We start from the raw sequence: 44,496 nt of genomic DNA, 5'->3' as shown, positions 1-44,496 counted from the left end.
ACAGTGGCTCCACACCTACAATCACCACCGCGGACACACCGCGCTCAAGGGCCAACCACCCGCCAGCCGTGTCCCCAACCTCACGGGTCAGTACAGTTAGGCCGTCGACCTCATCACCGAAACCAGACCTCCGACCTACGCATTACGGCACATAGACAGGCAATGCCCGATTTGCCATGATTCCAAGGTCACCCGAAACAAGAAACCCCAGGCCACGGTGAGTGAGTCCTGGGGTTCTTCTGAGCCGCCTTCGGGATTCGAACCCGAGACCTACGCATTACGAGGGAGTTTTAGACTCCCCGGCTCACCTGCGAAAACCTGGCCACAGGCCGTTTGACCTGCGAAAACGGGTCACGGTCTATCACTCGCGATCACGCCCGTTCCCGGCCTCATCCGTACTGAATGTGTACCGGATACGTACCGCGAAGCGGCCCACCGACGAACGGTGACACCTGCCCTGACCTGCGCCCACGCGAGCGCGCCACGGCGGACCACACCATCATGCACCCCGCGCCCGACCACTGCGGCGGTTCCTTCCCTTCGGCTTCCCACAGAGCCGTTGGTGAGCGTCCGCCACCGCTGCGGCGGCGAGTCCGCGAGTGCGCCAGCTTCCCCGAAGTCCGCACGGCACCTTGAACGTGTGGTGTCGCGCTTCCCACCCGGAGACCGTGCGGCCCGACAAGCTGTCGAACCGCGTCACGCCCCCGATGATCTCGCCGTGAAGCCGCAACAGCCATTGACCCTCGAAGCTCGATTCGAGCTGTACGAGGTCATAGCCGTCGCCGAGGTCGGCGGACATGTCCACGGTCCGCGTGACGCGCGCGGGCGGCTCGTCCGGGGGCTGCGGCTCGACCCGAGCCGACTCCACACGGCGGGTGGTGGTCGCGGCGACGCTCGCCAGTCTGCGGCCGCGCGGCTGCGGCTCGGGCGTAACCGCGGGCACCTCCGGCGCGGGCGCCGGCTGCGCCGATTCCTCGGCGGGGGCTGCGGTCCGGATGGTCGCCACGAGGTCGGCCGCGATGCGCTCGATGGTCTCGGGGCTCCCGTCGAGGCCATCGGCCCCGGCGGGTATTGGGCGGCCGTGGCTTATCGCCCCGGCCGCGAGCTCGGCGCGGTGTACGAGGGCGATCGTCAGGGAGATGATGCGGTCCGCCGCACTGCCGTCGCCGATGCGCTTCGGCAACCGGACCAACTGCGGGAGCGGCGCGGTGTCGTGCGGCTCGGTGCGTCGTTGCTCGGCGCTGCGGGCGCGGTACGCCTTGGCCTGGCAGGCGCGGGAGCAGTAGACAGCCGGGCGACCGGTGCGGGCTCGTGGCCGTAAAGGTGCCGGGCAGACGGCGCACGTCGAGCTGTTCGCGTGACTCACGGTTCCCCCTCGTTTCGTCACACGTGACGTTATGCAGCGCGGGTACGGGACCGCCTCACCTGGCGCGGGCTCGTGATGAAACCGCAGCTCGGGAGGCTCGCCCGCCCGCGCCATCACTCCAAGGCCGTGTCCCACACGGCGAGTTGCCCGTTGCACGGACATGGGATCGAACCGTTGGCGATGGATCGTTCCGGACGGTCTTTGGGAGATCGCTCGGCCTTTGCTGCCGCCGCCGAAGGTGCGTCTTCAGAACGGCATGGTGCAGAACGTCGCGGATGAAGACGTATTCGCCGCGATCGTCTACGTACTGACGAGCGGGTGCGCGTGGCGCCACCTGCCGCAGTGCTTCGGGATGGCGAAGTCCACCGCGCAGCGCAGGTTCCGGATCTGGTCCCACGCCGGAGCATGGGACCGACTCCATCAGGCCATACTCGACGGCCGTGTCTCCGGGGAGCTGCTCGACCTCACACGTGTACTTCTCGACTCCGCTCGCGTACGAGCGGACGAGGGGTCGAGCTCTCGGGTTCGAACTCCGTGGGCCGGAGTACACCAGGTGCCGAACTGCCCATCATGTCCACTGCGGCAGGACTGCCCGTCGGCGCCGGCGGTACAGCCTGCGGCGGCGCCGGCATAGACGTGCGAGCGCCCCGACCGATGGACACGGCCGGGGCGCCTTCCCGCGTTGCCCGGACCACCGATGCGCGCCGTCGGTGGCCGTGGAACATACGGTTACACGGTGGTGAGTGGGTGGCGGGGATGATCGAGCCAGAGGTGTTGTCCCTCCGAAGTGACCGTCATGCCGAACCGCTCACGGTCGGGCTGTCCCCACGACACCCACCGTAGGTAGGCATCGGAAACCTCTTCCCACAGATTGCGGTCTCCGTACCAAGTGACGCGGTACTCCGCCTCTCCGGGCACGTAGTCGGCCGCCGCCCACGACCCGCCATCAAGACCGGGCTCGACGAGCAGCAGAGAGAAGGTGCCGGAACCGTCGGTGGACGGGGTCGGAATCCGGGCGACGCCCGGCGCGAGTGCCCCGATCACGAGATCCGCCGCGTACGAGTCCCGCGCCACGGCCCGAGGGTCGAGCCGGGTGACGGCCTCTCGCGCCTCGTCGGCGTGATGCGGCACCCACGTCGCGGTACGGCGCTGAGAGCGGAGCATCATGTACGACGCGAACGAAGGGAACCGCCCTACGGCCTGCCCATCGGCGTTGACGACGAGCCGGGCGAGTTGCCCGTGGCCGTAGTTCGGCGACCATGGCGCGACGATCACCCCGCCCGGTCGGGTCTGCTCCACCCACGCGTACGGGAACCGCTCGACACCGCATGTCACGTGTACCCGGTCGTACGGGCCGCCGTCCGGCCACCCGTCGGTACCATCGCCGACGACCAGTCGCGGCGAGAATCCGGCGGCGGTGATGTTCTTCTCCGCCTGTGCGGCGACCCGTTCGTCAACCTCGATGGACACGACGTTCTGTTCTCCGACTCGGTGGGACAGCAGCGACGCCGTCCACCCGGTGCCGGTGCCGACTTCCAACACCCTGTGGCCGTCATGCACGTCGAGTTCCGTGAGAGTGGTGAACACGATGCCCGGCGCGGAACACGAACAGCTCGGCGTGCCCTTGCCGGTACGCAAGTCTCCGGCGCCGTCGTCGATCTGCGTAACGATCGAGGCGTCTGAGTACACCGCGTTCCACCACCGCGCCCGGTCCTCGTCGCGGTCGATGGCGTAGCCGGGTTCGGGACCGTCGGGCACCGCCCACGCGACGTCAGGCACGAACGTATGGCGCGGTGCGGCTTCGTATGAGGCTCGCCAGGACTCGGGGAGTCGACCAGTCGCGGCGAGATCGTTCGCGAGCGCCCGCGCCTGCCCGTGGTCGGTGATACCCGTCATGTGCCCGTTTCCTTGGTGAGGATGTCGGCGAGTGCGCCGGCGACGCCGATGCCCGTCTCTTCGGCGAGCCAGTCCCATTCGCCGCTCTGGTTGGTCTCCAGGAAGACCCACTGTCCCGCGGTGTCGCGGATGAGGTCCACCGCGCCGAACGCCAGTCCCATCCGCTTGTGCAGCGTCACGAGCTTCGCCGACACGTCGTCGGGCAGCTCGATGACGCGATAGGTGAGCGCGTCGTAGTCCGAGCGCCAGTCGGCTCGGCCCCGCTCGGTCGCCGCGTCGATGGCGACCGTAAAGACGCGGGCGCCGACGACTACCGCTCGCGCCTCGTGGTCCTTGTCCACCTGCTCTTGGAACAGGTGGGCCGTCCGTTCGAGCGATGGGTCAAGCAGATCGTCCGGGTTGGTGATGGGCGACGTGTAGAGGACGCGGATCTGTCCCTCGTCGGCGTGCCAGATGCCGGCGAGCGGCTTGTAGATGATCGGGCGGTCGAGTTCCTTGGCCCACTGGTGCGCGTGCTCGGGCTCGTTGGTGATGAGCGTCTTGGGGATGTTCAGTCCCACCGCCGCCGCGGCGGCCAGTTGCGCGGGCTTGTACTCGGCGCGGGCCGCCGCCACCCGGTCGTTGACCCACCGCGCGCCGTCGAGGGCTTGCAGCACTCCTCCGAAGCCCCGACGGGCCTCGCCGTAGGCGAACTGCTTTTCCGCTCGGTTCATCCCCTCGGGCAGGGTGAATTGGGTGGGGCGCCGGTAGTAGACGCTGCCCACGTCGTCGAGCGGCACGAGGGTGCGGCCCGTGTCGATGGTCGTGAGCGATCCCGACCACGTGTCGGCCGTGGCGATCTCGGCGGACATGCTGACCTTGGTGGGGAAGTCGGTCGCGTCCATGCGGACGACCGGAACGCCGCGAACGGCGAGCTCGGCCGCCACTCGGCCGGCCGTGCGGTCCTCCTCGTCCGTCAGGATTAAGACGGTGCTTGCCATGTCTGCCCCCACCTCAGTCGTCCGAAGTCTCTTCGTTCTGCGGGCCGCTGCCATCCGGGGAACCCTCGCTCGTCTGCGACGACTTGCCCTCGTGCGCGCCTGCGCTCGGGCGGGGGATCTCCAGGAACCGCAGTCCCCAGGGCCGGAACTCGCTCGGCTGGTCGTGGGTGCTCGACAGGATGTGTCGGATGGGGTTGAGCGGGAAGACGTCGCCGACTCGCATCAGCATCCCGCGCGACTCGCCGTCGGGTGAGTGGGTCACGAGGTCCAGTTCCGGTGTGTCGGTGATCCGTTCAGTGATCGGTGTTGCCATCGCGTGTGCCTCTTCCTCGCTCGATGGGTTGCGGTCTCGATGCACCCGTCACTGACGCCCAACAAGGGCGCATCGGTGGTGCTCCGGCTCGACGGTTCGGCGTCCTCGGCGCAGCCGGATCGGTGCCCCACTCGGGCGGCGTCATGGACGAACTTCCGCCGCTCCGAGTGGGAGTCATAGGGCCGAGTGGATACGCGGCGTGCGGGCCATCACGTCACTGACGTGCCTTGTCCCTGGCTTCGAGCGCCTGCGTCAACTGGATGGAGAACAGCTCCATCTGGCTCGGGTCGAGAATGAGCTTCGTGTCCTCCGTGGTGCCGTCACGGCGATGAACCGTGATGGGGAGGAAGGTGCGCTGTGCCGCGTGCTCATAGCGAGCGTCCCGGTTGATCGGGGTCGCGTGGGAGATCATTTGTTCACCTCTTCTGTGACGGTGGCGGAGGCCAACAACTGGCCGCACACCCGAGCGAGTTGCCGCACGTAGATCGCCTGCCCGCTGAGCCCCAGACCAGGGCTTCCGCCGAGCAACGCGCGGGCGTAGTCCACGGGCCCTCGCGCGCTCAGCCACTCCGAGCGCCGACAGACGTCATGGATCAGAACGGCGACATGACCGCGCAACAGGGCGGTGAGTTCGTCGAGCGTGGGGCCGTCGAGCCACACGTCTTCCCGAAGCGCGCGGCCGACGGTCGTACGGATGGTGACCGCGTCGACCGGCAACACCGTCTCGTCGTCGGTCAGTTCGACCGTGAAGCGGCTCGTCGGGTCGCTCTGCGAAGCGCTCACCTGTTACCCCCTGCTCTGGCCGGACGTGACCGATACGCTTAGCGAACCGTGGATCACTGCCCGTGGGTATGCCGTCAAGAGCGGTGGCATGGGGAAAGCGGTGAAAGATCATCTCGCGGAGGGGTGCACCATGGCGCAGACAGCGGGTCGCAATCGGGAGCTCGCGGCCGTCCTCGCCGAAGCGGGATGGTCACACGCGCAAGCCGCAGCGGCCTTCGTCCGCGTGGCCATGGAGAACGACGCCCAAGAGTGCGCGGGAGTCGGGCGATCCCATGTGTCGCATTGGGTGCGCGGAACACGGCCATCGGGCAGAGCGCCGGACATCCTGTGTGAAGCCCTTTCCCGACGACTGGGGCGGGCCGTCACCCCCTCAGAGCTCGGGTTAGCGGGCTCTTCGACTCCCTCAGACGTCGCTCTGGATTGGGGTACGGATACGCTGGCCGCGCTGGCTGATCTCGGGAGAGTCGACGCGGACATGGAACGCAGGCACCTTCTCGGCGCCGCCACGTACTCAGTGGCCGCCCTCGCCCTTCCCGCCGGTTCATGGTGGACGCTGATGGCCGAGCAAGGCAGCACCCGAAGCGCGAGCGCGGGACGCCGAGTCGGCCGCAGCGACCTCGAAGCCGTCCGCGACATGGTCTCGTTCTTCTCAAGAGTCGACCAGCGTCGAGGGGGCGGCCACGCTCGCACCGCCGTCGTTCAGTATTTGCTGTCGGACGTCGCCGGCTACCTGCGCGGCTCCTTCCCGGATGACCGCGTACGACGCGACATGTTCTCGTCGGCGAGCGAACTCGCCTATCTGTCAGGGTGGATGGCCTTCGACAACGCCGAACACTCAACCGCTCAACGTCATTTCTCCGTGGCGGTGAGGCTCGCCGCGGAGGCCGACGATCCGCCGATGGCTGGCCATATCCTGCGCGCGATGGCCCACCAGGCAGTTGACCTCGGGCACAGACAGCAAGCCTTGAATCTGGCCTCCGCTTCGATGGACGGCCAGCGCTACACCTCGGCGAGCCCACGTGAACGGGCCTTGCTCGGCGTCGTGCGCGCCCGGAGCCTCGCCGCGAACGGACAGAAGTCCGATGCTGCCGCAGCGCTCTTGCGCGCCGAGGACGACCTTGCCGCCGCCACGACCGGTGACGACGAACCGAACCGCGTCTTCTTCTTCCAAGAGGCGAGCCTCGCGCACGAGACAGCCTGCACGCTGCGCGACTCGGGCGACCTTGACGGCGCGCTTCGAGAGTTCCGCCGCAGCGTCCGTACACGCAAGTCGTCAACGTTCACTCGCACTCACGCCGTGACCCTCGGCTACCTGGGCACGGTACAGGCGCGCAAGGGCGGCATCGAGGACGCTTGCGCCTCATGGTCACGAGCGCTCGACGCGATGGACGGCGTGCACTCCGCCCGCACCCGCCAGACCGCGATCGACATGCGCCGGGCGCTGTCGCCGTTCCGCAACCGTGGCATACGTGTCGCTGCCGAGGTGGACGCCCGAGCGGCGTCGTACCTCGCTGGAACAACCTGACCGGAAGGAACTTCCCGATGACAGACGCGCCATTCACCGTCGAGCCGATCGCCCACGTGGTCGGCGGGCGAATCGAGCCCACAGACGACTATTGGGGCGGCACTCAGTCGATCATCCGCATCGACGGCGACCGGTTCACCCCTGACGCGGTGAAGGGGCTGGACGAGTTCTCTCATTTGGAGATCGTCTTTCGCTTCCACCTCACCGACCCGGCGGACCTCCACCTCGGCGCCCGCCGCCCGAGGAACAACCCGGAGTGGCCCGAGGTCGGCACCTTCGGCCACCGCAACATGCGGCGGATGAACTGGCTCGGCGTCGGCCGCTGCCGACTGCTGAAGGTCGATGGGCTCGATCTCCACGTTGAGGACCTGGACGCGGTCGACGGCACGCCGGTGCTCGACATCAAGCCCTGGTTCACGGAGATGGGACCGCGCGGCGAGATCCGGCAACCGGCATGGGTTGGCGAAATGCTCGGCCTCTACTACGCCCCCAAGCAAGACTGACCCGTCACCCAAACATGAGAGCGCCCCGCCCTCGGCCTTACGCCGCCGGCGGGGCGCCTCGTGTCACGAGTCGTCGAGTCGGGACCTGACTATCCCGTTGATCCGCTCGGCCGCGATCTCGGGGTCTTCGTGTTCCCAGATCCGCACAACACTCCAACCCCGCGCGTTCAGCGCGGCGTTCGTGTCGGCGTCGCGGACGCGGTTCCCCTCGATCTTCTCTTGCCAGAACTCGGCTCGCTTGGTGGCGGGACGGTGATGCTCGGGACAGCCGTGCCAGTAGCAGCCATCGACGAACACGGCTACACGGGCTTTGGTGAACACGACGTCGGCCGTACGCCGAAGGTCCGCGATCGGCCTTGCCGAGACGCGGTAGCGAAGTCCCTTGCGGTGAAGAGCGGAACGTAGGAGGCGTTCCGGCTTCGTGTCCCGACCCTTGTTCGCGGCCATGACCGCACGCGAGGCGGGCGACGACGCCCACGAGCCGGGCGGCACGGTCTCGGTGGTCACGTATCCGGCGGTACGCGCCATCGCCCACGCTTGCGCCAGGTTGGCGGCGCGAGTCGCCGCGTCCACCTCACCGACATACCGTTCCCGCGTCTCCCCTTCTTGTGACCACCGCAGGTACGCGCGGATGCGGCGAGTGCTGCGGTACAGGCGCAGGGCGATCGACGCGCGCGCGTAACGGCCTTCGCCGACGTCGACGGCTCGCGTGTGGCGGCCGCCGGCTGCTCGGTCCTGTTCAGCCGCTCGGGACTCCCTGTTCATCCCGGCTCTGGGCTTCCACGCCCGATCGGGAGGCATCCGGTCCTTCCAACGCCTCTGCCGATCGTTCGCGGCTTCGGTCACTTCCGCTTCTCCGGGTCCTCCAGGGCCCCGACGGACCTGAGGGCCTCGGCTACGGCGTCCGCGAACACCTTCCCGAGCTTGACCGGCACGGCGTTGCCGAGTTGGCGCATCTTCTCGCCGCGCGGCCCGTCGAGAACCACATGGTCCGGGAAGGTCATGACTCGCGCGGTCTCCCGAACGGTCATGTATCGGTATCCGGTTCCACCCCCGGCGTTGACGAAGTTGACGTTGTCGAGCTGCATGACGGACTCACCGCCCGGCACGCCGTGCACGCCCGCCTTCACGGTCTTCGCGGGTCGGTCCAAGACGTTCGGGGTGTGCCCGGCGTACGTACGCGCTCCCGGCCACCCGAAGTGGTCGGGGATGCCGCCGACTTCGAGCTTGTCCTTGACCGCTTCCTCCGTGACGTACGGAAGCGGCTTCCCCTCGTTCTCGTCGATTCCCGCGATGGCGTCGCGCAGAGTGCGCCACGGCTTCAGCTTCAGCTTTTCCTTGGTCTTCTCGTCCTCGTAGTCGAGTTCGGGAAGGTTGGCGATGACGCGCTTACGGACATCGGCGGGCACCTTCTTGTGCCGCTCTGTCCAGTAGGGTCCGCCTTCGCGCATGGAGTGGATCAACGACTCGTCGGAGTGTGTCTCCTTGGGCATGAACTCGCCCCAGTTCACGTCGAGGTCGGCGCGGAACGCGACGATGATCACTCGATTCCGAATCTGCGGTACGCCATAGTCGGCCGCGTTGACCTCCAACTCCTTCACGACGTAACGCTTCGACGGGTCAACGGTGTCATTGGCGATCAGCTTCTCAAGGTATTCGTTGTGGTCTTCCCACGACGCTTCCTTGTCTCGCTTCTCGAAAGGCAAACGCATTTCGTTCAGAATGTAGTCAAAGTACGACCTGAATGACGGCCGGAGAAGACCCCGCACGTTCTCGCAGATGACCGCCTTCGGCTTCAGCTCCCGAATGGCGCGGAACATCTCCGGGAACATGTTCCGCTCGTCTTCCATGCCCTTGTGGACGCCACCCAGACTGAACGGCTGACACGGTGGCCCACCCGCGAGGACATCGACCTCGTCCGTGACGTGCTCCGCGAAGTCGACGTCACGCACATCGCCCGGCACGAGAGGCCAACCCTTTTCGGGCTCCTTGGGGTCCGGCGGGTTGATCCTCAAGGACTCACACGCCCGCTTGGCGTACTCATTCACCAGGAGCGGACGGAAGCCCGCCGCGTGTACGGCCATCGCGAGCCCACCACCGCCGGCGAACAGCTCGACGCACGTCCCTACCTCTTGGCGTTCTTCTCGCAGCTCAGACATGAGCGAAGCGTACCGCGGAGTTGTTGATCATCGTGGCACATTCCGCAACTTGGTCCGCATGTCCCCCAGAACCACCGGTTAGAGTGACCGTGATCACGCGTTTCACGGAAGATGGGTGCTCGCATGACCGGCCAGTTCAACGATCAGTTCCGCCTCAGCATCACGAGGGCGCTCGGTGATCAGTTGGCGGACGCGCTGGACAACCTGACCCCCGCGCCACTCACTCAGGACAACCTGGACGAGCTGGACGAGCGAGCCAAGATCGAGAAACTTCAGAGCAGGTCCGGGGTCTACCAGCTGCACCAGGGGCCCGATCAGAAGTTGGTCTACGTAGGCAAGGCCGACAAGCCGCTTTCGTCTCGCCTCGGGAATCACCTACGCAAGATTTCCGGTCGCCGAAACATCTCGATCGAAGAGATGACATTCAAGTGCCTGTACGTCGCGGAAGACTTCTCGGCGGTCGCCCCGGAAAAGCTGCTGATCAAAAAGTACAAGGCGTCTGGGCATATTCCCTGGAATGCCAATGGATTCGGCAACAAGGACCCCGGGCAGAACCGGGACAAGACCGTCCTCAAGGCCAATCACTTCGACATGCTGTACCCGATTGACCTTGACCGTACGGTCGAGGGGCTCACGCCGGGCGAACAGAGTCTTGATGATCTGTTGCAGCAGATAAAGCAGGGCTTGCCGTATAATTTCCGCTACAAGGAATCGACGCAATTCAAGAACGTACCCGTATCGGTTCCCAACGCGGAAATGACAGCCGACGGGGTGTTCCGCCTCGTAGCCAGGGAATTGCCCGCAGTCTGGCAGATCAGCACCCTCATGGGGTACACGATCATGTACGACAACCACTCGGAGTACCCGAGCGCGTGGCGGTACTACCGCGGTGACGACGTGCTCGCCGCGCAGCCTGCGGCAAAACCCGCCGACGACGCCAACGAGGATTCAGAGGCGGACGAGGACGGCGAGGCGTAGCAGGCGAGGCCAAAACGACAAAGGCGCCCCTGCCCCGGCATGAGCCGGGACAGGGGCCCTCTGCTGTTACGGGTTACCGAGTTGCCACGCGGCGACGAGGACGGCCGCGACGGCGGCGAGTGCCGCGATCATGGGCCATGGCCACCGGCTGGCTTCGAGGCGGCGGATACGTTCCTCGTGGTCGTCGAGCTGGTCCGTGATGGTGGCGATGCCGTCCAACTTGCCTTCGATCCGGCTCACGCTCTCGCGCACGCCGCGAAGTTCGCCGTACATCTCGGCGGCGGTGATGGTGACGACCGGTGCGGGTTCGTCGGTCACGGGTTGCCCGCTCCCTCCGTGGTTTCGGTGAGGCCGGGGCCGCTGCGTCCCGCACCCGCGGCGGCGAGGGAGGTGAGGACGGACAGGATGGCGGCCGTTGCGGCGAGGGCGAAGCCGCGTTCCCACGGGAGGTTGAGCACTTCCGTGGTGTCGAGCCCGAGCGCGGCTATGAGGGTCTGCGCGAAGGTGCGGACGGCGCGTTCCGCGGTGGCGGTCCAGAACGCGGGGGTGGCGAGGGTGGCCATGCGGGGGTCTCCTGTTCAGTCGGTGACGGTGAAGCCGTGGCGCTTGCCGAGGGCGGCGAGGGAGTTGCGACCGGGGATGCCGTCGGCGTCGCCGCCGGAGTAGCCGCAGCGCTGTTGCCAAGTGGCGTATGCGGTGCGGGTCTTGGTGCCGAACGAGCCGTCCGCCCACCGCGTGGACAGCAGTCCCTCGGCGGACAGGGCGCGCTCGACGAGGGTGACGGCCGTCTTGGCGGTGGTGTGGCCTTGGGCGGCGCTCGGGTCGGTGCGGGCGGCGGCGGTGATGTGGGCGAGGGATACGGCCGGCTTCGGCGTGGTGCCGCCGCCGGACGGCTTCGCGCCGAGTCGCTTGGCGATGCGGGTGCGCATGTCCGGCATGGCGAAGCCCTTGGGGTCGATCTTGGTGTTCGTCCATTCCTTGTGGCCGATCACGGACTTCGCGGTCCAGCCGTGGGCGCGACAGAGGGCGGCCGATGTGCGCTCGATGGCGGCGAGTTGGGCATCCGGCCACGGGTCCTTGCCGTTGCCGAGGTTGACGCACTCGAAGCCGTAGAAGACGCGGTTGCCGTCGGTGTTGTTCTCGTTCGGGCGGGGCGGGGTCGAGCCGTAGTTCTCGGCGACGACCGCGGCGCGTACGTCGCCGTCCCCGGTGCCGGCATGGTTGGCACGGCCATGGCCGACGAGGTGGACGCGGCCGTCCTTGTCGATGACGCCGTGACAGAGCGGGCCGGGCAGGTCGTCGTATCCGTCGAAGCAGATGCGTACGGACGCGTCCGTACCGCTGGTCACGGTGTGGTGGATCACGACGCCGTGGACCGGTCCCCACGGTCCCTTGTGGTTGCGGTTGTGGGTGCGCCATCCGGGATGTTCGACGACGGTGACGTCCTCGGCGCGCAGTGCGTTGACGAGAGCGTCGGCGGACAGGGCCTCAGCCATGGTGCGGACCTTCCTTGCGGGGTGGGATTACTGCTCGTCCTCGGCGTCGGCGGTGGACGCGTCGGCGGGTGGTGCGGGGAGTCGTCCGCGTAGTTCGCGTACGTCCTCTTCGAGGCGGCGGATGCGGTCGAGGAGATCGGGCGGGATCGCGGCCATGGGGCGTGCGCTTTCTAGTCGTCGTTTCCGACATCGCCCGTGGCGGCGGCGTCGAGGATGAGCGAGGCGGTTTCGGGCTGGCCGCGTTCGGGGGCGCGGAGGGTGAAGCCCACGGCGCGGTACCGGCCTGTGAACCCGGCCGAGCTCCACACGTCGGCGATGCGCAGCCGGATCGTGGCGCCGAGGATCGCGGGCGTGAGCTGCGCGGCTTCGAGGTTCACCGTGATTTCGGGGATCACATCGCGGTTCCATGCCTCGCGCAGATCGGCCGTCGCGTGCTCGTCGAGCGTCGCCTTGTCCTTGACGCTCGTGTAATCCGATGTGCCGTCCAGACGTGGCCATCCCTCGTCGAGGGCGCCGGGGATGTAGAGCGCGGCGGACATCAGCGGCCGGTTGTTACTGCCGGAGGTCGCGCCGCGGGAACGCCAGTGGGTGGCGCGGGTGGTGGCGTCGTAGGCGAAGCGGTACGACATCACGGCGCCGGGGAAGTCGAGCACGGTTTCCGCCGGCCCCCGGCTCGCGGTGATCCGCGGATGGCCGAGTTCGAGTTCTCTGACCCGCTCCCCCGCCCTGTCGCGGTAGCAGCGGATACGCCACTCGAAGCCGTTGGATACGGCGGCGAGCTTGTCGAGGGTGTCGCGGATCTTGAGCAGGTCGTACCGGCTGTACTTCCGCGTCCGCCTCACTCCGGACGTGGCGGCCTTGTCGAGGCGGATGCCGATGTCCCCGCCGTCCGATGACTGCGCGAAGTCCACCAGGCGGCGCGCGATCTCGAACTGGTCCACGCCGCTCGCGTTCAGGTCGGCGGTCAACAGCCGGTGGTCCAGGTAGCTGTCGAAGGTGGCGGCTTGGATGTCGGCCTTGGCGGGGGCGCCGCGCGTGGACGAGCCGGGGGCGAGGGTCCATACGATGCCGCCCCACCAGATAGCGCGGTCGCGTTCGATCCACACGGCGGTACGGCCGGGGATCACGGCGGCGGTGATGCGTTCGGCGGTGGCGCGGTCCGGGGCGGTGAGCGAGCCGGAGAACGTGCCGGTCTTGCCAATGTAGTCCTCGATGCTCGCCCCGGAGACGGGGAACGCGTCGCGCACCTGGTCCGTGCGGAGATCGCAGAACAGCGCCCGATAGACGGCGGTCATGTACTGCCCTCCCTCGGGTCAGAGCGGGTACATGAGACCGTTGAGGCTGACCCATGGCGGGGTGTCGCCGGGGTCGTTGAGGAGCGTGGCGGTGCCGTTGCTCCGAAAGTCGATCTTGAGAGCGAGGATCGTGCTGCTCCCCGCGGAGCACGCCACCGCGAGCGTGCGAAGTCCCGTTGGGCGGCCGGTGGTGGGTACGGCGGCGGCGAGGAAGTTGCCGCCACGGGCCGGGGCGCCGCGGGAGTACGTGACGTTCATGCCGCCGCGCCACTGCACGAAGCGGGTACCGATGAGGTCGATGACTCGATAGGCCACGTTGCCGTTGCTGTTGCCGTTGTGGCCGTAGCCCGAGGCGAGTGACGCCTTGGTCCACGGGACGAGTTCGGCGGCGATGCCGACCCATGAGGCACCGCTGTAGCGCTGAAGGCCGGTGCCATTGTCGCGGTACTGCGCCCGGTAGGCGCCCGCCGCGTTTGACTGCGGGATGATCCCGCCCGCCGCCACGGTGTAGCGACGTACGTCGGTGGTGGTCGCGGGGAAGTCGATGCCGCCCGTTCCGGCCGAGACCCGCGCGGCGACCGCCACCCGGTACAGGGCGAGGGCGCCGGCCGGGGTCGGTGGCGTGGCGGGGGCCGCTCCGGGGCTGCCGGGGATGATCTCGACGGCGGCTCGTACCTGGCCGGAATCGTCGTGTGCGGCGTCGTAGACCCGCAACACCACGAGGTCGATGCGCGGATTCGCGGGGTCGCCGTCGGCGAACGTCATGGGCTCGGCGGCGGTGACCGCGACGGGGTAGGCGCCCTGTATCGCGGTGCCCTGCACCACGGCGCGGCCCACGCCGAGGGTGGCGGTCATGGGTCCGGTGGCGTCCAGTGAGAACGGGTCACCGCCGGGGATCACGCCGGGTTGGGTGGTGAGCTCGGCCGCCGGGGTCATGGCGCCGAGCGGGGTCATGCGCGAGTCGTTGCGGGTCTGTCCGCCCGCGAGGTCACCGCGGTTGGTCAGCCATGCCGCCCGTACGGTCATCGTCGTGTCTCTCCCTCGTCGTCGTGGATGGTTCGGGGTCACCACCAGGCGGAGCGCCATAGGACGGTGAGGGCGCCGGCGTCGTTGAATTCCTCGGCGCGGAAGGTGAGCAGCGATTCACCGGGCGGCAGGGTGAACGCCTGCTCGGGGGTGCTGCGCGGGGTCGCGGTGTAGAGGCGCGGGGCGGTGTCGTTGAGCGTGACGGTGCCCTCGCGGGTGTCGATGACGAGCCGGTCCGTGGCGGTCAGCGTGATGTCGTATTCCAGGACGGCGCCGGTCGCCTGATTCGTCACGGCAGGGCGGGTGACGGGGCCGGTGATGGCGAGCACGGGGTAGGTGTCGGCATCGCCGCGGTTGTCGCTGATCACGGCGCCGGGGGTGCCATCCGCGCCCCAATCGAGGTCCCATTCCAGACCTGTCGGGGAATCGGCGGGGTGCCAGTCGAGGCCGGGTTCCGGGACCGGTAGTCCGGTGCGGGCCACCTGCTCGGGGACCTCGTAGCGGCGCGGGTCCGAGCACGTGAATTCGATCGCGCCCGCCGGCTTGCCCCATGTGTAGTCGCGGTTCGCGGGCAGGGTGCGGCGGGTGACGCGCGCCCACATCAGGCGCCGGGTACCAGCGAGTTGGACGACGAGCGGGGTTTCCTCCTGCCGTACGGCGGTCGCCCGCCGCAGGGTGTCGAGGACGGCAGGGAGTCCGGCCGCCCCTCGCGCGTCGTGAATGAGGTAGTCGAAGACGAGGACCCGCACCCCGGCGAGCAGCCAACCGGGCCACGCGCCGTGGGATGCGGGCATCGGGACGGACGCGTCATCGAGGTCGGGCAGGTCGTCCCACCCGGTGAGCTGTCGTCCGTGGATGGGGGTGTCCTCGCCCATCAGGTACGTGCCGAACTGGATCTGTCCGTCCCCGGTGACGAGGACTTCGGCGGGACCGGAGCGCACGAGGATCACCCCCTTCCCTTGGCGAGCCACGCCAGTTCGCGGGCGATGTGTGCCGGGCTCTGGCGTTCCTCGGCGACGAACGTGCCGATCGAGACCATCGGCCCGCGCCCTGCGGGCTCGTCGGCCAGCATCGCGGCGCGCTCGCTCTCGACCTGCGCGGCGAGGGTGGGCCGGTAGGCGGCTACCTCGTCGGTGACCGCGCGGAGCTGCGCGCGCAGGTCGGGGACGGCGGCGGTGATGCCGTCCATGAACCCGGCCATCACAAGCCGTCCGGCCGGGCGCAGGATGCGCGCGTCCCGCTTGGGCGGCCCCTTCCACGAGGTGAGCGAGTCGGTGAGTCCGCCGAGTGAGTCCTTGACGCTGCCGAACATGGACTTGATGCCGTCGATGAACCCGCGCAGTAGGTCCTTACCGGCGTTGAGCAGGACCTTTCCAAGATCGCCAAGGGCCTTGCCGGCGGCGCTCGGCAGGTTCTTGAACCACGCCTTCAGGTCCTCCCACTTGTTCCGCAGTCCGTCGAGCATCCGCAGCAGGCCGGACACCGCGGCGTTGCGCAGCGTCGGGCCGAACTCGACGAGCGCGGACAGCGCCCGGCCGGGCAGTCCGACGAGCCAGGACACGACGGCGGCGATGCCGTTGGCCGCCCACTTGCCGAAGTTCACGAACAGCGTGCGGAAGAACCGCCCGATACCGGCGAGCAGGTCCTTGGCGGCGGACCAGGCGCCGGAGAAGTCGCCGCGCAACAGGTCGGTGACCATCGTCAGGGCGGGTACGAGGATGTTCGTCACGTACGACGCGAGGACGTTCGCGAACAGCGACGCGAGCTGTCCCACGAGGCCGATGATCGGCGTGAGGATGGGCAGCAGTGCGGCGAGCACGCCGCCGATCAGCTCTCCGAGTGCGGCCAGCAACGGGGCTACCGCGACGAGGAGTTGCCCGAGCGATTGGCCGATCTGCGCCAGGGCCGGGGCGAGCGCGGAAATGATCTGCGTCGCGATCGTGACGAGGATCGGCGCGAGCTGCGCGACCAGGGCGAGGAACGGCGCGAGTAGCGCCGGGAGTTGAGCGAGGATCGGTTGCAGTGCGGTACCGAGCGCGGTGACCAACTGGCCGATGACGGGGCCGAGCGAGGCCAGTACGGGGGCGAGGGCACCCGCGAGCATGGTGACGATCTCGGCGGCGATGGGCACCAGATCGGCGAACACCCCGGCCAACGCGGAGACCACCGGGGCGAGTCCGGTACCGAGCGCGGTGACGAGGGTTTCCAGCGCCGGACCGATGGCGGCGAACGCCTGCTGAAGCGGCCCCGCCAGGGCGGAGACCAGGGAGGACAGTAGCGGGAGCGCGGCACGGAGGGCGGCGCCGAGTACCCCGGAAATGACCTGTCCGGCGGCGGCCAGAGTCTCGAAGAGCCCTTGGAAGGCGACTTGCGCTTCCTTGGTTCCGGTGACCTCGGCGAGCGTCTTGGAGACGTCGTTGAGGATGCCGAGGAAGCCGGCGCCCGCGTCGGCGGCGGGGCCGAAGATGTTGCCGACCGCCGTGCCGAGATTCCCGAGGGTGGCGAAGAGCTGCCCGACGAGGGTGACCGCGCGTTCGATGGCGCGCTGTAGTCCGCCGGACTCGAACGCCTTGTTCAGCCGCTCGGATATGCCCTGTGCGGCCGAGCCCGCGCCGGCGGTGAGTTTGGCGAAGCTCGGGCCGGCCGCTGCGGCGATCTGTCCGAGGCCCTGCACCACAAGTCCCGGAACTCCGGCGAGATTGCGAAGTCCGGTGTTCGCCGAGCCCATCGCCTTGCCGAGGGTGCCGGAGTCAGCGAGCTCGACCGCCGCGGCGGCGACGCCCTTACCCATGGTGTTCAGCGCGCCCGCTGTGTCGGTGAGCTGCGTACGCAGCACCGGGAGCACGGACGTGCCGAGCCGCTGCATACTGCCCGCGAGCCCGTCGAACAGCGACTGTTGGACCGACGAGCGCAGACCGTCCCACGCGGGCTTGAGGTTCTGCACCTCGCCCACGAACGCGCGGGCGGAGGGGGCGAGCTTGGCCAGGGCATCGGCATCGCCCTCCAGGGCCTTCGCCACCCCGGCCGTACCGATCTTGATAGCGGCGTTGGCGGAAGCCACCGCGAGCAGTCCGGTTACCGCGACCGCGGCGGCGGGGGCCATCTGCACGAGCCCGCCCACGAGACCGGCGACGTTCGGCACCGCGGTCAGCGCGGCCGTGCGCACGTTGCCGATGGCGCGGACGACGGAACCGAGCCCGCCACCCGCGCCGCCACTGTCACGGCCGAGGTCGCCGAGGGATGCGCGCAGCCCGTCGAGTCCGTCGCGGTCGGCGTCCACCCGGACGTGGATGGTCTCGTCCCGCAACGCGGCGAGGTGCGCGCGTACGTCGGTGGTAAAGCCGGACAGGTCGGCATCGACGCGCACGTCTATGCGCAGCGAGGCTTCGATCCGGTCCAGTGCGCGCCGTAGATCGGTGGCGAAGCGGGAGGTGTCGGGGACGACGCGGACGCTTACGCGGTCCGTCTCGCGCCCTCCGGGGCTTGCCATAGGGAGGGGTCACCTCCTTATGACCGCCCCCTCTCGGGAGGCGCCGAATCGTTGCGCCAGAGCGGCGACGGTGGCCGGGCGCTGCTGCCGCGCATCGGGCCGCGGAAAGCGTTTGGGGCGGCGGACGCGCTTCTTGCTGTTGGTCTGTGCGGTGATCCACGCCGCTTCGCCCACGGCGTCGATAACGGACGCGAGAAGGTGGGTGGAGACGGTCCACCCGCGGTGTTGCGGGCCGCCGCGGACGGCGGCGGCGAAGGCGGATTCGTCGGGCAGTTCCTCCACGAGGGCGAGCAGCAGGCGCGGCGCCACCGGTCGGCTTCCGTAGAGCGCTTCTGTCAGGTCGAGACCGTAGAAGCGGTGGAAGTCGGCGAGCAGCGCCGTGCCGTAGCTGTCGATCAGCTCGCAGAGGCCGAGGCTTCCCCCGGCGAGACCGCCTGTGCCCACTGCTCGAAGAGCACGGCCGCGGTGGCGAGATCACCGCCGATGGCGTCGAGCAGCCGCCGCCCCTGGTCCGGGGTCTTGGCGGCGATCTTGAGCGCTTCGGTGATGGCGTCGGTGTCGCCGGCGGCGGCAAGCTGCTCGATGTCGCCGAGTAGGCTGCGGTCGTCCGCGCTCATGCGCAGCGGGGACCGGAGCGTGACCGTGCCGCCGTCCGGTAGGGCAATGTCGAAGTCTCCGTATCGAGCTTCGGCGGCGCGGCGGATCTCGTCGAGGGTGACGCGGGCCATCGGTGCGGACCTCTCAATTCATGCGGACGCGAACGGATGTTGGGCATGGCAAGGTCGGATGGTGCGGCGGTCCGCGGTGCTCCGCACCACCCGGCCGGCAATCGGCGGGCTTACGAGCCCGGCGGGACGGACAGCGGGAACACGGGGCTGACCTGCTGGGACCAGTCCTGACCGGACATGCCGAGCACGGTGGCCCGCACCGGAAGCCCGGCGAGGGCTTCGGGGTCGAAGCTGATGTCATCGGCGCGCGCGATGGACACCCGCGGGAAGTGGAAGAACATTCCGTTCCCGCCATCCTTGACCAGGACGAACAGTGCCCCTTCGAGCTCTTCGGGGACGTTCGGGGTCTGGAACACCTTGCGTCCGCCCACGTCCACGGTGGTGCCGTTGGCACCCCAGAACGCCCGATAGGCGGCCTCGTCCCACTGCTGAAGTGCGAACGTCACCGTCTCCACGCGCGGGGACGTGACGTTCCTCAGCGTCTTGTTCTGCCAGGTGCCGAGCGTTTCCGTCTCGCCGCCCTCGGACGTGATGCCGAACGGGTCGTCAAGGCTGGTGTGTCCGAGATCGGCCCACGGGGCGGCGGGGTTGACGATGTCGTCGGGGATGGGCTGGCCGGTGGTCGGGGCGAAGTAGTAGTGGCCCACGGCCGGATTGAGTACGGCGTTGTCATCGAGCGGCACGGCGGTGCCCTCCAAAGTTCTCGGGAACGGCGAAGCGCCCCGACGAGAGGTCGAGACGCTTCGGGGTTGGTCCCGCCTACCGGGCGGGACGGACGGTGAGTTCGTAGGTGGCTTGGTAGCGGTACACGCCGTCGGGCGCCCGCTCGTCGGGCAGCAACACGGGGGCCGCGCGCTCGGCGAGGAAGCCGATGGACCCCACGCCGTCGATCACGGTCTGTCCCCGCCAGGCGGTGACGAGTGCGGTACGGGCGGCGTCGGCCAGGTCTTCCGCGCCACGGTCGGTGGCGGCCCACGTCTGCACATCGACGACCGAGCGGGCCAGGAACCGCACGTCCACTGCGGCCCCGCCCACCGGGCAGGCGAGGACGAACGGCAACGGCATCGGCTCGGGCAGAAGCGTGCCCACCGTCGCCCCGTTGAGGGCGGGGCGGAGCACGCCGACGAGGAGATCCGACACCGACGGCAGAATCCGGGCGGGCATCGGATCACCCCCCACGTGCGGCGCGGGTCATCACGTACAGACCCTGCATGGGGCCGACGGTCTGCCCGTTGGCGTTCGTGTAGGCGCTGCGGCCGAACTCGATGGACAGCGCGGCGACATCGACAAGGGACACCACCACATCGGTACGGCCGCGCGTCACGACGATGCGGGAAACGCCTGCCGACCGGTGCTCGGCGAGGTTCGTGCGCGCTGCTGCGGCGATGCGGTTCGCGCGCTCTCGTACGGCTGTTTTCACCCCTGGCATCCGCGCGACCCGTCGGCCGATGTTCGGGTTGACGCTCGCCATCTAGTCTCCCTGCAAGAAGAGTTGGGCCTAGCATCAACAGCGAGGCACAAGGAAGATGAGACACCGCACAGAGCAGAAACCATCATCAATGGGGTTCTGGCTGGGCAGGGGCAGGAAGGGAGCGGGACATGGCAACCCATATGGTCAACCTTGACGCGTTGATCCCACGCGAAGACTTTGAGGCCGTCGCATCTGAGCAGGCAACCCAGACGTCGATCCTCAGCGCCACGATGAAGATCACAGACCTGACCCAAGACAGCCTGATGTACAACGTCTTGAGGAAGCCAGATTTTCAGCGTGAAACAGCGAACTGGGCACCAGAAAAGGTTGCCGAACTAGTCCGCAGCTTCGTCGCCGGAGACTTGATCCCTTCTATCATTTTGTGGCGTTCGCCGACCAGTGGAAATATCTTTGTCATCGACGGTGCACACCGACTAAGCGCACTAGCCTCTTGGGTCCAAGACGACTACGGCGACAAGCACACGTCGATTAGGTTCTTTGACAATGCTATTCCGGATGAACAGAAAAGAGCAGCCGAAGCCACACGTAAGCTCATCGCGGAAAGGGTCGGCTCGTACGCCGATCTGGGACTCGCTCTCAGAAACCCTGACACCACTTCCAAAGAGCAGCTACAGCTCGCCAGAAACCTTGGCGCCTTCGCGATTCACCTGCAGTGGGTTAACGGAGAAGCCGAGAAGGCAGAGAGTTCTTTCTTCAGAATCAACCAACAAGCCACGCCCATCGACCCGACCGAGCTCGAAATGATCAAGGCGCGTCACAAGCCTAACGCGTTGGCGACGCGCGCATTCATTCGCGCGGGAACAGGGCACAAATACTGGTCATCCTTCGACGAGTCAATCCAGTCAGAAATCGAGTCCCTCGCCAAGGATGTCTACAACCTGATTTTCAGGCCGAACCTGGATATGTCAATCCGTTCGGCCGACCTTCCCGTAGCAGGCAGGGGATATTCTGCCGACAGCGTCAAAATGGTCTTCGAGCTTGTAAATTTCGTCAACAAGCTCCACCCAGATATGTGGCGGCCAGAGGTTGGGGCAAGCAAGCGAAGAGGTCGAGCTCAACAGCAGATCAACATTCTGGTCGACGACCCAGACGGCGGAACTACACTTAAATACATGCGGGCAGTAAAAAGAACCGCAGGAAGGATCGCCGGAAACGAACCGGCCTCGCTAGGACTTCACCCTGCGGTCTATTTCTACAGCGCCACGGGGCGATTTCAGCCAGCGGCCTTCCTCGCCGCGACAGCCCTAATCCAGGAACTCTCAGAAAAGAACCAACTCTTCAAATTCACAGACGTCCGCAAGAGGTTCGAAGAGTTCCTGATTGATTACAAGTATTTCCTGAACCAAATCGTGCGCGCAAACGGCAGCCTCCAACGCTCAGTCCCGCCGATTCTGACCATGTATCAGATCATCTTCGAGGCGATGATCGAAGGCGTTGAAGAAGGCGAGATCATAAAGCGCCTGCAGGGCAACAGTGCACTCCGTGCATCGGTGAAGGTCATCACCGATGATGATCGCGTCCATCGCCGAAACTTCTCGGCGGAGACTAAGAATTCGGTATTCTTGAAGGCTGCGCTAGCCGAAGCCACCAGGTGTGAAATTTGCCAGGCGCGCCTCCACTTCAAGTCCGTCACCGTGGACCATAAGATCCGAAAGGAGGATGGCGGAACAGGAGCGATGAGCAATGCGGCCTTGACTCATCCATTCTGCAATTCCGGATACAAGGAAGGGCGACGCGCCAACTAAATCTATCCCCTCTGCGCGGCTTCACGGGGCGACGGTTCGGGCGCGGATGAGGGCGTCGATGTGCCGGGTGACTGATGATCCGTTGTAGCGGCGGGGCTCACCAACCACGTCCCAGGTACGGCCATTCCATTCGACGCGCGCCCATGGGCCGAGGGGTGCATCCCGTGCGATGACGCGGTAGGTGGTGATGGTGGCTTGTCCGGCTACGGCGGGCTCGTCGGCGTCTTCCGGCTGGACCCGGCACCGCACCACTACCGGCTCCGTCGAGGGGAGCCATACGGTGTTGCCGCGGTCGTCGGTGGTCTGTTCCTGCGGGTAGACGGTGATGGTCTCGTTCCCGGTGTCGAGCAGGCTCACGGCGGCCACCATTCGCGGTCGAGCGGCAGGTAGGGGCCGGTACCGCGCGGGTAGCGAACGAGGTGGCGCGGGTCGTGGCGGATGGGGTCGAGGTAGGGCACGGCGGTAAACGCGCCGCGCGAGACGCCGAGGAGCGCCCATTCCTCGTCGAGGATGGTGAGGAAGCCGGCCGCCGCGCGGGTGTCGAGGGTGTAGGCGTAGTTCCCGTCCGTTTCGGAGCGGTAGCCGCCGGGGTTACGCAGCACGCGGACGACGGCGGCGGCTTCGACGGAGACGACGAGCGCGCGGTAGTGCTCGTTCGCGTTGACGCGTTCGTCGAGGTCGGGGATGCGGGCGCGGATGCGCTGCTCGGCGTCGTCGAGGAGCACGGCGGCGAGCTTGGTTTCCTGCTCGTCGAGGTCGCGGCCGATGCGGGCGGCGACATCATCGACGGTTGCGTATGCCACGGCCGCGCCCCTGCCCTTCGAGTTGTTCTACAGCGGACACCCATACGTCGAGTTCAGGGCGCGGGTCGAGTTCGGCGACGCGTTCCAACGCGGCGCCGGATGCCGCGGCCCACCGGTCGGGCACCGCGAGGGAGCGAATCGCGGAGACCCACGCCTCGAGTTCGTCGCGCGCGGCGAACGTGCCCGCCCATGACATCGACTCGACGAGCCCCGGTGTGGGGTTGGCGATGACGGGGATACCGCTGCACATCGCCTCTACCGCGACCATGCCGTACGACTCGTACACGCTCGGCATGAGCAGCAGCCCAGTGCGCGCCCATACGTCGCGGCGCATGTCGGCGGTGTGCGGGATGATCTCGACGTTCGGCACGTCCCACCGGATGACTTGCTCGCCGTGACCGCCGATCACCCCGGCGAACTCGATGTCCGGCATCCGCTCGGCGAGTTCGTAAAGGATCTCACCGCCCTTGTGGGCGTTGAGGTTGACCAGCGTCACCAACTCGCCTGGCTCGGTGCTGTGTTCGGCGGGATGGATCGGCGGATGAACGACGATGCCGGGGACGTTGTAGCGGGCGCACTCGGCGGCTACCCACCGAGTGTTGAACACCGCAAGGGCGGGCCGCTTGTGCAGCCATACGCGGGTGTGGTGCATCTCGTTGTGGATGAGCTGCACCACCGGAACCCCGCGGGTGCGGCCGTACTGCGTGGCGTGCGGGGTTTCCTGGTGGTGGGTGACCAGCGCGGCCGGGGCGAGCTTGTCGAGGAGTTCGGGGACCGTGCCGAGCGGTCCAGCACGGTGGACGCTCACGCCCTGGTGGACGTACTCGGCCTCTCCTTCCTCTTGGCTGGTGGTCACCACATGGGCTTCATGACCGGCATCGACGAGCGCCCGCAACATGGTGTGGAGCATCATCTCCGACCCGGCGTTGTGGAACGGCACGTACCAGTGGACGAGGGCGACGACCCGCACTCTCCGCCCCCCTTTCTCAAGAGCGGGCGGGGGCGTCCTCGTAGGCGGCGAACGCCTCAAGATCGCCGATGGCCCACCCGAAGATGATTTCCGCGCGGAGTGCTACAAGGTTGTTCTCGAAGAGGGACACGAGCTGTCCGCCGAGGGTGACCGCGGCGAGGTTCGTGACGTCGAGGCGGAGATCCTTGACGATGCCGACGCGGAGCTGATTGAAGTCACCGCCCATCGCGCGGACGAGGGTGTCCGGGCTCGCGCCGATCTTTCCCGAGACGCCGCGGCCGTAGCGGACCGGCAGGCCCATGAGGGTGCTCGTCGCGTCGGACAGGTCCGGTCCTGCCGCCTGGAAGAGCGGGCGGCCGAAGCTGTCGTACGCGTTCACGGCACGGGCGCGGAATCGGGGGTCTGCGGCGAAGCCGGTGAAGTCGTGCCCGGCGTCCACGACGAGTTCGTACCCGTCGCCGATGTCGGCGGCCATGCCGCCCTCGTCGGGCGGGTTGGTGCCGAGCGTGACGCGGTTGTCGGTGGCGTTGAGGAACTGCCCGTCCACCCCGGCGAGCGGGGCGCCGGTGGTGGCGGCGCGGCCGTGCAGGATGGCCAGGTCCACCGCGCGGGCGATGGCGAACGCGAGGTCCCCCTGAATCTGCGAGTACAGGCCGGCTATGTCCGCCTCCATGAACTCTTCGGAGACGGTCACGATGGTCGCGAACTTCCGGGGGTTCACCACCCGCATCTCATAGCGGTACTCGCTGCCCGGCTTCTGCTCGGACTCGCCGACCGGTCCGGCTTCCGGGCGCTGCGTGACGACGGGGATGTTCGTCTGCCCGTAGCTGAGGGGCATGGTGTTCGCCATGCCCAGGATGAGGCTCTGTTCCTGCGCCTTCTCGAAGATCGGGGCGACGACTTCGACGGGAAGCTGACCGATGTCAGCGAGGGTTCCCGGTGCGGGCATGGGCGGATCTCCTTAGCGGTTCAGGGAGTCGCGGACGTACGACGCGAAGGCGTCGGCCGGCGACGAGGGGGCGGATGTGCCGCGTCCCTGCGTGGGGTCGGGAAGCGGGCGGCGGGGGCCGGTGACCTTCGCGGCGATGCGCTCGGCGCGCTCCATGACCTCGGCTTCCGAAGAGCCGGTCAGGAACTCGAAGAGGTCTTCCGGGACGTTGTGGGCGCGGGCGGCGCGCTCGCGCCACAGGTCGGCTTCGAGCCGGGCGCGCTCGCCTACCGCTTCCTCATACTTCGCGCTCAGGTCCTGCGCGCGGGCTTCGAGGTCGGGGTAGCGGGCGGCGAGATCGGTGTTGCGCTTGGCGCGCTTCTCCCATTCGCGGGAACGGCTCTTCCACGTCGCGAGGTCGTCGGCATCGGCGTCCTCGGTGCCGTGCTCGTCTGCGGTCGTCATGGTGGTGGGGTCGGTGCCTGCGGGCGACTGAGTGCCCGGCGTGGTGGCCCCGCTGCCGCTCGGCGGGGTGGTGGTCGAAGTGGCGGTGTCGAGTTCGGCGGCGGTGGTGCCGTCTGCGGGCGTGCCCGCTGCGGCCGTGGTGGCGGTGGTGTCGGACATTGGGGTCGCTCCCTTTCCGGGGCACCCGCCCGCGCCGTTGCGGCGCGTGGCGGGATTTCGGGCATGACGAACGCGCCCGGCCCCGTTGCGGGGACAGGCGCGCGGATGGTGTGGTCGAGGGGTTACGAGGCGGCGGCCGAACTGTCGGCGTCGGCTGCTTGCTGGCGCTGCTCGTCAAGGTGGCGGCGCCACTCGGCGAGGGTTCCACCGCTCGCGCGCCACTGCGCTTCGAACTCTTCGGCTTCCTCGCGGCCGGGCCAGGCATCCGCGTTGAAGACGGGGACGGCGAGGCACGAACAGCCGTCGTGGTACGGCTCGCTCTCGCCGTCGCGGTTCAGCGCGGCGGATGCGTTCTTGTAGACCGCGCCACGGCTGACGAGCAGCAAGCAGAACGCGCACGGGTTGCCGGACAGGGCGCGGCGGGCGTAGCCGAGGGCTGCGGGGTCGTGGCGGGCGGCGTCCACGACGGCTTCGCGGCCGGCGTCGCGGGCGTGCCGCTCGGCGACCCGTACCGCTGTCTCGGCCGTGGTGGCCGGTAGCGGCTCGCCCTCGTCAAGTGAGCCGAGGCGAGCGCGCAACGGGCGGTAGGCGGCGGCCACGGCGCGCGGTGGGTAGTTTCGGCGCGGCACGTCCGGGGTTTCGTCGCGGCCGCCATCGACGACGGTGAGCCGGTCGCGCGGGGCTGTTTCCTCACGCTGTGACGAATCCCCCGCCGTGGTGGCCGGGGTAGTTGCGTCACGGCGTGACGTTTCCCCACTGCGGGTGGGGGCGAGTTGGGCGCGGCGTTGGGCGGCGTAGAAGTCGGCGGCGAGCTGCCAGGACTCGGCGCGCGCCCGGTAGATCGCCGGATAGGCGGCTTCGAGGAACGCGGCCCACTGCGCGTCGGTGGGGCGTCCGCGCAGGGTGCGGACCAGCGGGGCGAGCACGGCCCGCAGTGCGGCCGTGATCGTGTTCTGTGCCTGCCGGTATTCCTCGGGCGTCACGCCGCCACCGCCCCGCCGCCGTCGGCTCCACCGCCGCTTGTGGCGGCGAGGTATCTGACGGCGGGGTCGGTGTCGGTCATGGCGCGGAGCCGGGCGCGGTACTGCGGGGAGTAGCCGAGCTGTTCCCACGCGGCTTCGATAGGGAGAATCCCGGTCGCCACGAGTTTCGTCACGGCGTCCGCGCGTGCGGCAACGGTCGGGGTGGCGGCGTCGCGCCACACGGTTTCCATCGACACCGCGCCGGCCGTGCTCGCGCCTTCGACGAGCAGGGCGAGCCGCATGACGCGTTCCCACCCGCCGCCGAACGCGCGCTGTTTCCGCTCCGCCCGTTTGATCAGCCGAGCCTCACTCGACCGGATCGCGTCCGCCGACGCGGGGTTGTCGGTGGACATCCCGAGATAGTGCGGCGGCAGGCCGGTCACCGAGGCGACGAGCTTCGCGTAGAGGTTCATGACCTCCACGAAATTGCGGAGATCGGCGGCCGGGAACTGGCCGGCCTTGGCGTCCTCGTTGGTCAGCATGAGGAAGCGGCCTATGTAGGCCTCCCACGCGGGGATGGGGTTGCCGTGGGCGTCTTGGAAGTCCTGTGCCTGCGCGCCGAGTACGTATCGCTGCGGCACGGCCAGCATCTCTTGGGCGCCCTGCAGGTTGGTCAGCGAACGGCACGCGGCGTCCGTGAGTGCCATCACGTCGCGCATCTCGGAGGCGCCGGACCGCTCCGCGGCACGGCCGCGGTTGGTCAGCATCTCCACCAGGGGCCGGCCGAGCTCGTGCACGTCCTCGCCGGTGACGGTCCATCGCCCACCATGCGGGGCGCGTTCGAGCGAGACCGTGCGGTCGGGGAGGTACAGCCGAGCGGCGTAAGGAGGCGTGACGGTGTGGTTGTCGCGGTCGTGGGGCTCGTCCTCGGGGTCGTCGGCGAGCATCCGAAGAGCGGCGGTGATCTGTCGTGTGTAGGGGTCGAAGTCGGCGGCCATGGTGCGCGCGGACTCCACCCGGATCACGGGCGGGGCGCCCGCGTCGGCGGCGGTGCCGACGGTGACGAACGTGCGGCCGTAGACGAGCGCGTCGAGGTGGGCCAACTGGCTTTCCTCGTCAAGGTCGTTGGCCTGCCACCACTGCCACAACCGGGCATCGGCGTCGGCCGAGCCGTCGAGCTGGAAGCCCTCCACGTCCAACCGCTCTTCGAGCGCATCGACGTACAGAGCGGGCCAGTTGACCACCGTGGACAGCCGCCGCATTTCCGGCGGGAGGGCGAGGCCGATCGTCGCGAGCCGTACCCGTCCCTCGTAGTAGCGATCGAGGCGGGCGCGAACGTTGGCGCCGCTGGTCAGCTTGCGTTCGAGCCGGGCCACCGTGGCGGCGTAGTCGTCGGCCATCGCTCCCCCTCTTCAGTTGGTCAGCGCAGGACGATGACGCGGCGGTCCTTGTTGGTCTTGCCCTTGCCGTTCATGGTCAGGTCGTAGCGGGCCATCTCGGCGAGCAGACAGGCGGCCCACCCGTCCACTTTGCGTTTGCTGCCGCGCCGGTCCTTGCCGAACGAGATGCCGTAACGGTTCGGCCGGCGCCGGGCGTTGAGGACGTGGCGGCGTAGCGTCACGTCTCCGCCGTGGCGAATCTTGGTGTCCCGTACGGCGCGCATGAGCCGTTCGTTGGCCAACGTGGATTGGTAGAGGCGTCCGCGCATGTCCCACGCCACCGGGTTGCTCGTCGAGGCGCGGACTCGGATGGTTTCGCGGAAGTCGCGGCCCCATGCGTCCACGTAGCTTTCCCAGTGCTCGACATCGGCGAAGAGGCCGGCCACGTCGTACCGCTCAAAGGCTGCCCGTACGGCGGTGTCCACCGCTTCGCGGTCGATCTCCCATCCCTTGCCGTCCGGCCCTTCCGGGCGCTCCCAGATGCCAAGCGGGACGAACAACCGGTCCTCGATGCGGCAGGCGACGAGCGCCGTGGCGTCGTCGCGGATGCTGCCGTCGAAGCCGAGGACGATGGCGTCCCCGTCCGCGAGTTCCGCATCCGTACGGCACACGTCCCACTCGTGCGGGGCGAACAGCGCGTCATCGGCGGTGGCGACTTCGTTCAGGTAGAACCGTCGGGAGTCGGCGGGATCGGTGCTCGTGTCGTAGATCTCTTCCAACACGCGGTCGATGAGCACCCAGGGGGCATCCCGGTACAGGCGGGTGAGCGCGGCCCGTACTTCCGCCTCGTCGGACAGGTCCTTGACGGCAGCTTGCGGGTGGTAGCGCATGAGTCCGCCAAGCTCGCGGCGGGACAGGGCGTGTTCGGCGTCCTCGGCGGTCTTCTCGGCTACCGAGTCCTCGCCGGGAACCCATGTGTTCGTGGTCTCGATGGACCGGCCGTTCATCTTGCCGAGGTTGCGGCGGATGGTTGCGGCGAGCTTCCGGCCGCCGTTGGACGGCAACCACAGGTGGGGCTCGTCGAGGATCGCGGCCGTGAGCCGCTGTCCCTCGCGGGAGGATGCCGACGCGGTGACCGGCTCCAGCTTGCCGAGCCGTGTTCGGACGCGGGTCAGTCCGATGTCGAGCCCGGATATAGCGTGCGCGGCGTCACCCTCGCGCAGCATCGCCAGAACGAGCGACATGGTGTTGTCAGTCTGATCTTGGCTGACTGCGGCGAGCTGGACATGGGGCGAGGGGTGCGGACGGCCGACCGCCTCGCCCACCGCGTCGAAGCCGTCGAAGACGGTTTCCGCGGCAAGCTCGCAGCACGCGAGCGCGGCGGCGAGCGGCGACTTGCCGGCGCCCTTGGGCATGACGACCTGGCCGCGGCGAAACAGCCACGAGCCGTGGGCATCGACCGCGTACCACCAGGCCACCACGCGGGCTTGCGTGTCCGTCCACCGCCACGTGTCGCCGGCCGCGTTGCCGTCCGGCTGCGCGAGGAAGGTTTCCCCCCAGGCGAGCACGCCCCACCCGAGGGTGGGGATGCCGTAGTCGGTGGGCATCCCAAGGGGCAGGCCATCGGGGGCGAGCGGGATGCGTTGGCCGGCGAGCGTGACGCGCAACGGTCACACCCCCTTGACGTTCCCCCATCGGGCGCGGGCGGCGGCTCGGGCCTGCTCGGACACCACGTTCTGTTTGCGCTGCGCGTCCGCCGGAGCATCGGGCAGCTTCAAGGACTTGAGCAACCCGGCGAGCACCGTGCGGTGTTGGCGGACTTCGGAGACCAGCGGGGAGGCGACGAGCTGCCCCATGGACCCCTTGACCATCAGTGGGGCGTCGGTCAGCTCGGCTTCGAGGCGTTCTACGATGTCGGCCTCGCGGCAGGCGTCGCCGAGGATGCGCGCCTCGTCGGGGCGCAGCTCGTACCGGTCGGTGATCTCGCGCCATAGGCGGCGGCCGGCGGCGCCGAGCTTGGCGGGCGGGCGCGGCTTGACCCGCTCGGTGTCGAACCCGGCCACGGCGGATCACCCCCAACCGTGACGAAAGGCGTGTGAAAACAGGGCGGAACCGCACGTATGGCCAGGGCGGCTATGACGCTGCGGTCAAAATCGGACATCCGGGGCGGGGGATCTCCCCCACGTTTCCGCCGGTCAGATGGGTATCGGCGCCTGAGTCGTTGGGCATCTGCGGCGCGTACGCCGTGCCTCACGGCCTCATACGTCGCGATCGGTGCCCTTATCGGCGGCTCGTGGTGCCCGTCGGCGTCGTCGGGCGGGGTGCTGCTCGGCCGGTCGCTGCCGTGGCCTCTTGGCGCGTGACGCGGCGGCGGCCTTGCCTCCCTCGCTGCTCGACTTGCTGCGATGGCAGGGGTCCGAGTGGATGGCGGCGAGGTTGTCGGGTGAGTGGTCGTCGCCGGGGTTGATGTGGTCCACCTGGTCGGCGCCGTGCTTGCCGCAGACGTGACAGATGCCGTTGTCGCGGCGGAGGATCGCGGCGCGCAGGATGGGCCAGTTCGGCGGCAGTCGCTTCGCGCGGTCGCTCGTGGTCCACGCCATGGCGCTACTCGCCCGCTCGGCCGCGCGGGATCTCGCGCATGAGGCGTTCGTACTCGCGGTGGCTCAGGTGATAGCGCGGGTCCGGCTTCGGCTCGGCGTGGTCGGGTGCCGGGGCGGGCGGGGTGACAGTGGTCATGGGCTCGCCTTCCTCGGCGGTGCCGATGCTCCGGGGGCGGGGAGTTCGCGGAGGTCGTAGCGGACACGTCCGCGGCCGGTGCCGTGCTGGGTGATGCGGCCCTCGTGTGCCCACCGGTAGACGGTGGCCACGGGGCGTTGGGTGTAGGCGGCGGCCTCGTCGGGCCGTACGAGGATGGGGGTGCTCAACGCGCTCGACCTCCCTTGGGAAAGGCGAATGGGCCGCCCCACGGGGGGAGGGCGGCCCATTCGGGTCTGCGCGCGAGGGGACGGTGTGCCGCTGTGCGGTGACATGTCTTGCGCTCGTAACAGACGCTATTTTCACGGAGTTGGGATTGTCAACCGGCTTCCGGTCGGCATTTCCGGAGCTGCGTTTCTGGCCGTTTCAGCGAGTTGAATGAGTTGCGGTCCGGTCCAAATTCCCCGGCAATCCGTGCACTGGGCGACGAGCGTTACGGGGTTGGCGGTGATGCGTCCACCGCACTCGCACGCCCCCACGGGGACCCGCGGGGCGTCCCCGTCGATGACGCGGCGGGCTCGGCGGCAGAGTGTCGCGATCTCGCGGACGAAGTCCCCGGCGGCCGGGTGCCGTTCGGCGGCCCACGGGAGGTTGACGCGTAGCCGCTGTACGGCGCTGGTCACGCGGTCATGGCCGGTGTCCCATTGAGGTTCGCCCCAGTCGAGTAGGCGATACCAGTCGGCGACCCACGAGACGAGGATGTCGGGGATGCCGCCGGGGGCGGTGAGGTTGAGGGCGTCGATGTTGCACGGCGCGGGCGCCTCCACCGATGTGCGCTTGCCGCTTACCGCGGCTTTGACGCCGACGAGGCTTTGCAAGGTGCCATAAAGCGAGGGTATTTCGTCGAGTTGCGTTGCCGCGCGTTCCTCGCAGACGCGGCAGAGGCTTCGGCCCTCGTATGTGCTGCGCGGGCAGTTCTGGCAATCGCTCATCACTCGTCGTCCTCTCCGGGTGATCCGGGGACCGGTGCGCGGTTGAGGGCGGCGCGGTATTGGGCGGGGGCGAGTTGTCCTGTGGCGACGGCCTGTCGGGTGCCACGAAGTTCGGCGAGATACGCGGTCACGTCGTCCGGGTCGGCCTCGGGTACGGGGTCGGTGTGGCGGGTCATGAGTTCGCGCCGGTAGGGCGCCCACGCGGCGAGGATGTCGCCGGGCTCGATGGCGCGGTACTGCGCGGATCGGTTGTCCTTCTGCTGCTCGTAGTAGCCACGCACGGCGTGCGCGATGTCCCAATGCACTTCGGCGCGGGTGGCGGGGATGTGAGTCAGGGCGTCGGTCCAGTCGGCGAGGGTGTCGGCGGCTTGCTGGGGGTTGTTCATGGTGCGGCGGACGCGGCTGTCGAAGTGGGCGGCTTGGTAGAGGACGGCGGCTATCTGCTGGCTGTTCATCGGGCGCGTCCTTGCTGTTCGAGCAGGGCGAGGCCGGCGGCGAGGTTGTCGCCGTACGAGCGGCGGAGCGGGACAACCGTCCCTGTGCCGTCGGGCGTGGGAGCGGGGGCGGGCGGTTCGGCGGCCTCGAAGTTGGCGGCGTCGCGCCAGATGGCGAGCAGGTAGCGGGCGGAGCGGATGTCGCGCCCGGCGGTGCGCTCGATGGCGACGCGAGCCATGGCGCCGGTGCCCCACCGCTTGGCGGCGGCGAGGACCGTGGCCCACTCGGCCGGGGCGAGCCTCCATGCGACGGTGACCCCTGCTTCCTGGAGGGCGGCGACGAGCGAGCGGGCATCGGCCGGTACCGAGTCGGGGCTGTCGCTGTGATCGGTCCGAGGCCGAGCACTCGCGCGCGCGTCAGCGCTGCTCTGCTCTTGGTTGTTGTCATCTATCTGGTTAGGGGGTCCGATTCCCGTACCCCCACCGGTCCGATTTCTGTACCCCTCCGGTCCGGATTCCGTACCCCTGGGGTCCGGTGACCGGCGGTCCGATTCCCGGACCGGTCCGGTTTCCGGACCTCCGACTACCGGACCACCAAACCGGCTCGTTCGGGACATGGCGCGGACGTACTCAACGGCCTTCGGGAGCCGATAGCGGGTCTCTCCGCGCGGCCCCTGCGCGTCTCGGATGATCTCCAGCTCACCCGTGGCGGTGAGCTTGTCCACGGCCTTGATGACGGACGAGCGGGCCGCCCCGGTGCGCTTGATGAGCATGGTGGTGCCCGCGTAGGCGGTGCAGTCGGGGCCGGGCGCGCGGTCGGCGATGGCCAGCAGGGCGAGCCGGGCCACGCCACGCGCGGTGGAGTGCTCCCACACCCATTCCATGGCTTCGAGGCTCAACGCTCCCCCTTCGCGGGTTGGTTCGGTGGTGACGGATCGGTCATGCCGCGGCGGTGGCGGGCGGAACGCGATCGAGGAGCAACCGCAGGGCCGCTGCCGCCTGTTGAGGGACTACGCCGTTGCCGAGGGCCTTGAGCTGCGCCACTCGCTTCAGGTCGGGGACGGCGGTGACATGCCCGTCGGGCAGGCCCATGAGCCACTCGACGAGCAGCGGATTCAACCGCCCGCGCTCGTCCACAGGCTGTGGAGCCTGGCGGGTGATCGTCTCCCATCGGGTCACGGCGTCGGCGTACGGTCCCCACGCCGGGGCCTCTGGCTCCTCGTTCTGCCGGGTGGTGGGCAGTTCGTCGAGTGCGGGCAAGAGCGAGACGACCGTACGGAGATCCGGGCCACCGTCGCCGTGCGTTCCGATGCCATTGGTGTCCGAGGTGCGCGGAGTGGGCAGCAGCCGTACGGCGAGCCCGAGCGGTAGCCCCATGTCGCCCATGCCTGGGTGACGGGCTTTCATCCGCTCACGCCGCGCCTGCCACACCTCGGGGTCGATCACGTCCTGTATGAACGTCGCCGTTGGCGTCGGAAGCAGGCCACGCCGCGATGAATACCCGCTCACGCTGGTGAGCGGCCCCGATCTCCGACGCGCGAACGCAGCACCATTCCGCGTCATACCCGAGGCCGGCCAGGTCGCCGAGTACGGCGCCGAGTGCCCGCAAAGGAGGTTCAGCGCTTCCGTCTCCCACACACCACGGGCACGGTTCCACGTCGCTATGTGCCTGCGTCGAGAGGAGGCCGCGGACATTCTCGATCACTACCAATCGGGGTTGTAGGGCTTCGATCGCGCGGGCCACGTGCAGCCACAGGCCCGAGCGGGTGCCTTCGGCCAGTCCGGCCATGCGGCCGGCCGTGCTCACGTCCTGGCAGGGGAATCCGGCGGTGAGCACGTCCACGGGTTCGACGGCGGCGAAGTCCACGGCGGTGATGTCGCCGAGGTTGGGCACGTCCGGCCATCGGTGAGCAAGGATCTTGGACGCGTTCGGGTCGTACTCGCAGTGCCAGGCCACCGAGCCGCCGAGTACGTCGGTCACGCCCATGTCGAGCCCGCCGTAGCCGGAGCACAGCGAGCCGATACGCGGGCCGCTCATCCATCCACCGCCCCGCCCTCGTCGCCCGGTGTGGACCACAACGGGGCGTCGGCCGTATGGGCATCCTCGTCGGCGGGCTGCGGCCGGACTTCCTCGGCGGCCCGCCCCTCGTCCGGAGTCGGCTCGGCGGTGGGCGGCTCGGCGGGGGTCGCCCGGCGGCGACGCCGTACGGTGCGGGTCTCGGTGGTGGCGCCGTCGGCGAGTTCTTCGGCCGCGTACGGGACTCCGTGCAGCACGTCGGAGGCGGTCAGCCGGCAGGCTTCGGCGGTGGCACGCGCGATCAGCATGGCTTTGGGCTGGCGCTTCCAGTTGTCCTTGCCGGTCAACTGGGCGTCGCGGGCGCGCTCGATGGTCCATTCCGAGCGGTGGATCTCCGCCTCACCCGCGCGTCGGCCGCAGACCACGGCGCGGGTGGCGGTGGCTTCCTCTTCCCATACGGCGTGGCCGTGGGACTGGACGAGTCCGCGCATGGCGTTCGCCCGCATCGCCGGGGTTCCCTTGATGAGGTCGAACAAGCGCAGCGCGGCCATGGGCGACAGGCCCATCTCGTTGCCGGTGAGGATGGCGGCAGTGACCTCGTGCGGCTTGCCGCGGAACGCCTCGGGCACGAACGACGTGCGGGCGAGGGATTCGGCGATGGTGAACGCGGCCCGCGCCGAATCGGCCCACGCGACGAGCTCGGCGACAGTGCCACGCCGCGGAATGGGAAGTGCGGTGGGCGGGGTGTCGAGGACGGCCGGCAGGATCTCGCTCATCGCGAAGTCTCCATGGTCTTGAGCAGGTGGGCGGGCGTCACGGGGGCGTGGACGAGGGCGGGAAGCGTCTTGGCGGCGTGGGCCACGGCGGCGATGTCGAGGAACAGCCGGAACGTTTCGTCCGACGTGTCGAGCGGCACGACCGCATAGCCGTCCGCACGCAGGTGCACGGCGTACGTGGCGGTGATGTCGAGCCCGGACATGGGCGCTTCGGCGCCGGCCTCGGTCAGATGGAAGTCGGCGTACCGGTAGGCGGCGAGCTGCAACGCGGTGTCGGGCCAGATCCCCGACGCGCTCGTCTTGTAGTCGAAGAGCGCCACTTCCCCGTTGGGGAGCTTGGCCACCAGATCGAGGGTTCCGGCGTAGCGGTGGGCGCGGGAGCCTACGACCGCCTCTGTCAGGAGCGGGGTTACGCGCCACTCGTCGAGGAAGTCGGCGCACGCCGTGACGTAGCCGAACAGCTCGTCCGGTACCTCCGTCTCCTCGTCGTGCGACAGCGCGTCGGCGAAGCGGTGGACTTCGGTACCGCGAGCCGCCGCGGCGTTCCGCTCGCGGAACGGCGCCTTACGGATCTCCTCGTATGCCGACTCCGCCTCACCCGAGGCGACCAGCGGGGCGAGGGTCCGCCAGTTCTCCACTGCGTACCGGGCGGCGGACTTCGCGGCCCACGGCACGAGTGCCGGCTTGGGCAGTCCCCCACCGATGAGCGTGGTCACGCCGGTGACCGACTCGCCGTCGAGGGTGTAGGCGTGCCCGCGCGCCTTGTCGGTGCGGACGAGCGTCATCGTGCGGCCCCTTCCCGAATGCGCGCGGTCGTGGTCCGCGCAGCGTGGTGGTAGAGATCGGCGGCCAAGAGGCGCGCGTCCCGTTCCGGCATGGCGAAGTCAAGGGGTGGCAGGGAGCCCATGAGCGCTTCGCGTGCCGCGTCGAGCCCGGCGGCGGCACCGTTCACGACGTGCTCGGGGAGATCTCTCACTTCCTTGAGGTTCGCCAGACCCTCGTAGGTGCGTCGTCGTGCCGTGATCTCTTCGAGCAGGTCGGCAACGCCGTGGGGGTCCTCGGCGTACTCGGCCGCGATGACATCGACAACGAGTTCCGCGATGTCCTCGGCCGCGAGCAGCACCCGCCGCCCGTCCTCGTGCAGGCGGACCGTGATCACGCCGCCTCCCCATGGCTGATGTTCCGCTCGCCTTCCTCCGCGGCCGCCGTGCAGCCGGCCCGTATCTCGGCGGCGAGGGTCAGCACGCCCTCGGCCGCTCGTTCCACGAGCGCCGCGAAGTCGGCGGCGCGCTTCGGCTCGTGCTCGGCGAGGACTTCGACCCACCGCGCCGCTTGCTGCGCCTCGCTCAGCGCCCGGACCGTTTCCCGAGTAGTCAGCACCGCTTCGACCCCGCTGAGTTGACGGACGGTTGGCGGTACGGTCGCGCCGCCGTCCTGGTGGTCGAGGTACGACCTCGTCAGGCGCCCCCGCAGCGCGACGAGATCGGCGGTGTCCATGGCCGCGTACGGCGCGCTCATCGGGCGCCGCCTTCGGCTTCGCAGGCATCGACGTAGGCGTTCAGCTCCGTGAGGCGGTACATGACGCGGCCTTCCATGCGGAAGCACTTCGGACCGCGGCGGCGGTGGCGCCAGCTCCGCAGCGTCGGTACGGCGACGCCGAGATACCCGGCGGCCTGCTTGGTGGTGAGGAGCTTGGGTTCAGAGGTGGCGGCGCCTTGCAGCAGCCGCAGCGCGAGGGCAGTCGGGGACAGTTCGTCGGACACGCAGCACGCTCCCAAGTGCGCCTGGCATATGACCCGGCGCCGAGTGAGGCACCATGATTACGTAACAATAGGTAGCGAGGCAACGACCTTTCGGAAGTATTCGGAGGGGTGCGTTGCGTGGCGTTGCATATTGCGTCAGGATGTTGCAGAGTTCGTGTCGGAACCCGGCCAACGTGGCGTGCGCGCCGCGTTTCGCGACTGGAGAAGTGACGTGAACCGTGATCCCGCGGCCTGGCAACGGCTCGGCGACCTGATCCGGGCCCACCGCGTCCGCAAGGGCTGGACACAGGCCGAACTCGCGGAAGCCGCCGGCGTCTCGACGAAGAGCGTCGTCACAGCGGAGTCCGGCAAGCCGCCGACCCGCGTGCCCCCGACCCTCGAACGCATCACGGTCGCGCTTGGATGGGCGCCGGGGGCCGTGGACGCCGTGCTCGACAAGCGAGCCACGGAGACCGAGGAGTCCGAACAGGGCTCGGTGACCCCAATTTCGATCAACACCACTGGGCGCGCGGTCGCCGCCCTGCGCAGCGCGATGGAGTTCAGTCGCGTGTGCGCCGAGATGGGAGCGGACCCCACGGTCCTCGAACGCTTCGACGCCGCCGCCGAAGAACTCCTGTCCTCCGCCGTCGCGGCACAGGCGGCCGGTCCATCCCGCCCCAGGCGCCTCACTCAGGAGCATTACGCGGCCGTCGCCCACTCCCCTCGCGGTGATGGTGGGCCCGACGCGGACCGCGCGATCGTGGACGAGGTTGTCCGCAAGTTCGACACCGAGCTGTCACAGGAGTAGCAGGTCAGAAGCGGTGATCGGAGTTGCGTGAGGAGATGCGGAACTGTTGAATCGAACGCGCGTCTGATATTCGGGGAACGGAGGGCGCGTGCACGACGGCCAGGGCAACGACAACAGAATCCGCGCCGTGTCCTGGCTGCCCGTCCGACCTCGCACACCCCGAACCCCCTACAGTCCGTGGGATGAGGCCGACGGGCTCGGCCTGCACGTGCGCTACGCGCCGCTCACGGACTCGTGGTCGTGGTGGATACCCTCGCGGCGGCTCATCGTCCTCGCGGAGCGAATGACCGAGACGGAGGCGCGCTGCGCCCTGTCCCACGAGGTCCAGCACGCCAACCATGGCGACACCGAACCCGGCGACTACCGCGAGGCCATTCGTCAGGAGGTCCGCGCGGACGAGGCGGCGGCGCGCAAGCTCATCCCCGTCGTGGACCTCCACGACATCCTGAAGTGGACGACCGATCCGGTCGAGGCCGCGCACGAGCTGAGCGTCACCGAGCACATGATGCGCGTGCGCTTCCGCGTCCATCGCCGGGACATGCGGAACCTGGACACACTGAAGCTCGACGGCTGACACGCGCTACGCGGCGAGCTCCCCACCAGCCGCGTGATGCGCCTTCCACGCGTCGACATCCCGGCGCGCGTATCGCACGCGCGCGCTTCGCCCCGACCCGAGCTTGATGTAACGCGGCCCCTCGTCGCGCCATCGCCAGTTCGCGAGCGTCCCCACGGAGACACCCAACTCGTCAGCGAGCTCTACGGGTGTCAGATCCGACTTGTCCACAGCGTCACTCCCGTCTCGCGCCCCACCCGATTCGGCCCGTAGGGTCGGCTCGGACAGTACAGGTGGATACAGGCATCACTCAAGAGCTATTGCTAACCATCCATTTGAGATGACAGGATGTCGGACGTGAACGAGGTACCAGGCGGTTCCGGCCGCAAGCTCACCAAGAACCCTCTCGGCCCCTCCGGCGAGTACGTGCGGCAGAACGTCGCACGACTGCGGGCGGCTCGCGGATGGGACAAGACCGAGCTCGCCCGACGAGTGCGAGACCTCGGCCGCCCGATGCCCGACCTGGGCATTCCGCGAATCGAGCAGGGGACGCGACGCGTGGACGTTGACGATCTCGTCGCCCTCGCCGTCGCGTTGGAGGTGAACCCTTCGGCGCTGCTCTTGCCGCCGACCGACGCCGACGGCGAGCGCTGCGGGGTGACCGGCGCGGGCGAGGTGAGCGCGAAGGCCGCGTGGGACTGGGCGGACGGACAACGACCGCTGAAGTACGGCGACGACCCGTCGGCCAATCTTCTCCAGTTCCTCCAGTCAGCACGCCCGAGCGGGCGCCGGCTGACGAACATGCCGACGGTGCCTCATGATCCCGACGAATAGGAGCACCACTAGGGCGTGTATCGGGTCGTGATCAATCTGTGCGTTTCGCCCTCGCGGAGCGCGTGGATCCGGTAGTCCGTATGGCATGACGCGGGCACAACTGACGGACCTGGAATGGGAGTACGTCGAGCCGTACCTGCCGATCGGCGAGTACGGTCCGTATCCCGCACGGCTGCGCAGGCAGTTCGAGGGCGTGATCTGGAAGTTCCGCTCGGGAGCGCAGTGGCGTGAGATGCCTGCCGAGTTCGGCGCGTGGTCCACCGTGCACAACCGCTTCCGGCAGTGGCGGGACGCCGGAGTCTTCGAGACCCTGCTGGAAGGGCTGATCTCGCAGGCAGCCGCGCGCGGTGAGGTGGACCTCTCCCTGGTCAGCGTGGACTCCACCACCACGCGGGCCCACCATGACGCGGCTGGCATGTGTCTGGCACCCGGCGTGCTCGACGCGCTGGAGAAGGCCGCAGACGAGGAGAAGGCCCGGTCAAAGGGGGCACCGAAGAAGAACGAACCGGACCGGACGCCGACGGAGCCGCCGAGCGAAGACGCCTTCGGCGGCGGCGCGGGCTCCGGCTGAAGGCCGCCCTGCTGGGGCGCTCGCGGGGCGGGCAGACCAGCAAGGTCCACATCGCCTGCGACCGCCAGTGCCGACCGCTCGTGCTGGCCCTGACCGCAGGCCAGGCAGCCGACAGCCCGCAGTTCATCCCGGTCCTGGACAAATTGCGGGTCCGCGGCCCGGCCGGCCGTCCCCGCACCCGGCCCGGCGCGGTCGCCGGCGACAAGGCGTACTCCTCCCGCGGCAACCGCACCTACCTGCGCAGACGGAATATCAGAGCCGTCATCCCGGAGAAGAAGGACCAGGCCGCCAACCGGAAGAGGAAGGGCCGCCGGGGCGGCCGGCCCCTCACCCACGACACCGGCCTCTACAAGGAACGCAACACGGTCGAGCGCCTGATCAACAAGCTCAAGGCATGGCGCGGCATCGCGACCCGCTACGACAAGACACCCGAGAGCTACCTGGCCGGACTCCATCTCCGGGCCTCCATGATCTGGATCAAGGACCTCACGCGAACCACTCAGTGATCACGACCCAATACACGCCCTAGATGGCACGGGTCTGGATAGAGGACCGACAGAAGCACAAGAGCTATCAGGAGGCAGTGAAGAGGGCGAAGGCGGCGAAGAAGGACCCGCCCGGCCGTTGGCGGGTGCGGTGGTACGGCCCCGACGGCAAGCCGAAGTCGCAGACGTGCGCCAGGAAGCCGCAGGCGGAGAAGGTCCAGCAAGAGCTGTTGGACCGGCTCGACAAGGGTTCGTATCGCGACCCCTCCGCCGGGAAGACGCTGTTCTCCGCGGTGGCCGAGGAGTGGCAGAAGGCATTGCGCAAGCAGGGGCGGAAGACGAAGCACGACTACGACGAGGCGCTACGCCTGTACGTCCTCCCGAAGTGGGAGACGTGGAAGGTGGCGGCGATCAAGTGGGAAGACGTTTCCGCGTGGGTGGACACCCTGTGCACCGAGCCGGGGGTGTCCGGACGGAAGCTGTCCCCCGCCCGGATTATCAAGATCTTCGGCGTCTTCCGCATGGTCATCAAGCACGCGGTGAAGTCCGGCAAGATCGCCGCGAACCCGGCTGCCGAGCACGACCTACCGGTCATCGGGGACGACGACGAACACGTCTATCTGTCGTACGAGCAGCTTGAGGCACTGGCGCGGGCGGCCGGCGAGTACGGGCCGATGATCCGGTTGCTTGGGTACTCCGGCATCCGGTGGGGCGAGTCCATCGCCATCGGCTCCGGGCGGCTCGACCTCGACAAGCGGCGTCTGCGCATCGTTCAGGCGTACTCCGACGTGAAGGGCGTGCTCGAACTCGGGCCGGTCAAGACCCACGAGAAACGCACGGTGCCGCTGCTGCCCTCGCTCGTCGAGGAGCTGCGCCCGCTGGTCTCGCGCGACGCCCCCGACGCCCTCGTCTTCAAGGCGCCCAAGGGCGGCCCGCTGCGGTACAACAACTTCCGCACGCGGGTGTTCAACAAGGCCGTGAAGGCGGCCGGGCTCGGCGACCTCGGCATCACGCCGCACAAGCTGCGCCACACCGCCGCTTCGCTCGCCATCGCGGCCGGCGCGGACGTGAAGGTCGTACAGACGATGTTGGGCCACAAGTCCGCCGTCATGACGCTCGACCTCTACGGCCACCTCTGGCCGGACCGGCTCGACGAGGTGGCGGACCGTCTCGAAGAGGGGCGCCAACTCCTCTTGGAGCGGCGCCGGGTGCTCTCGAAGTTCGGCGGTCTGCTCGCCGCGTTGCGTGAGCGCCGTGCTGACGAGCCGCAGGAAGAGAACGAGGTCAGTACCGAAGTTCTCGCCATCGCCGCGTGAGCGAAGCGGTGTGTACTAAATGCGTACTGCCCGGCGGGTAGACCCACCGGGCAGTGACACAAACGGCCTGTGACCAGGCATTTCCTGAGCCGCCTTCGGGATTCGAACCCGAGACCTACGCATTACGAGTGCGTTGCTCTGGCCAACTGAGCTAAGGCGGCGCGCCCTGTCACACCATGGTGCGATCAGCAGCGTCGCCAAGTCTACACAGTTTCGGGGAGTGCTCTGCACCACCCCGTTCCGGAGCCCTAAGCGCAGGTCAGGAGCACTTCTTGCCCTCGTCCGGCGCGACGCCCTCCAGGAGGTACCTGTTGATCGCCGTGTCGACGCAGTCGCTGCCGCGGCCGTACGCGGTGTGTCCGTCACCCTCGTAGGTGAGGAGGGTGCCCGAGGCGAGCTGGCCGGCGAGGGACTTCGCCCACTTGTACGGGGTCGCCGGGTCCCGGGTCGTACCGACGACCACGATCGGGGCTGCCCCCTCGGCCTTGATGGGGTGCGGGGTGCCGGTGGCGGGGACCGGCCAGTAGGCACAGTTCAGGGAGGCCCAGGCGAAGCCCTTCCCGAAGACCGGCGACGCCTTCTCGAAGGCGGGCAGGGCCTCGGTGACCGCCTTCGAGGCGGCGAAGGCGGGCGGGAGGTCCAGGCAGTTCACGGCCGCGTTCGCGTACATGAGGTTCGCGTACGAACCGTTCGGCTCGCGCTCGTAGTAGCTGTCCGCCAGGGAGAGCAGACCCGAGCCCTCGCCCGCCATCGCGCCGGCGAGCGCCTCACGGAGCTGGGGCCAGGCGGTCTCGTCGTACATGGCGGCGATGACGCCCGTGGTGGCGAGGGACTCACCGAGCTTCCGGGGCTCCCCCGTGTCGATCGGCTTCGCGTCGAGGTCGCTGAACAGCTTCTTCAGGTTCGCCGCCGCGTCGGCGGCGGACACCGTGCCCAGCGGGCAGTCCGCCTTCTTCACGCAGTCCGCCGCGAAGGACTGGAACGCGGTCTCGAACCCCGCGGTCTGGTCCCGGTTCATCTCGGCCGACGGGAGCGAGGGGTCCATCGCACCGTCGAGCACGAGCCGGCCCGCCCGCGCGGGGAAGAGTTCGGCATACGTCGCGCCCAGGAAGGTGCCGTACGACGCTCCCACGTAGTGCAACTGCTCGTCCCCGAGCAGCGCGCGGAGCATGTCCATGTCGCGAGCCGTCTCCACGGTGGAGACATGCGGCAGAATCTCTCCCGAGCGCCGCCCGCAGCCCGTGGCGAACTTCTTGAAGGCGCCACTCAGCTTCGCGACCTCGGCCGCGTCGTCAGGGGTCTGGTCGACCTGGGTATAGGCGTCCATCTGGGAACCGGTGAGACATTCGACGGGTTCGCTGCGCGCTACCCCGCGCGGGTCGATGGCGACCATGTCGTAGCGGGCACGCACCTGGGCGGGGTAGCCGATCGCGGCGTATCCCTGGAGATATCCGATGGCCGATCCACCGGGACCGCCGGGATTGACCAGGAGGGAGCCGATCCGCTTTCCGGGCCCGGTGGCCTTCTTGCGGGAGACGGCCAGTTTGATCTCGCCGCTGTCCGGCTTCGCGTAGTCGAGCGGCGCCCTCATCGTGGTGCACTGGAATCCGGTCACACCGCAGTCCCGCCAGCTCAGGTGCTGGGCGTAGAACGGCTTCAGCGCGGCCGGTACGGCGGAGGGCGAGGCCGCGGCCGCCTGTGCGGGCGACGAGGCGCCCGTCGTCGAACTCCCGCTGGTACAGCCGGAGATGAGGAGGCCGGCAGTGCCGAGCGCAAGGGCGAGGATGCGGAGCGGGCGCCTGATGTGCATGTCCGGAGCGTAGCCGCCAGGCGGCGACTCGCCCGTTTCCCTACTCTTTCGGGTGATTCGTTGATCGAATTCGGCTTCGGGGCCCGGAGTCAGGGGCAAGCACGGGGTCCGGGGTCGAGGTCCGGGCCGAGGACGTGGTCGGCGATTCGGTTGTTCGGCGGTGCGGCGGTGCGGCGGTGCGGCGGTGCGGCGGTGCGGCGGTGCGGCGGTGCGATAGTGCGGCTGCTCGGCGGTCACCCCGCGCGTCCGCGCCCGACGGCTTCAGCCCGCCCGCAGCGCCATCGTCATCGCCTCCACCGCGAGCAGCGGAGCCACGTTGCGGTCCAACGCCCGGCGGCAGGCGCTCACCGCCTCGATCCGGCGCAGCGTGCGCTCGGGTGTGGACGCGCGGGCGATGCGGTCGAGGGAGTCCTGGGCATCCGCGTTGGCGATGGCGATCCGGGAGCCCAGCTGCAGGGCGAGCACATCGCGGTAGAACCCGGTCAGCTCCGTGAGCGCCAGATCGAGGCTGTCGCGCTGGGTACGGGTCTTACGGCGCTTCTGCCGGTCCTCCAGCTCCTTCATCACCCCTGCCGTGCCCCGCGGCATCCGGCCCCCGGCGGAGGCGCCGAGCGCGGCCTTCATGTCTTCCGTCTCCTTGACGTCGACATCCTCGGACGCCTGCTTCGCGTCGTCCGTGGCGGTGTCGATCAGCTCCTGCGCGGCCTTGAGACAGCCGCCGATGTCGTCGACACGCAGCGGCAGTTTCAGGACGGCAGCTCTGCGGGCACGGGCCCGCTCGTCGGTGGCGAGCCTACGGGCCCTGCCGATGTGCCCCTGGGTGGCGCGGGAGGCGGCCGCGGCCCGCTCCGGATCGATGCCGTCGCGCCGGATCAGAACGTCGGCGACGGCTTCGACGGACGGGGTGCGCAGGGTGAGGTGGCGGCAACGGGACCGGATCGTGGGCAGCACGTCCTCCAGCGAGGGCGCGCAGAGCAGCCACACCGTGCGCGGCGCGGGCTCCTCGACCGCCTTCAGCAGCACATTGCCCGCGCCCTCGGTGAGACGGTCGGCGTCCTCCATGACGATGACCTGCCAACGTCCCACCGCCGGTGAGAGCTGGGCACGGCGGACCAGCTCCCGGGTCTCCTTCACCCCGATGGAGAGCAGATCGGTGCGGATCACGTCGACATCGGCATGGGTACCGATGAGGCTCGTGTGGCAGCCGTCGCAGAAGCCGCAGCCCGGCGCCCCGCCCATGGCACGGTCCGGGCTGGTGCACTGGAGGGCGGCAGCGAAGGCCCGAGCCGCGGTGGACCGGCCGGAACCCGGAGGACCGGTGAACAGCCAGGCGTGCGTCATCCTCGAACCGGGTGGCACCGGCTCTCCCGTGGAGCTGGCGGTGACCAGCGCGTCCGCGTCCCGGGCTGCGGCACCGAGCTGCTCCTGCACGCGGTCCTGGCCGACCAGGTCGTCCCATACGGACACGGGTCACCGCCCTTCCGGTGGTGTGGAGCCGCGCCGCTGTTGCGTGGAACGGCGGCGCGGCCCTGTGTGGCTCTCGCCACGGCTGTCGCCGCGGCATTCGTCTGTCCGGCTTCCCATTGTGAGGGACGGGTCTGACAATCCCGGCAGACCGGCGACCGGCGACCGGAAGGACAGTGACGGCTCGGCGGACGGACAGTGGCAGCCATGCGGACGTCCCGCGGCAGCCCGGCCGACCGAACGCCGGTGGTCCCGCACCTGTTCGCGCGGGACCACCGTCCTACCGGTCAGCGACGCGGGCGGCGTCCACGGCCCTTGGGTTCGGGGCCGTCGTCGTCGTGGTCACCCAGCAGTTCGTCCGCCAGCGAGGGCAGATCGTCCAGCGGGGTCTCCTCCGCCCAGTCCGGGCGCGGACGCCGCGACCGCCCGGAGGACTCCCGCTGGTCACGCCCTGCCCGAGCGTCCCCGTACGGGTCCGCATGAGGGTCCCCATGCGGGTTCGCCTGCGGGTCGGTGATCTGCGGCAGCTCGCGGGTGCGCTCGTTCTCGCCCTCCGGTA

56 protein-coding genes, 1 tRNA gene and 1 pseudogene (1 of these 58 cut by a window edge) are annotated in these 44,496 nt (G+C 68.8%); 10 read left to right on the top strand and 48 right to left on the bottom strand.

Going from position 1 to position 44,496, the window contains the following annotated elements; genetic code table 11:
• Window positions 1-499: 499 nt before the first annotated feature.
• On the bottom strand, window positions 500-1,366 hold the full coding sequence (locus ACZ4LX_RS26810; RefSeq protein ID WP_467649371.1) for a hypothetical protein: 867 nt from the start codon (window positions 1,364-1,366) through the stop codon (window positions 500-502).
• A 160-nt stretch (window positions 1,367-1,526) separates the two neighbouring features.
• On the opposite strand from ACZ4LX_RS26810, the gene ACZ4LX_RS26805 reads away from it, so the two are divergent.
• The gene (locus tag ACZ4LX_RS26805; RefSeq protein WP_467649372.1) at window positions 1,527-2,000 is read left to right on the top strand and encodes a transposase; all 474 of its coding nucleotides are present in this window, start codon (window positions 1,527-1,529) and stop codon (window positions 1,998-2,000) included.
• Between the two features lie 95 nt (window positions 2,001-2,095).
• Here ACZ4LX_RS26805 and ACZ4LX_RS26800 read toward each other — a convergent pair whose 3' ends face one another.
• The 5 genes from ACZ4LX_RS26800 to ACZ4LX_RS26780 form a co-directional block, all read right to left on the bottom strand.
• Window positions 2,096-3,262 (bottom strand): methyltransferase domain-containing protein, encoded by a 1,167-nt coding sequence (locus tag ACZ4LX_RS26800; RefSeq protein ID WP_467649373.1) that lies wholly within the window; start codon window positions 3,260-3,262, stop codon window positions 2,096-2,098.
• Window positions 3,259-4,242, bottom strand: coding sequence for an ATP-grasp ribosomal peptide maturase (gene tgmB / locus ACZ4LX_RS26795; protein ID WP_467649374.1), 984 nt, complete (start codon window positions 4,240-4,242; stop codon window positions 3,259-3,261). Before tgmB ends, ACZ4LX_RS26800 begins: the two co-directional genes overlap by 4 nt.
• A gap of 13 nt (window positions 4,243-4,255) precedes the next feature.
• On the bottom strand, window positions 4,256-4,555 hold the full coding sequence (locus tag ACZ4LX_RS26790; RefSeq protein ID WP_467649375.1) for a hypothetical protein: 300 nt from the start codon (window positions 4,553-4,555) through the stop codon (window positions 4,256-4,258).
• A 214-nt stretch (window positions 4,556-4,769) separates the two neighbouring features.
• Entirely contained in the window at window positions 4,770-4,967 is a 198-nt protein-coding gene (locus tag ACZ4LX_RS26785) for a hypothetical protein (protein ID WP_467649376.1), read from the bottom strand.
• Window positions 4,964-5,338, bottom strand: a complete 375-nt coding sequence (locus ACZ4LX_RS26780; RefSeq protein ID WP_467649377.1) for a DUF6415 family natural product biosynthesis protein — start codon at window positions 5,336-5,338, stop codon at window positions 4,964-4,966. The genes ACZ4LX_RS26785 and ACZ4LX_RS26780 overlap by 4 nt, the downstream gene beginning before the upstream one ends.
• Window positions 5,339-5,363: 25 nt before the next feature.
• Between ACZ4LX_RS26780 and ACZ4LX_RS26775 the strand changes: the two genes are divergently transcribed.
• Window positions 5,364-6,863: a Tat pathway signal protein gene (locus tag ACZ4LX_RS26775; RefSeq protein ID WP_467649378.1), complete on the top strand. Its 1,500-nt coding sequence runs from the start codon at window positions 5,364-5,366 to the stop codon at window positions 6,861-6,863.
• Window positions 6,864-6,880: 17 nt separating this feature from the next.
• Window positions 6,881-7,366, top strand: coding sequence for an SAM-dependent methyltransferase (locus ACZ4LX_RS26770; RefSeq protein ID WP_467649379.1), 486 nt, complete (start codon window positions 6,881-6,883; stop codon window positions 7,364-7,366).
• A 63-nt stretch (window positions 7,367-7,429) separates the two neighbouring features.
• Here the strand turns inward: ACZ4LX_RS26770 and ACZ4LX_RS26765 are convergent, their stop codons facing one another.
• Both ACZ4LX_RS26765 and ACZ4LX_RS26760 read right to left on the bottom strand, forming a co-directional pair.
• Entirely contained in the window at window positions 7,430-8,212 is a 783-nt protein-coding gene (locus ACZ4LX_RS26765) for a very short patch repair endonuclease (RefSeq protein ID WP_467649380.1), read from the bottom strand.
• Window positions 8,209-9,525: a DNA cytosine methyltransferase gene (locus ACZ4LX_RS26760; RefSeq protein ID WP_467649381.1), complete on the bottom strand. Its 1,317-nt coding sequence runs from the start codon at window positions 9,523-9,525 to the stop codon at window positions 8,209-8,211. Before ACZ4LX_RS26760 ends, ACZ4LX_RS26765 begins: the two co-directional genes overlap by 4 nt.
• Before the next feature lie 123 nt (window positions 9,526-9,648).
• Between ACZ4LX_RS26760 and ACZ4LX_RS26755 the strand changes: the two genes are divergently transcribed.
• On the top strand, window positions 9,649-10,503 hold the full coding sequence (locus tag ACZ4LX_RS26755) for an Eco29kI family restriction endonuclease (RefSeq protein ID WP_467649382.1): 855 nt from the start codon (window positions 9,649-9,651) through the stop codon (window positions 10,501-10,503).
• Window positions 10,504-10,569: 66 nt separating this feature from the next.
• On the opposite strand, the gene ACZ4LX_RS26750 is transcribed toward ACZ4LX_RS26755, so the two are convergent.
• The 13 genes from ACZ4LX_RS26750 to ACZ4LX_RS26690 form a co-directional block, all read right to left on the bottom strand.
• Window positions 10,570-10,821, bottom strand: a complete 252-nt coding sequence (locus ACZ4LX_RS26750; RefSeq protein WP_467649383.1) for a hypothetical protein — start codon at window positions 10,819-10,821, stop codon at window positions 10,570-10,572.
• The gene (locus ACZ4LX_RS26745; protein WP_467649384.1) at window positions 10,818-11,066 is read right to left on the bottom strand and encodes a holin; all 249 of its coding nucleotides are present in this window, start codon (window positions 11,064-11,066) and stop codon (window positions 10,818-10,820) included. Before ACZ4LX_RS26745 ends, ACZ4LX_RS26750 begins: the two co-directional genes overlap by 4 nt.
• 15 nt (window positions 11,067-11,081) lie before the next feature.
• Window positions 11,082-11,999, bottom strand: a complete 918-nt coding sequence (locus ACZ4LX_RS26740) for an N-acetylmuramoyl-L-alanine amidase (RefSeq protein WP_467649385.1) — start codon at window positions 11,997-11,999, stop codon at window positions 11,082-11,084.
• Between the two features lie 27 nt (window positions 12,000-12,026).
• A complete protein-coding gene (locus tag ACZ4LX_RS26735) occupies window positions 12,027-12,155 on the bottom strand; it encodes a hypothetical protein (protein WP_467649386.1) in 129 nt (42 codons plus the stop codon).
• 14 nt (window positions 12,156-12,169) lie between these two features.
• On the bottom strand, window positions 12,170-13,294 hold the full coding sequence (locus ACZ4LX_RS26730; RefSeq protein ID WP_467649387.1) for a hypothetical protein: 1,125 nt from the start codon (window positions 13,292-13,294) through the stop codon (window positions 12,170-12,172).
• A gap of 18 nt (window positions 13,295-13,312) precedes the next feature.
• Window positions 13,313-14,320: a hypothetical protein gene (locus ACZ4LX_RS26725; RefSeq protein ID WP_467649388.1), complete on the bottom strand. Its 1,008-nt coding sequence runs from the start codon at window positions 14,318-14,320 to the stop codon at window positions 13,313-13,315.
• A 38-nt stretch (window positions 14,321-14,358) separates the two neighbouring features.
• Window positions 14,359-15,270, bottom strand: a complete 912-nt coding sequence (locus ACZ4LX_RS26720) for a phage distal tail protein (protein WP_467649389.1) — start codon at window positions 15,268-15,270, stop codon at window positions 14,359-14,361.
• Window positions 15,267-17,810, bottom strand: a complete 2,544-nt coding sequence (locus tag ACZ4LX_RS26715) for a phage tail protein (protein WP_467649390.1) — start codon at window positions 17,808-17,810, stop codon at window positions 15,267-15,269. The genes ACZ4LX_RS26720 and ACZ4LX_RS26715 overlap by 4 nt, the downstream gene beginning before the upstream one ends.
• 9 nt (window positions 17,811-17,819) lie before the next feature.
• Window positions 17,820-18,254 carry a hypothetical protein gene (locus ACZ4LX_RS26710; RefSeq protein ID WP_467649391.1) on the bottom strand — a complete coding sequence of 145 codons (435 nt, stop codon included), beginning with the start codon at window positions 18,252-18,254 and terminating at the stop codon, window positions 17,820-17,822.
• Complete coding sequence (locus ACZ4LX_RS26705) at window positions 18,206-18,538, bottom strand: phage tail assembly protein (protein ID WP_467649392.1); 333 nt, start codon at window positions 18,536-18,538, stop codon at window positions 18,206-18,208. The genes ACZ4LX_RS26710 and ACZ4LX_RS26705 overlap by 49 nt, the downstream gene beginning before the upstream one ends.
• A gap of 110 nt (window positions 18,539-18,648) precedes the next feature.
• A complete protein-coding gene (locus tag ACZ4LX_RS26700) occupies window positions 18,649-19,221 on the bottom strand; it encodes a phage tail tube protein (RefSeq protein WP_467649393.1) in 573 nt (190 codons plus the stop codon).
• Between the two features lie 76 nt (window positions 19,222-19,297).
• The gene (locus tag ACZ4LX_RS26695) at window positions 19,298-19,702 is read right to left on the bottom strand and encodes a hypothetical protein (protein WP_467649394.1); all 405 of its coding nucleotides are present in this window, start codon (window positions 19,700-19,702) and stop codon (window positions 19,298-19,300) included.
• 4 nt (window positions 19,703-19,706) lie between these two features.
• Window positions 19,707-20,009 carry a DUF5403 family protein gene (locus ACZ4LX_RS26690; protein ID WP_467649395.1) on the bottom strand — a complete coding sequence of 101 codons (303 nt, stop codon included), beginning with the start codon at window positions 20,007-20,009 and terminating at the stop codon, window positions 19,707-19,709.
• Between the two features lie 128 nt (window positions 20,010-20,137).
• Between ACZ4LX_RS26690 and ACZ4LX_RS26685 the strand changes: the two genes are divergently transcribed.
• Window positions 20,138-21,775, top strand: coding sequence for a GmrSD restriction endonuclease domain-containing protein (locus ACZ4LX_RS26685; protein ID WP_467649396.1), 1,638 nt, complete (start codon window positions 20,138-20,140; stop codon window positions 21,773-21,775).
• Between the two features lie 21 nt (window positions 21,776-21,796).
• On the opposite strand, the gene ACZ4LX_RS26680 is transcribed toward ACZ4LX_RS26685, so the two are convergent.
• The 22 genes from ACZ4LX_RS26680 to ACZ4LX_RS26575 all read right to left on the bottom strand — a co-directional run bounded on the left by ACZ4LX_RS26680 (window position 21,797) and on the right by ACZ4LX_RS26575 (window position 36,117).
• The gene (locus tag ACZ4LX_RS26680; RefSeq protein WP_467649397.1) at window positions 21,797-22,132 is read right to left on the bottom strand and encodes a phage head completion protein; all 336 of its coding nucleotides are present in this window, start codon (window positions 22,130-22,132) and stop codon (window positions 21,797-21,799) included.
• Window positions 22,129-22,578 (bottom strand): Gp19/Gp15/Gp42 family protein, encoded by a 450-nt coding sequence (locus ACZ4LX_RS26675; RefSeq protein WP_467649398.1) that lies wholly within the window; start codon window positions 22,576-22,578, stop codon window positions 22,129-22,131. The genes ACZ4LX_RS26680 and ACZ4LX_RS26675 overlap by 4 nt, the downstream gene beginning before the upstream one ends.
• Window positions 22,556-23,548: a glycosyltransferase family 4 protein gene (locus ACZ4LX_RS26670; protein ID WP_467649399.1), complete on the bottom strand. Its 993-nt coding sequence runs from the start codon at window positions 23,546-23,548 to the stop codon at window positions 22,556-22,558. The genes ACZ4LX_RS26675 and ACZ4LX_RS26670 overlap by 23 nt, the downstream gene beginning before the upstream one ends.
• A 16-nt stretch (window positions 23,549-23,564) precedes the next feature.
• Window positions 23,565-24,497 (bottom strand): phage major capsid protein, encoded by a 933-nt coding sequence (locus tag ACZ4LX_RS26665; protein ID WP_467649400.1) that lies wholly within the window; start codon window positions 24,495-24,497, stop codon window positions 23,565-23,567.
• A gap of 12 nt (window positions 24,498-24,509) precedes the next feature.
• The gene (locus ACZ4LX_RS26660; RefSeq protein WP_467649401.1) at window positions 24,510-25,100 is read right to left on the bottom strand and encodes a hypothetical protein; all 591 of its coding nucleotides are present in this window, start codon (window positions 25,098-25,100) and stop codon (window positions 24,510-24,512) included.
• 122 nt (window positions 25,101-25,222) lie between these two features.
• Entirely contained in the window at window positions 25,223-26,083 is an 861-nt protein-coding gene (locus ACZ4LX_RS26655) for a VG15 protein (RefSeq protein ID WP_467649402.1), read from the bottom strand.
• A complete protein-coding gene (locus ACZ4LX_RS26650) occupies window positions 26,080-27,462 on the bottom strand; it encodes a phage portal protein (RefSeq protein WP_467649403.1) in 1,383 nt (460 codons plus the stop codon). Before ACZ4LX_RS26650 ends, ACZ4LX_RS26655 begins: the two co-directional genes overlap by 4 nt.
• Before the next feature lie 20 nt (window positions 27,463-27,482).
• Entirely contained in the window at window positions 27,483-29,108 is a 1,626-nt protein-coding gene (locus tag ACZ4LX_RS26645) for a terminase (protein ID WP_467649404.1), read from the bottom strand.
• 3 nt (window positions 29,109-29,111) lie between these two features.
• Window positions 29,112-29,504: a hypothetical protein gene (locus ACZ4LX_RS26640; RefSeq protein WP_467649405.1), complete on the bottom strand. Its 393-nt coding sequence runs from the start codon at window positions 29,502-29,504 to the stop codon at window positions 29,112-29,114.
• Window positions 29,505-29,699: 195 nt separating this feature from the next.
• The gene (locus tag ACZ4LX_RS26635; RefSeq protein WP_467649406.1) at window positions 29,700-30,041 is read right to left on the bottom strand and encodes an HNH endonuclease; all 342 of its coding nucleotides are present in this window, start codon (window positions 30,039-30,041) and stop codon (window positions 29,700-29,702) included.
• A 4-nt stretch (window positions 30,042-30,045) separates the two neighbouring features.
• Window positions 30,046-30,177, bottom strand: a complete 132-nt coding sequence (locus tag ACZ4LX_RS26630) for a hypothetical protein (RefSeq protein ID WP_467649407.1) — start codon at window positions 30,175-30,177, stop codon at window positions 30,046-30,048.
• Window positions 30,174-30,365 (bottom strand): helix-turn-helix domain-containing protein, encoded by a 192-nt coding sequence (locus ACZ4LX_RS26625; protein ID WP_467649408.1) that lies wholly within the window; start codon window positions 30,363-30,365, stop codon window positions 30,174-30,176. Before ACZ4LX_RS26625 ends, ACZ4LX_RS26630 begins: the two co-directional genes overlap by 4 nt.
• Window positions 30,366-30,497: 132 nt before the next feature.
• Window positions 30,498-31,127: a hypothetical protein gene (locus ACZ4LX_RS26620; RefSeq protein ID WP_467649409.1), complete on the bottom strand. Its 630-nt coding sequence runs from the start codon at window positions 31,125-31,127 to the stop codon at window positions 30,498-30,500.
• Window positions 31,127-31,582: a hypothetical protein gene (locus tag ACZ4LX_RS26615; protein ID WP_467649410.1), complete on the bottom strand. Its 456-nt coding sequence runs from the start codon at window positions 31,580-31,582 to the stop codon at window positions 31,127-31,129. The genes ACZ4LX_RS26620 and ACZ4LX_RS26615 overlap by 1 nt, the downstream gene beginning before the upstream one ends.
• Window positions 31,579-32,460 carry a hypothetical protein gene (locus tag ACZ4LX_RS26610; RefSeq protein WP_467649411.1) on the bottom strand — a complete coding sequence of 294 codons (882 nt, stop codon included), beginning with the start codon at window positions 32,458-32,460 and terminating at the stop codon, window positions 31,579-31,581. The genes ACZ4LX_RS26615 and ACZ4LX_RS26610 overlap by 4 nt, the downstream gene beginning before the upstream one ends.
• A 40-nt stretch (window positions 32,461-32,500) precedes the next feature.
• The gene (locus ACZ4LX_RS26605) at window positions 32,501-33,007 is read right to left on the bottom strand and encodes a DNA (cytosine-5-)-methyltransferase (protein WP_467649412.1); all 507 of its coding nucleotides are present in this window, start codon (window positions 33,005-33,007) and stop codon (window positions 32,501-32,503) included.
• A complete protein-coding gene (locus tag ACZ4LX_RS26600; protein ID WP_467649413.1) occupies window positions 32,973-33,599 on the bottom strand; it encodes a DNA cytosine methyltransferase in 627 nt (208 codons plus the stop codon). The genes ACZ4LX_RS26605 and ACZ4LX_RS26600 overlap by 35 nt, the downstream gene beginning before the upstream one ends.
• Window positions 33,596-34,354 (bottom strand): hypothetical protein, encoded by a 759-nt coding sequence (locus ACZ4LX_RS26595; RefSeq protein WP_467649414.1) that lies wholly within the window; start codon window positions 34,352-34,354, stop codon window positions 33,596-33,598. The genes ACZ4LX_RS26600 and ACZ4LX_RS26595 overlap by 4 nt, the downstream gene beginning before the upstream one ends.
• Complete coding sequence (locus tag ACZ4LX_RS26590) at window positions 34,351-35,139, bottom strand: PD-(D/E)XK nuclease family protein (protein ID WP_467649415.1); 789 nt, start codon at window positions 35,137-35,139, stop codon at window positions 34,351-34,353. Before ACZ4LX_RS26590 ends, ACZ4LX_RS26595 begins: the two co-directional genes overlap by 4 nt.
• Window positions 35,136-35,513 (bottom strand): hypothetical protein, encoded by a 378-nt coding sequence (locus tag ACZ4LX_RS26585; protein WP_467649416.1) that lies wholly within the window; start codon window positions 35,511-35,513, stop codon window positions 35,136-35,138. The genes ACZ4LX_RS26590 and ACZ4LX_RS26585 overlap by 4 nt, the downstream gene beginning before the upstream one ends.
• Complete coding sequence (locus tag ACZ4LX_RS26580) at window positions 35,510-35,872, bottom strand: hypothetical protein (RefSeq protein ID WP_467649417.1); 363 nt, start codon at window positions 35,870-35,872, stop codon at window positions 35,510-35,512. Before ACZ4LX_RS26580 ends, ACZ4LX_RS26585 begins: the two co-directional genes overlap by 4 nt.
• Window positions 35,869-36,117, bottom strand: a complete 249-nt coding sequence (locus ACZ4LX_RS26575) for a helix-turn-helix transcriptional regulator (protein ID WP_467649418.1) — start codon at window positions 36,115-36,117, stop codon at window positions 35,869-35,871. The genes ACZ4LX_RS26580 and ACZ4LX_RS26575 overlap by 4 nt, the downstream gene beginning before the upstream one ends.
• A 211-nt stretch (window positions 36,118-36,328) precedes the next feature.
• Between ACZ4LX_RS26575 and ACZ4LX_RS26570 the strand changes: the two genes are divergently transcribed.
• On the top strand, window positions 36,329-36,904 hold the full coding sequence (locus ACZ4LX_RS26570; RefSeq protein ID WP_467649419.1) for a helix-turn-helix transcriptional regulator: 576 nt from the start codon (window positions 36,329-36,331) through the stop codon (window positions 36,902-36,904).
• An 88-nt stretch (window positions 36,905-36,992) separates the two neighbouring features.
• Window positions 36,993-37,478, top strand: coding sequence for an ImmA/IrrE family metallo-endopeptidase (locus ACZ4LX_RS26565; protein ID WP_467649420.1), 486 nt, complete (start codon window positions 36,993-36,995; stop codon window positions 37,476-37,478).
• 6 nt (window positions 37,479-37,484) lie between these two features.
• Here ACZ4LX_RS26565 and ACZ4LX_RS26560 read toward each other — a convergent pair whose 3' ends face one another.
• Window positions 37,485-37,688 (bottom strand): helix-turn-helix transcriptional regulator, encoded by a 204-nt coding sequence (locus tag ACZ4LX_RS26560; RefSeq protein ID WP_467649421.1) that lies wholly within the window; start codon window positions 37,686-37,688, stop codon window positions 37,485-37,487.
• Between the two features lie 126 nt (window positions 37,689-37,814).
• Here ACZ4LX_RS26560 and ACZ4LX_RS26555 point away from each other — a divergent pair, with 126 nt between their 5' ends.
• From ACZ4LX_RS26555 to ACZ4LX_RS26545, 3 genes and pseudogenes are all read left to right on the top strand, one after another.
• Entirely contained in the window at window positions 37,815-38,291 is a 477-nt protein-coding gene (locus ACZ4LX_RS26555) for a helix-turn-helix domain-containing protein (protein ID WP_467649422.1), read from the top strand.
• Between the two features lie 85 nt (window positions 38,292-38,376).
• Window positions 38,377-39,368: pseudogene (locus ACZ4LX_RS26550) on the top strand (IS5 family transposase).
• A 23-nt stretch (window positions 39,369-39,391) separates the two neighbouring features.
• Window positions 39,392-40,663, top strand: a complete 1,272-nt coding sequence (locus ACZ4LX_RS26545) for a tyrosine-type recombinase/integrase (RefSeq protein ID WP_467649423.1) — start codon at window positions 39,392-39,394, stop codon at window positions 40,661-40,663.
• An 87-nt stretch (window positions 40,664-40,750) separates the two neighbouring features.
• Here ACZ4LX_RS26545 and ACZ4LX_RS26540 read toward each other — a convergent pair.
• The 4 genes from ACZ4LX_RS26540 to tmk form a co-directional block, all read right to left on the bottom strand.
• Window positions 40,751-40,824, bottom strand: a tRNA-Thr gene (locus ACZ4LX_RS26540).
• Window positions 40,825-40,922: 98 nt separating this feature from the next.
• The gene (locus ACZ4LX_RS26535) at window positions 40,923-42,473 is read right to left on the bottom strand and encodes an alpha/beta hydrolase (protein ID WP_467649424.1); all 1,551 of its coding nucleotides are present in this window, start codon (window positions 42,471-42,473) and stop codon (window positions 40,923-40,925) included.
• A 261-nt stretch (window positions 42,474-42,734) separates the two neighbouring features.
• A complete protein-coding gene (locus ACZ4LX_RS26530) occupies window positions 42,735-43,940 on the bottom strand; it encodes a DNA polymerase III subunit delta' (RefSeq protein ID WP_467649425.1) in 1,206 nt (401 codons plus the stop codon).
• Between the two features lie 284 nt (window positions 43,941-44,224).
• Window positions 44,225-44,496 carry the end of a dTMP kinase gene (gene tmk, locus ACZ4LX_RS26525; RefSeq protein WP_467649426.1) on the bottom strand. The gene runs 3,109 nt beyond the window's last position, so 272 of the gene's 3,381 nt are visible here — the last part of the coding sequence; its start codon lies beyond the right edge, outside the window — the gene reads right to left on this strand; it ends in the stop codon at window positions 44,225-44,227.

This window comes from Streptomyces sp. NPDC026062 (genome assembly GCF_055568375.1).
The sequence above is the reverse complement of the archived record's forward strand: the minus strand, read 5'-3'. Positions and strand labels throughout refer to the sequence as shown.

Bases quoted from the DNA above. Each gene is read 5' to 3' on its own strand.
- ACZ4LX_RS26805 (WP_467649372.1), top strand. From the start codon at position 1,527: ATGGGATCGAACCGTTGGCGATGGATCGTTCCGGACGGTCTTTGGGAG.
- ACZ4LX_RS26800 (WP_467649373.1), bottom strand. From the start codon at position 3,262: ATGACGGGTATCACCGACCACGGGCAGGCGCGGGCGCTCGCGAACGAT.
- tgmB (WP_467649374.1), bottom strand. From the start codon at position 4,242: ATGGCAAGCACCGTCTTAATCCTGACGGACGAGGAGGACCGCACGGCC.
- ACZ4LX_RS26790 (WP_467649375.1), bottom strand. From the start codon at position 4,555: ATGGCAACACCGATCACTGAACGGATCACCGACACACCGGAACTGGAC.
- ACZ4LX_RS26785 (WP_467649376.1), bottom strand. From the start codon at position 4,967: ATGATCTCCCACGCGACCCCGATCAACCGGGACGCTCGCTATGAGCAC.
- ACZ4LX_RS26770 (WP_467649379.1), top strand. From the start codon at position 6,881: ATGACAGACGCGCCATTCACCGTCGAGCCGATCGCCCACGTGGTCGGC.
- ACZ4LX_RS26760 (WP_467649381.1), bottom strand. From the start codon at position 9,525: ATGTCTGAGCTGCGAGAAGAACGCCAAGAGGTAGGGACGTGCGTCGAG.
- ACZ4LX_RS26755 (WP_467649382.1), top strand. From the start codon at position 9,649: ATGACCGGCCAGTTCAACGATCAGTTCCGCCTCAGCATCACGAGGGCG.
- ACZ4LX_RS26745 (WP_467649384.1), bottom strand. From the start codon at position 11,066: ATGGCCACCCTCGCCACCCCCGCGTTCTGGACCGCCACCGCGGAACGC.
- ACZ4LX_RS26740 (WP_467649385.1), bottom strand. From the start codon at position 11,999: ATGGCTGAGGCCCTGTCCGCCGACGCTCTCGTCAACGCACTGCGCGCC.
- ACZ4LX_RS26735 (WP_467649386.1), bottom strand. From the start codon at position 12,155: ATGGCCGCGATCCCGCCCGATCTCCTCGACCGCATCCGCCGCCTCGAA.
- ACZ4LX_RS26730 (WP_467649387.1), bottom strand. From the start codon at position 13,294: ATGACCGCCGTCTATCGGGCGCTGTTCTGCGATCTCCGCACGGACCAG.
- ACZ4LX_RS26725 (WP_467649388.1), bottom strand. From the start codon at position 14,320: ATGACCGTACGGGCGGCATGGCTGACCAACCGCGGTGACCTCGCGGGC.
- ACZ4LX_RS26715 (WP_467649390.1), bottom strand. From the start codon at position 17,810: ATGGCAAGCCCCGGAGGGCGCGAGACGGACCGCGTAAGCGTCCGCGTC.
- ACZ4LX_RS26705 (WP_467649392.1), bottom strand. From the start codon at position 18,538: ATGGCCCGCGTCACCCTCGACGAGATCCGCCGCGCCGCCGAAGCTCGA.
- ACZ4LX_RS26695 (WP_467649394.1), bottom strand. From the start codon at position 19,702: ATGCCCGCCCGGATTCTGCCGTCGGTGTCGGATCTCCTCGTCGGCGTG.
- ACZ4LX_RS26690 (WP_467649395.1), bottom strand. From the start codon at position 20,009: ATGGCGAGCGTCAACCCGAACATCGGCCGACGGGTCGCGCGGATGCCA.
- ACZ4LX_RS26685 (WP_467649396.1), top strand. From the start codon at position 20,138: ATGGCAACCCATATGGTCAACCTTGACGCGTTGATCCCACGCGAAGAC.
- ACZ4LX_RS26665 (WP_467649400.1), bottom strand. From the start codon at position 24,497: ATGCCCGCACCGGGAACCCTCGCTGACATCGGTCAGCTTCCCGTCGAA.
- ACZ4LX_RS26660 (WP_467649401.1), bottom strand. From the start codon at position 25,100: ATGTCCGACACCACCGCCACCACGGCCGCAGCGGGCACGCCCGCAGAC.
- ACZ4LX_RS26650 (WP_467649403.1), bottom strand. From the start codon at position 27,462: ATGGCCGACGACTACGCCGCCACGGTGGCCCGGCTCGAACGCAAGCTG.
- ACZ4LX_RS26635 (WP_467649406.1), bottom strand. From the start codon at position 30,041: ATGGCGTGGACCACGAGCGACCGCGCGAAGCGACTGCCGCCGAACTGG.
- ACZ4LX_RS26630 (WP_467649407.1), bottom strand. From the start codon at position 30,177: ATGACCACTGTCACCCCGCCCGCCCCGGCACCCGACCACGCCGAGCCG.
- ACZ4LX_RS26620 (WP_467649409.1), bottom strand. From the start codon at position 31,127: ATGAGCGATTGCCAGAACTGCCCGCGCAGCACATACGAGGGCCGAAGC.
- ACZ4LX_RS26615 (WP_467649410.1), bottom strand. From the start codon at position 31,582: ATGAACAGCCAGCAGATAGCCGCCGTCCTCTACCAAGCCGCCCACTTC.
- ACZ4LX_RS26600 (WP_467649413.1), bottom strand. From the start codon at position 33,599: ATGAGCGGCCCGCGTATCGGCTCGCTGTGCTCCGGCTACGGCGGGCTC.
- ACZ4LX_RS26595 (WP_467649414.1), bottom strand. From the start codon at position 34,354: ATGAGCGAGATCCTGCCGGCCGTCCTCGACACCCCGCCCACCGCACTT.
- ACZ4LX_RS26590 (WP_467649415.1), bottom strand. From the start codon at position 35,139: ATGACGCTCGTCCGCACCGACAAGGCGCGCGGGCACGCCTACACCCTC.
- ACZ4LX_RS26580 (WP_467649417.1), bottom strand. From the start codon at position 35,872: ATGAGCGCGCCGTACGCGGCCATGGACACCGCCGATCTCGTCGCGCTG.
- ACZ4LX_RS26545 (WP_467649423.1), top strand. From the start codon at position 39,392: ATGGCACGGGTCTGGATAGAGGACCGACAGAAGCACAAGAGCTATCAG.
- ACZ4LX_RS26535 (WP_467649424.1), bottom strand. From the start codon at position 42,473: ATGCACATCAGGCGCCCGCTCCGCATCCTCGCCCTTGCGCTCGGCACT.